Source organism: Bacillus sp. 7_6_55CFAA_CT2, from assembly GCF_000238655.1.
GTDB classification, from domain to species: domain Bacteria; phylum Bacillota; class Bacilli; order Bacillales; family Bacillaceae_G; genus Bacillus_A; species Bacillus_A cereus.
Genome location: NZ_JH414709.1, coordinates 186,759 through 244,429, shown reverse-complemented (window position 1 = coordinate 244,429; position 57,671 = coordinate 186,759). Strand labels below are relative to the sequence as shown.

Genomic DNA, 57,671 nt, shown 5'->3' with positions numbered 1-57,671 from the left:
TCATCTGATAAGTTTCTAACTTTGTCAGGATACCGCTCTAAATTTAAAGTTTCATTTAACGCTCGCATGACACGTTCATCTTTTGAAGCAATATTATTCATTGCAAATTCTTCTGTAAAGTAAGAAACACTGTGACCATGTAATTCAGCAAAATTTGAAATATCATGAACGATTTCGCTTGAAAGTACTGATTTATGTATAACTTCTTTCCCACATTTTATATGTGCACCATTTGCTGAAATAAACGTATTTATACCTAGTTCCTTAAATTGTGAGCATAAACTATACGGTCTTCCAGTTGTAACAACTACGTGAATTCCTTTATCTATTAACCTTCGTATCGCTTCTTTTGTACTTTCGTGCATGCTTCTATCAATCTCACTTAATAACGTACCGTCAACATCGAAAAATACAACTTTGTACATAAGTCTTTACATCCCGTCCAAATGATTCGTATCATTAATGAAATGCACCGTTTTTTGTTCACCCTCAATTTCAATTAAACTTATTCCCGTATCTCCCATTTTGAAATAGTAGTCCATTGAAATTGGCATTTTGAAAAATGCACGTAATAGACTATTAATTACGCCTCCATGGGCAACAATTGCAATTCGATCATATGTATTCTCTATCATAATTTTAGAAAAGATTCCTTCTATTCTCATTCGAAACTCAATAAATGATTCTCCGTTTTCAAAACGGTCATGAAGAAACTTTGGCTCTGGATATTTCTTTGCTTCTTCAAATGATAAGCCTGCTTGCACTCCATTATTAAACTCCATTAATTCCTCTTCTAATTGAATTGGACAACCAATTGCTTCTGCTAATATTTCACCCGTTTCACGAGCGCGTTTTAATGTGCTTGCCCAAATGAAATCTGGCGCAAAATCTTTTTTCACTTTCTGTACAAGTCTTTGTACTTGTTGTCTCCCTTTGTCAGTTAACTCAAAATCAGCTCGACCTTCATGCACATGTAAAATATCAGCTTCTGATTCTCCGTGGCGTATTAGTAGTATTTGCATGTTTCTCTCTCCCTTTATTTAACATTCATAAAATTCCATTATATCACTTTTTAAGATTCCAAAATAAAAAAGGAACGGTCTCCCGTCCCTCATCCATTCACTTTTTCCGCATCATTCCAATAATATTTACTAAACGCTTCTGTTAACACATCAATTGTGTTATATAATTCATCTAACGTATTATCAACACCACCAACTTCAATTAACATCGCATTTTTCGATAAATCTTGGTTATAAACGCCATTTCCATCTTTTTTATACTTTGGAAAAATCCCTCTACTTAATCCGTAGTAGTTTTCATCTAAATAACTATTGATCGCTCTTGCAATTTTTTCATTTTCAGCACGGCCTTCATTTTCCATCCCAATTATAAAATAATAATCTTGCATACGATTTTCCGTTAATTACTTTTGTTGTTACTTTCTTACGCTGATCGTCACGGTGTATATCAATTGGAAACGCAATTTTATTATTTTGTGCTAATGCTTCTTTTACATATTCATGAGACGCTTTATATGATTGCGGCCATTTCCATTTTTTACTCGCTAATAAATCACCCATATTCGTTTTATCGTGAACTACCGGAATTCCTTGTCCTTCAAGTTGCTCTTTCATACGTTTCCCTAGTAAAGACACATTTACATCTGGACTTGATGGATCCGTAGCCCCTGGTAATAATGGAAAGAAGGATTCCCAGCTATGTGTATGATAAATATATACTGCACTTTCACCTTTTTTCGCTCCGTTCTTTTTCTGAACCGGATTATTCTTTTCCGCTTCTGTAACTTTATCTTTTGCTACTTCCCTTTCTTTCGTTACTTCTTCAATCGGTACACTAGATTCATTTGGGATATTCGTCAAGTTTGTCCCTTCACCAGCTACGATAATATTAGAATAATACTTTGACATACCAGGTACTTCTTTACCGACGAATGTTCTTAAATCTTTAATTTTCAAATCTGTCGCAATAGAGAACATTAAATTTCCAACTGACTCTCTTTTATTCTTCTTAAAATAATCAAATCCGTAATAGCGATTCTCACTTTCTATCATTTGAACAAAACCTTGCATCGATACTTTTCCAAACCATTGATTTGCATAATTCGATTTCATTGTATGTAAAAATGACGTCAAAATCGACGCTATCATAATTACTATTAGCGCATATAAAAGGAGTAACGAAATCAGTTTCTTCCCATGTATTCGAGTTGCATACTTTTTCACTGCATCACCTTCTTTATACATGGATATGTACAAGCTTTTCGGAATATACGCAAAAAAAGAGAAATGGTATCCCATTTCTCTTCCTCACTTTTATTGTTCTTTTCCTGTATCATTTGAAGGTAGTTTCTTCACTTGTTTTTCTTTAAATATTTCTCCAATTGCCCCAAGAGTACCAAGTGTTTCAATTGCATTAGACGGAATAAAGACTTTATTTGCTGGTCCTTTTGCAACTTCAGCTAATGATTCAAATGATTTGTAAGCAAGTATACGCTCATCCAAATTCGCTTCACGAAGCAATTCAATACGATTTTGTTCTGCTTTTGCGATTTCTTCAATTGCCCTTGCTTCCCCTTGCGCTTCTAATTCTTTTGCTTCTTTTATACCTTCAGCTTCGCGAATACGCGCTTCTTTATCCCCTTCAGCCATCAAAATTTTACTTTGCTTTTCCCCTTCAGCACGAAGGACTTTATCTTGTTTTGCTGCTTCAGCTTCTAAAATAATCGCACGTTTATTACGCTCAGCCTTCATTTGTTTTTCCATTGATGCTTGCACATCTTTTGGCGGGTTAATATCAACAACTTCGACACGTTCAATACGTACGCCCCATTTTTCTGTTGCTTCATCAAGCGCTAAGCGGATTTCTGTTGAAATTTTTTCACGACCAGATAACGTTTCATCCAGTTCCATTTTACCGATAATTTGACGCATCGTTGCTGAAGTAATATTACGAACACCATATTCATAGTTTGAAATACCATATGTCGCAAGTTCTGGTTCAACAATTTGATAGAAAATAATAGTATCAATTTCTACTTGAACATTATCTTTCGTAATTACCTTTTGCGGTGGTACATTCGTTTGTTGAATACGTAAGTCATGATATACACGAACACGATCTACAATTGGTATTAAAATATTTAACCCTGGGTGCATGATACGTTGAAACTTACCAAATCTTTCAACAACCCCAACTTTTTGCTGAGGAATAATTTTAATTGTTAATGCGATAAATGTAACTACAATTAGTGCGAATATAATCGTTAACGTTAATGCTACCATATTTATTCACTCTCCTTTTTCACTTGTAATATAGTACTATGCCTCTTTATAACAACGACTTTTTCTCCAGCATCAATTGAAGAATCTGCAATAGCTGTCCAAGTATCTCCATCCACTTTCACAATACCATTCGCTTCGTTTGTAATCGCTTGCATAACAATCCCTTTTTTACCAACAAGCATATCTACTGTATCAGTAAAACCTTTTGCTTCTCGAAAGTTTTTTGAAATTCTTTTCGTAAAGAATGTCAAAGTTAAACTCACAATTGCACCAACAGTAACTTGTAACAGTAGTGCATCAGGAGCAAACAAAGCAATAAGACCTCCGACAACAGCTCCAATTCCAAGCCAAAGCATGTAAAATGTAATCGACAACATTTCTGCGATAAATAAAATACCAGCTATTATAAACCAAATTACCCAAGCAGCCATATGCAACCCTCACTTTCTTTCTCATTTTCTATATGTATATGAAGAAAAGAATGGTTTATCCGCCCTTTCTTACACTTGGGCGTTTGCTACAAGCTATTGTACATACTCACTGTTACAATGATCATTAATATAATACTATATCAATATATTCTTCATTATACATGAAAATCCCTTTCAAAAAGTGACAAAAAATTAAATTCTTTAAAAATTTTAATTTTTAAATTACAATTATTCTAATTACTAAATACTATTTTTTATAGAGGTGATAATCTTATTGAGAAACCTGTCACTAATCTACTATTTAGGTTCCAAAATATGCATTACTCTCGCTGACATCGTATATGTAATGATTATTACAACTCATATTTATATAGCAACTAAATCAGCTACTATTACTGCTCTTTTTCCATTATTACAAGTTATCACAAATCTAATTGCTAACATCTCTGCACCACTTATAATAAATCGTTTTCCATCTTATACGCTGTTATATACCCTCCAATGGCTGAAAACAGTCTTTTTACTATTATTAATGATTTTGTTCCCGGTCTTATCCACAAACATTATAGCTCTATTAACTTTTATTTTTGTCATTTCATTATGTAGTGGGTGGGGTGCTCCGTTATTATACGGTATTCTCCCGCGCCTTACACCGAAAGAAAAATTAGTAAAAGTAAATAGTATCTTTTCCTTTTCAACACAAATTGTGCAAGCCGTTGCTTATTCATTTACGAGTATTGTCGTTCTTCTCATTGGCGCTACTTCTACACTCATGATTAATAACATTTTAATGATTTTCGGATGCATTGCATTACATTTTTCATTACGTTCCATACATACTGAAAGAATAGCAGATTCTCCCTCTTCCAAAAGTACTGTTTTATTGGAAGGTTGGAAACTCCTATTTCAAAATCCTTCTCTCCGTACCGTTACATATATGGACTTAATCGAAACTTTCGCAGGGACAATATGGATTGGTGCTATTACGATGGCATACGTTACGACTATCCTTCATAAGGGCGAAGAATGGTGGGGATATATTAATACAAGTTATTATGTTGGCACGTTAATCGGTGGTCTATTAGCCTGGAAAATGAGTTCCTATATTCAAAACAATTTAATACGATCTATGTCGATTGGCTCTCTTATGTTTAGTATTCTTACATTTTTATACGGTATGACAAGCAGCGGATTTATTGCGCTTTTTCTATGTGTTCTAATGGGACCATGTTATCAAATTAGAGATATTTCCCAAACGACTGTTTTACAATCAAGTGTCGTCCCTGCTTTATTATCCAAAATGTATACAGCACATGGTGCACTTCTTTCAACAGCCTCTGGACTATCTATGCTTAGCATTGGCATTATTACTGATATGTTCGGTGTTCGTACAATTTATATCATCGCTTCTATTCTTATTTTATGTTCCGCTTGTTTATCTTTTAGTTTATTAAAATATCATAAGACAGAGCAGAACGATATTTCACTTTAATCACTAAAACAAAGAGGACAGGGATTCCTGTCCTCTTTGTTTATTCTATTCATGATAAGTTGGGGATTTTTCTATGCTTTGTCGCTTGTTCAAAAGCATAAGCTAATTTAATTAATATCCCTTCACTAAAGGCAGTGCTTGCAATGGTAATTCCAAAAGGCCTCCCGCTTTCCATATATCCTGCTGGTATTGCTATAGACGGATAACCCGCTTTTGCACATATAGTAGAACCTATATAGGAAGGAAACAGTATCGCATCAAGATTATATTTTTCCAATGCAAAATCAATGCCTTGTTCTTGAGAAAAATATATATCTTCTAATCTCGCATTTAAATATTCTGGATTTCGTAACGTATTAGGAAAATCTTTTCTTCCCTCTAACTTAGTTTGTCCATATTTTAAAGCTCTTTCTGCTATGTTTTTATTAAACTCCATTAACTCCGAAATAGAATGTACCGGGATAGTAGAAGGTAATTTAGAAAGATAGTTATCTAAACTATGCTTCAGCTCATAAAGCGGAACTCCCCAGCTCCATTCTCTATGAAAAGAAGGAATATCAATATTTTCTACTACTGTCGCTCCTTCATTACGTAATACTTGAATCGTTTCCTTAAACAAGATTTCATCATACTCACCATTTTCGTAATAATCTTTTGGTGCATCGTTAAACACACCAATCTTCGCTCCATTTAAACCATTTGCATCAAGGTAAGATGTATAATCCCGATATGCCCTATTTTCACTTTTTCGAGTAACTACATCTTTCTCATCCACTCCAGTTAAACTCCCTAGCAAAATAGCAGCATCTGTTACCGTTCTAGCAAATGGTCCAGCTGTATCTTGTGAATAAGTAAATGGAATAATTCCCCTACGACTAATTAAACCGACAGTCGGTTTAATACCTACTACAGAATTTTGAACAGCGGGGCTCAAAATAGAAGCATCGGTTTCTGTCCCAACAGATACTACTGTAAAGTTAGCAGCAACTGCTATCGCAGATCCTGTACTAGATCCGCCAACAAACATATGATCCTTGCCCGTTCCGTATGGATTGATTGTTTGACCACCTCTTGCACTATATCCAGCCCACATTTCAAAAGACATTGCATTTGCTAATTCTGTCATATTCGTTTTTCCAATTATCACTGCCCCTGCTTCTCGCAGTTTAGTAACAAGAAATGCATCTTCACTGCTTATATTTTGTTCTAGAGCTATTGTACCTGCACTTGTATGCATGGAGTCATTCGTTTCAATATTATCCTTAAGCAAAACAGGTATTCCATGCAATGGTCCCCTTACGCCTTTTGTCTTTCTTTCATAATCTAACGCTTCTGCAATAAAAATAGCATCTGGATTGATTTCTAAAATTGAATTGATTTTCGGTCCGTCTTGATCATACTTTGCGATTCTATAGAGATAATACATTACTAGCTCTTTTGAAGTTAACTTTCCAGATTCCATTTCATTTTGAATATCTTGAATTGTTAATTCCTTTTTTAAGATTGGATTAAACTGAATTTCCATTTATATTCTCCCTTATATGAACTTTTTTAGCGTATAACCCTTAATTTTTCACCTCAACACATCCTAAATTAATATCCCTTTAAAGAAATTCAATATCCTTATTTAAACACCTTTAATTTCCCGAAAAATAAAAATAGTCTGAAACGCATTAACCTTCGCTTCAGACTCTTACATTACTGTGCGTATACTTCATCTAACAAATGTAAAAACTCACCTTGTTTCCCAGCTAATTCAGGGCATTTTGCAATATCAACCCATTCGTAACAAAATACTAATCCTTTATCTTCCTCACCAGCACTTACAATATGTTCCCAAGTATCCTTTACATCTGTTAGTAAAGTTACATGAAAAAAGTGGCGTTTTTCATATTCCTGTTTTTCTTTCATATGTATGATGTAATCTGCTAAAAAACGTTCTATGCATAAATGACGCAATCCGGATTCTTCCTGTACTTCACGCAATATAGCCGCTTCTAACGTTTCACCTTCATTAACCGTTCCTCCTGGCACTTGAATACCAGCTTCATGTATATCACGATGTTTAAAAACAAGTAATTGCATAACCCCCTCTTTTTCTCTTGTAATATATGCATGTACTTTTTTCTTATATAACATCGTCATTATACGTCTCTCCCCTCAATCATTTACTCTGTTACTTCTTCAAGCGTCAGTTGATTATCATACAAATATGTAGCTTGTGGATTTCCCACATACCTTACGTGCCATGGTTCATACCGATAACCCGTAATCGTTTCTTTCGCTTTTGTGTATCGAACAACAAAACCAAATTTATGGGCATTTTCAGAAAGCCACTGACCTTCTTTCGTTTCCCCAAAAACCGTCTCTAACTGAAATTTAGCAGATTGAGACGTAATATCCATAGCTAGTCCAGTTTGATGCTCACTTGTGCCAGGAACCGCGCTAGACATTGCTGTTTTTGCTTCCCCGTCTTGTTTTTTATACATCGTATTTAATGCTTTTTGTCGATCAAAAGATCTAAATCCAGAAACTGCAAAAAGAAAAATACGCTCGTTGTCAGCCTGCTGAAACATATCCTCAAGCGCCCTCGCTGCCTCTTTTCTCATCTTTTTCTTTTCTTGATCACCTTCACTAGAGTAGCGCACTTTCGGAATAACTAAATCTGGCGGTCTATACCCATCTGGTAAACGCCTACTTTTATTTACAAGTACAAGCATTGAATTCGGATTATTAATTACCGCAATATCCCCATCCATATTAGCAATCGTTTCTTTCGCTTTCGGAAATATGCTATTTACACTTACTTCCCGCGCCTGCTTATCCTTATACATTTTATAATTGATTCCTGCTACTCCAATAATAATTATTGCAGCTACAATACCAAGTAGTGCCCATCTTTTTTTCATATAACGACCTCTTATTTTAATAATTTGGCCATTTCATACTCATCGATGCCCTTTCCATCGATAATAAGAGCAGCTTTTTTGACACCTTCTTTCTCAAATCCAGCTTTTTTATATAGTGCCTGAGCTCTTGTATTGTGGGCCATTACTGTTAATTCTAAACGCCATACATCATGTAATTTTGCCCACTTCTCAACCTCTTTAAACAATCTCGTCCCAATACCTCGCCCGCTATACTCTTGCAAAATACCAATTACAATGCTTGCCACATGCCTCTTTCTTTGAATGTTATTTCCATTCACTAATATAAAACCTACTATTCTCTCATCTTCAACTGCTACAAATATTGTTGCATATTCATTTTCCATAAATCGATGGATCATTTTTTCTTGTTGCTCAGCTGTAGTTTTCCTTTCTCCTGGTTCATATAGCATAAACTTCGTTTCTTCATCTAATTGCTTACTTAATTGCAAAAATGATGCTGCATCTTCTATTTCGATTTCCCTAATCACTTCAATCACCCTACCAGTTTCATAATAAAAAGTTTTCCTTATAAAAAGATTTTCTCTACTTTCCCGAAAATTCCTTTGTAAATCTCCTACTATAAATTGACAAATTTCGATATTACTATAACAACGACAAATTATGTCTATTCTGTGACGTCTCACCATTACAAAGAAAAAACGCAAGCATTACACTTACGTTTTTTCAAGATTGAAGTGCGCTAATAATTATCGATAGATGTCCTGGCTAATTCACGTTTCACTTTATCCATTCACTTTTTCTGCCTGCCAAAAATATTCACCAAATGCTTTAGCAAGTGCATCAATTGATCGATTCAATTCTTCCTCTGTATTATCTACACCGCCAACTTCTATTAATATCGCTTGTCCTGATAGGTCTTGATTATAGATTCCATTTCCTGTCTGGAACCCTTTTTGAATGACCCCACGGCTCACTCCTGGATATTTCTTATTAATCGCCTCATGTAAAGCTGTCGCTAATTGTAAGTTTTTTTCATAGTTTTTATTTCCTTTCCCTACTACAAATGCAAGCTTTGCATATGATTTATCTCCAATTGTTTTTGTCGTTACATTCTTTCGGGCACTATCACGATGCAAATCAAAAAAGTATTGAAGATCTTTATTTCCAGCCATAGCTTGCTGCACAATTTCTCGTGACATTTTATACGAACTATTACTGTTTAAACCTTTACTTATTAACTTTTGACCAACATCACTCTTATCGTTAGTAGCTCCAATCCCTTCACCTTCTAGTTGTTCACGGAAACGATCTCCTAATATAGAAATATTCGATACAGAACTCGTTGCTTTATTCGGATTCGGGTCATTCGTTAAGTTAAGTAAAGGTAAATAAGATTCCCAGCTATGTGTATGATAAATAAACGCAACTTGTCTCTTCCCAGTCGTTTGAGACGGCTGTTTTTTCTCTTTACTCGTATCTTGTTTAGGTACTTGTCCAGTTCCACTAGTCCGTTCCTTCACCACTTCTTCAAGAGGAACACTCGACTCTATCGGTAAGTTAGAATAATTTGTACCCTCACCCGCAATAACAATTTCTGTATCGTACTTACCAAACCCCGGGAGCTCTTTCCCGACGAAACTGCGTACATCATTAAAGCGAATATTTGTAGCCATAGAAAAGAGAAAAGAAGAAATTGAAAAATCTTGATTCAAATTTCGATACTCCTGTGTAAAATAATGATTCTCTTTTCCAAGTACATACATGTAACCATTCATCGATAACTCATTTAACCAATTATATAAATACGTTGACTTTGTCTCTTTCATAGAGGTTACCATCATACTAATAAGAAAAAAAGTACGCTAGCATTGTAGTAATAACAAATAAAACTAACTTACGCATACTTGTAAACTTCATAAAAAAAAGCCCCGATTCATACTATCACCTCTCTATTTCAAGTTATGTACAAGCCCTAGAGAATAGACCGTTAAAATTTCGGCTATATTGTTAATGAGGTGAAATGAATTGAAGCTATTAATAGGAATATTACCAATCGCTCTATCATTCATTTTTTATTTGTCCGCTAAGCAACCAAAAATCTCTATTGTGCTACATATTTCTGCGTACTTGGCACTGTATGTACTCGGTATAATTATTTCCATTAATATATACGATGTTTTAATACAAGATTTAGTTTTCATGACGAGCATTCATGGAATTTTACTGAATCCATTTTTCCTTATTGCAGGAGCGTATATAGGAACATACACTTTGTACCTACTTTTGTCTCACATTATTATGAAAATAAAAAATGGAGCGTAATGAAATGCAACCACCATTTATCTGTCATACATGCAAAAAAAGAATTATGAAAAAGAAAGATCTTATTACAGCCACATGGTACTTCCGCTTTTATTTATTTCACAGTGATTGTTTTAAACGACAGCAAGTGTTCATCTCACGATTTCTCCCTGTGAATACACTTTTCAATTCCTTTCTTATTATATATGGACTTATTTTTGGCAGTATTCTTATGATTACAGAACCATCTATTATTTGGCTGACTTTCTTTTTTCCCATTTTTTATCGGTTTCTTTCTTATTATTATGTTGAACGTTTTTTCTCTACATAACGCGCAGACTGACCTCTCGGAATACTTAAACATTCCCACTCATTTTCTTTTAACATCTTCCCAATGTATATAATCTGACCAATATGCAATGCATAATGAGCAATTTGCCTTTCAATTGCTTGCATGACAGTATGTGCTTCACCTCGAATGTATACCGTCTTCAATAAGTGTTCCGGCGTTAAAGTATTCATCGTATTAAAAACATATTTCCATCCTTCTTGCCAAGCTATAAGGGTTTCTTCTTTTGAGTGATAGCATCCTTCAAATTCACCATCTCGATTACGATCTGTTTTTTCACCATCAGACGTTAAAAAATCCGTCCATCTAGAACGCATATTACCGTGAAGATGCTTAATAATAATCGCTATACTATTTGTTTCTTCATGAGAAGACCATTGTATTTGTTCATATGATAATTGAGAAAGTGCCCGCTCCCCTTGTTTCTTTGTTGCTTTAAAGTTCGAAATCGCACATTGCAAATATTCTCGTCCGATATCCATATTAGCCCCTACCTTCACCCTAGCTAATTTTTGTTCCATTTGGCAATTCCATATTAGGCTGAAGTAACACAACATCACCAGCTTCAGGAACACCACCAAGCACAAGTACTTCTGATTTGAATCCAGCTACACGTTTTGGTGGAAAGTTTACAACAGCAACGATTTGTTGACCGATTAAATCTTCTGGACTATACCTTTTCGTAATTTGAGCACTTGACTGCTTTATCCCGATTTCTCCAAAATCTATTGCTAGTTTAATCGCTGGTACTCTCGCTTCTTTAAATTCCTCTGCATGTATTACAGTTCCAATTCTCAAATCCAAATTTAAAAAATCTTCAAAATTAGCCATTTATCATTCCCCCCCAATTATTACTTAGACAAAATACAAAAATCCCCTTCAAAAAAAGAAAGGTGCCTAAGCACCTTTCTTTTGTAATTCACTTGATTCATTTGATTTATAGAAGAAGAAACCGAGAATCCCGCCAATACATGATGGAATTAACCATCCGATTCCTTCGTTATATAACGGTAACATTTGTAGTACATTAGAAATCGCGTCAATTTTAATTTTCGCACTTTCTAAACCGTTAAAGAAACTAATTAACAATGCACCTAAAATAGCTCCAATATAAATTGTATTACGCTTCCCAATCCACTTATGGAAATACGAAAGTACAATTAATACAATGGCAACTGGATAAATGATCATTAACACAGGTAATGTTACTGCGATTAATTGTGTTAAACCTAGGTTAGATACAATTAAACTAAATACACATACCATTGTTACAATCGTTTTATGCGAAAGTTTTGGGAATAAGTTTGTAAAGAAACCCGCACACGCAGATGTTAACCCAACAGAAGTTGTTAAACAAGCGAGTATAATAACAAGCCCTAATAAAATTTTACCACTCGTCCCATATAGCTCATTTACAACATTCGTTAAAATAAGACCACCGTTTTCTGAGATACCAAGTGATGTGCTTGTTGAACCAAGATAAGCAAGCGATAAATAAATTAACGTTAAACCAAGTACAGCGATAATACCTGATACTACTGTTATTTTTGCAATTTGACTACTCTCTTTTATCCCTTTAGAGCGGATAACTTGTACAACGACAATTCCGAATACGAGCGCGCTAATTGCATCCATCGTTAAATATCCTTGAATAAATCCACCAAAGAAAGCATTTTCTTTGTAAGCAGCTAACGGCGCAGCTGGCTCTCCAATTGGATCAATAATTGCCTTTCCGACAATAACAGCCACAATTAATACTAATAATGGTGTAAGAAACTTTCCGAACCAATCCACTAATTTAGATGGATTTAATGATAAATACCACGTTATTCCGAAGAAAACTATCGTGAAAAGAAATAGCATGTACCACTCTGAAACCATTGCCTCTGATAAAAAAGGCTTCATACCCATTTCAAACGAAACAGCTCCAGTACGAGGAATCGCGAAAAATGGTCCAATTGCTAAATAACTAATCAATGGGAAAATAAACGCAAATATAGGGTGGACTCTAGAAGATAGCGCTTTCAAGTCCCCCTCTACAAACGCGACAGCTGTTACAGCTAGTAGGGGTAATCCGACTCCCGTTACAAGGAATCCTATTGTAGCAATCCAAACATTCTCTCCTGCTTGTTGACCTAAAACTGGCGGAAAAATTAAATTTCCTGCTCCTAAAAATAATGCAAATAGCATTAAACCAATTGCTACCGTATCACCTGGCCTTAAACGTCCCTTCATGCTCTTCATTTGCATAGCACTTTTTCATTGTTTATCTCTATATTTTACAATATGCTATGCATCCTCCTCTCTGCTCAAGATGATAAAATATGCCCCTTACAAAGCAGTGTCTTTCTCCATAATTTCTCCATTCCCCTTATTTTTACTCTAATCATTAATACAATTATTATTTTGAATTTTGATTTTTTTGAATTTTTAAATCATTAGAGTGTTATTACGCGGAGTGTAGATGTCAGACCTCTTTGTTTTTATCACACATATAGTAACATATTTAGTTGCAAAATAAAAACATATTTTCAAATTGATTTTTTTGAAAATCGAAATTATCTACATTTTTTATTCTCTTACACAAATATTGTTATAATCTCACCTATTATTCAATCGTTATTTTCAAATAACTTTATACACGTAACATACAAAAGCCATCTAATATAATTTAGATGGCTTTTGTATGTTACTCTATCGTTTCAACTTCACGTGGATTTTTCATCTCTTCCACATACACAACTCTAAATCCGTGATCTTCTAAATCTTTCAATAATGTCTCTAATTCACCGTCGTTAAACTCTTCTCCTAATGTAAACATAATTCTACGAACTAATAAGGCATCATTATCAAAAGTCATCAAACTTTGAATACCAGTGTATTTCTTTAAAACTGTCGATAACTTTTGGATTGCTCCATTATAGTCTTGCGTTCCAATCATGACAGAGTATTTACTAGAGTGAACACCCCATGCATCCTCTAATAACTCAAAAACTTTTTTATGCGTTAAAATTCCAAGGAAAACCCCTTTTTCGTCAACTACTGATAAATAAGGCAATTTTTTTATTGTAAAAAATACTTTAAAGAAAGATGAATCTTCTCTCACAAATCCTTCTTTATCGTTTAATAATTGTATTACACTCTCATCAAGTGATCCTTTATATTCTAAAATATCTACTTTATATATATTCCCTAAAAATTTCTCTTTTTTTTCATCTAAAACTGGTACACAACGATACCCCGTTTTATTTAAATGCTCTAACGCTTCCCCTATCGTAATCGAACTTGAGCACAGTAAAACTTCCCTTTTCGGTACGTAATTCCCTTTAATCCTCATAAATAGCCTCCTTATGTTAAAATACTTTCTGTGCCATAACTATATTATATTTTCAGAAAAAAATAAATAATTTATTTTATTTTTCTGAAAATTATTCATTTTCTTGTCATAATTTATTCATGAATCCTTCACTTGCATATTTTTGCTATCAAATCTTCTCTCTGAATTACTGAATGAAAAATATATTGTAACTTCTTTCAAAAAAAGCTAAAATAAGAATAAGAATTTTCTGAATATTCTAAGAGTAGGTGGTTATATGTCCTTATTACGCTCACATATATGTAAATTTATAATTGGTATTATTGTTATTTTTGCCATAAGTCCTATTCCAGCTCTTTTTATTACACACAATTATTCTTATCAAAATGGATTTATTAGCATTTTTCAAAACTTCGCACAGCTTTCTTCTATATCAATTCCAAAGGTTGATTGGATGCATGAATCTATCTTTTTCTCAGCAAACCAAATGATACATACTTCTAATCATTCAACACCATTATTCCCTTACATATGGGAAATATATTTTATATCGATTGTTCGTTTTACTTTTACCCTTGCGATCGGATTTTTCATAAGTTTGGGTATCGGCCATTTATTTTTCAAAGTACCTAACTCGTTTAAAAAGTTTACTACTGTATTGAAATGGATACCTTACTCTTTTTGCACTGTAGTATTACAATGTTCAGTCTTATTACTACTTCTATACATCGCACAATTTATAAACCTTCCTTACTACTCATCATTTATCATCGTATGTAGTACTTCCATGATTATCGTTATGCAAGCAGTAAAAAAATGGATTCCTTTCTTAAAAAACACAAATGAATATGAACTAAAACATGATTCTTTTCTTGTGGATACATTGTTTTTGGCGCTTACTTCGAATCATAAATCAATTTTAGGTTCCATTATTCTTTCATTCGTTTTTATGGAATGCGTTTTTCATGCAAATGGACTGTTACAATTTATCGTTCAATTTGGCGGAAATTCACCCATAATTGTTACAATCGGCTTATTACTACTCTATATCCCATATAGCATACTTTCTTTCCTTCAAACACTATGGACCACAAACTACTCCAAGCAACAGTCATACACTTTAACGAGAAGTGTTCCAAAACCTTAATTTAAAATAACCCTCTATAATCTAAAAGTAGGGGGTTATTCCTTTTGTATAGCGGACAAAATAACAGCAAATTCAAAAACTATTACAGAAACATACCAATATTTACCCTTTTCCTTTGACTATTCTTTTCATTTGGATTTATTATAAAAGTATAACATAATTGCAGGAGGTGACATCTTTATTCCAAACCTTGGAATGGAGAACACGCTTGGACATATTAAATATTTTTCTCATCTTTGTACTTATTCTTATTTCTGGCTTTTTCGTTGCATCAGAATTCGCTGTTGTAAAAGTACGAAAAAGTCGAATTGACCAACTTGCAAATGAAGGTAATAAACAAGCTTTAGCTGCAAGAAGCGTCCTATCTAATTTAGATGTTTATTTATCAGCTTGTCAGCTCGGAATTACAATCACTTCTTTAGGGCTTGGTTGGCTTGGTGAACCAACTGTGGAGCATATACTACGACCGCTCTTTGAAAAAATTAATATTACTGGAACAATGGCTAACACTTTATCTTTTGTTATTGCCTTTAGTGTTATTACCTTTTTCCACGTTGTATTAGGTGAATTAGTTCCAAAGTCTTTCGCAATTCAAAAAGCAGAAGCAATCACACTCAAATTTGCAAGACCGCTTATTTTATTTGATAAAATTATGTACCCATTCATTTGGCTACTCAATAGTACAGCTATATTTTTCACAAAATTACTCGGATTAGAACCTGCGAAAGAAAGTGAACTTGCTCATTCTGAAGAGGAATTGCGACTCATTTTAGGTGAAAGTTTTAAAAGCGGTGAAATAAACCAAACCGAATATAAATATGTAAATAACATTTTTGAATTTGATGATCGAGTTGCAAAAGAAATTATGGTTCCTCGTACCGAAATGATTTGCTTATCTACTGAAAATACGTTAGAAGAAAATATGGATATCGTCGCTACTGAAAAATATACACGCTATCCAATTATCGAAAAAGATAAAGATGATATCATTGGGATGATCAATACGAAAGAAGTATTCCATGATCAAACGAAAGGTATTTATAAACCACTTGAATCTTATATACATCCTGTTCTAACTGTATTTGAAACAGTTCCAATTCGTAAAACATTAGTCCACCTTCAAAAAAATCGCGTTCAGATGGCAATCGTTATGGATGAATATGGTGGTACTGCTGGACTTTTAACGATGGAAGATATTCTTGAAGAAATCATTGGAGAAATTCAAGATGAATTCGATGCGGATGAATCACCTATGATTGAAAAGCGTACACCTAAGCTTACTGTTTTAGATGGAAAGGTGCTTATTTCTGAAGTAAATGATATGTTTGGCCTACATATTGATGATAGTGATTTAGATACAATCGGAGGATGGCTTCTTTCTCAAGCAGTTGACTTAAATATTGAAGCTGGCTACTCCATTGAATATGCTGGTTTTCAATTTAAAGTATTAGAACTTGATGGACATCAAGTCAAAAAAGTTGCTGTACATAAACTAGATATTAAAAAGGAGCTATAAAGTGACTGTTTTATTAACAATTTGTATCATTGCCTGTTTCATTGTTTCATTTCTCGCCTTCATTTATCCAATTATCCCTGGCATACTAGCTGTCTGGGCTGGATATTTGATTTACCATTTCGGTATAAATGGAGGCGAATTAACAACTTCTTTTTGGATTATTCAAGTCATTTTCACTCTTTTCATTTTCGTTGCTGATTTTATTGCAAATGGATATTTCTTAAAAAAATACGGTAGTTCTAAATGGGGCGAACGTGTCGGAATGATTTCTATCATTGTCGGATCTTTCTTCTTCCCGCCATTCGGACTTATTATCATACCGTTCTTATCAGTATTTATAACAGAACTAGTGCATAAAAAAGCGCCAAAAGATGCCTTTCTAGTTGGAGTCGCTACTGTAGTTGGTTTTTTAAGCAGTACAGTAGCGAAAGCAATTCTCCAAATCATTATGATTATCATCTTCTTGTGTTATATCATCTTTTAACCATCCCGACTTCGGGATGGTTTTTTTAATATGCAATACCTACTCGACTATTTTCATATATGTTTTTCTTACATAGATCCCATGCAAAGTGTGCTGTATCACCCACTGTAATTTTTGATCCACCCTCTGGCAATATATCTTTTTCAGTTCGATATACCTCTGTCGCCTCACCATCTATTAAATGTGTCGGACAAACAACTGTCCAACATAAATTATTACTATTACTTAGTACTTTATATGCAGCCAAATGATCTTCCGCTGCCGTTGTCGTTTTCCTTTTTGATTCCGTTGATTGAAAACGATATAAATTTAGATTTGTTCTTGCTTGTAAAATACCAGCTGTTCCTATTGTTATGATTCTACGAACCCCTTCTTCTTCCATTTGCTTAATGATTTGTGGCATACTCTTCCCTAATGTTCCATTTTGATCCGTTCCAAGTGCACTAATTACTATATCGCTTCCTTCTATCACTTTCTTTATATCATTTTCGTTCAATACATTACCTTCTATCACTCGTAGCCTTTCATGTTGTATTTCTATTCTATTTAAATCACGCGCTAATGCAGTCACTTCAGCTGAATCCTTTAATGCTAAATTAATTATGTTTGAACCTACTCGTCCTGTTGCTCCCAATATACATACTTTCATTTGTTTTCCCCCTCTTTCATTCTCTTTCTATTTTTCAATAATCTCAGTCAATTTACAACAAAAAAGCTTCCTCATATATGAGAGGAAGCTTTTTTATTACTTTATTTCTTTTCTTTAGAATCAGTAGACTTCTCGGTTCCGCTTGTTTCTTTATCCTTTTTATCCTCTTGTTGTGTTGTTGTGTCGTCTTCTTTCTTCTTGTCCTCACCTTTACTACAACCTACCATTAATAAAGAACTTGCAAGTGCCATAGCAGTTAATGATTTAACCCATTTATTCATTTGCGTTTCCTCCTTGTGATAGAATATGTACAACCTCATATTACTCTCTATTTTTAAAGGAGAGATTGAAAAACAGTAAATATACGGTAAATTTTTGTAAATCTTCTGATAACAAATCCTAATTTTAATTTATATATTTCATTTCCAATCGATACACAATAAAACTAGTTTTTTCTCTCAATGGACGTAAAAAAACTAAGGCGCATACCATTTCGCCTTAGTTTCTCATGCAAACTTTTCATTTTCATATAGATGTGTAATCTTATATTCCTTCTTCATAACATATTGCCACACACTATAAGCGTAACGGTTCATTTTCAGGAAACAATTTTCCAAAAATGAGCGAAACTCTGGATTAGCAACTTCCACTGCAACTTGAGCAAACTTTAAAGCTAATCGTTTCAAGTGCGCAATATAACTGGTTGCAATATGAATATCCCCTGTATATTTACTAACTGTTTCCTTTTCCATTTCATGCAAATCAAACTCCGTTGTTTCACAGGTTATATGTTGCACATTCTCTCCTTCTTGAAAATTTACTTGTTCATTATATGCTTGTAACATATATGGTAAATGGTGCTGTAATAGATTTTTTAATTCTTCGTCTCTGACCTTTCCAGCATACTCTCCAACCTTGTATATTAGCATATAACTATATCTCATTAATTCTTTCATACAGTCCATTAAAGCGCCTCCCTTCTCTTTTGTCCATATACTATAAATATGATGCTAAAACATTCGCTATTCTTGCTAAAAACCAATCCCATCTACTAATTTCCTCAAAATCTTCTTCAGAAAATTGTTTTGATTTATGAAAGTCTACCTGTAATCGACTCCATACTTCATCAACAACTGTTTTATCATATATGATACAGTTAGACTCGCAATTTAAATAAAAACTTCTATTATCAAAATTCGCTGTCCCAATATCAACAATTTCTCCATCTATGATTGTTACTTTCCCATGAAAAAATCCATTTCGATATTGATAAATCTCCGCTCCAGCATGTAACATATCTTTCAAATATGGATAGGCAGCTTGTTTTAACAATATGGCATCACTTTTAAATGGCACGAGAATTTTCACATTAACACCACGATTTAATGCAGCTTTTAACTCTTTCACCATTTCTTTACTTGGTACAAAATATGGTGTAGCTATAATTAAAGACTTTTTAGCTTTTTTTAAAAGTGCCCCATACTTTTCCCATAAGCCTTTTCCATTTGAAAATAAATATTGATATTTTATATTCCCTAATGTAGGTATACTTTCATGTATAGGCATTTTTTCTCCTGTATCTTCTTTCCAATCTTCGGCGAACTTTCTTTCCATATCCGCTGCACCCTCACCATGGATACGCACGTGATAATCACGCCATGGCCCAAACTTTGGATCTTGTCCAAGGTACTCCTTTCCGATATTAAAGCCACCGACGTATGATACCTTTCCATCTATCGTAACAATACGTCTATGATTTCGTTGATGCAAAGAATAGAACACATTTTTCAGTTTCGGTTTTTTACTAAATGTAAACTTCACACCGTTTTCCTTTAATCGGCTAATTACCTTTTTCTTCAGCTTATATCCACCTATCCGATCGACTGACAATTTCACTTCTACTCCGCTAGATGCTTTTTTCTCTAATAACTGTAAAAATTCTTGGCTTATTTCATCTTTTCCTACAATATAAAAATGGATATATATATATTTTTCTGCATCGTTTATATCCTCAAATAATTTTCTATATAACTCTTCACCGTTCGTATATAGTTGAAATTCACCTAATCGAACTTGTCCTAATTCATATTCACTAGCCATTTCCTTCCCCATTTCTACATCGATGTTCATCCAAATGAATACACCTATTAAACAAAGGATTATAGCGAAAAAGTGCTTCATGGATAAATTCCTTTCTCCACTTACTGTTATTTCTATATCTTCCCTTTTTTATTACATTATCATTCAAGAAAATATGTCATTGCATGATATATGTCCATATCAAACAATAGCTCATTTGCATATTGTATGTTGTATCTTAAAATAAAAGGAGGAAATAACAATGGGCTTCGCACATGGTAATGGATTTGCGCTATTAGTCGTATTATTTATCCTCTTAATCATCGTCGGTGCTGCTTGCTTCTGCTAAGTAGCTACTGTCATATGATATGTGGATGAAAAAACTATAAAAGCGGACACCTATTTTTAGGTGTCCGCTTTTCATTTTAAAACCATTTCCGACTGCTATAGTAACTTAAATGGCTAAATATTCATCTCAAAAGGTTAACAATGTGGCTACTTTCTTACTCTCTGCCTTACGTATATGACGCTGTTCTGCACGTAACACAGCAATACGATGTAATTCTTTCTCTTCTTCGGTTTCAGGGATAACACGCGGTACTGGAACTGGATTATTTTCCTTACTAAGTGCCACAAAAGTAACGAATGACGTTGCCGCTATACGCTTCTCACCTGAAATTAAATCTTCAGCCACTACCTTCACAAACACTTCCATCGAAGTTCTTCCCGTCCAAATTACGAAAGATTCATAACTAACACAATCTGAAGAACGAACAGGATGTAAGAAATCGACCCAGTCCATAGATGCTGTGACACATTCCTTTCTTGAATGTCTGGATGCTGAAATAGAAGCAACCATATCCATCTCCGCTAATATCTTCCCACCAAATAGCGTGTTATGATCATTTAAATCTGTTGGGAAGACTCGGCTCGTTTTGAACACCCTTGACTCATTGGCTGTTTTCCCCTTTACTTCTGTCATTGTTATCACCCCTTTAATGATCTATCCCTAATATTTCAATAATCACTATACTAAATGAACTACACGTTTAATATTAACAACATTCAGAACTTTTAGTCCACAAAAAAGAACCGATTTTATCAATCGGCTCCTCTAAATACATATTGTTCTTTCGGCTGTTCAACTTTATTCCATTTTGTTACTTCTAATACAGGAATATTCGCATGAAACGGCTGATAAAACTCAGTAGTTATCTCTCCTTCTACTTGAATCCAGTCATCATTATTCCACTCTACGCCTTCTGGTTTTTTCACTAACATACCATACACACCAGAATCTGCTACGCAATGTATAATACCGAAACGGAATAAGAAGTATTGTTCTTTTTTAGAAGAATCATCTCTAAAAACAAACCCTTTAAAAGATAATTTTTTCCCAGTAAACTCGCCAGGATAATTATAAATTGTTTCCATACCCTTTAGGAAGTCTTCATCTTTCAAATTAATATTGTCTTTCGTAACAAACTCTTTCTTCCCTTTTTCCATTACACCGCGGTATCCTTCTTTCCCGTAATAAATGCTCGTATCAGGTCTTAGGAATTGTCTTGTCATAAATGGATCCTTACTTTCTGCTTGTGCAACAGGAAAGTGAAAGCCCTTCGCTTTAACAATATCCGAATCTAGCGTCGCAATTGGGAAAAATAACCCTGAGATAATTGGAAAACAAAACAATGAGTACGAAAATGCTTTTTTCCACCATGTATTCTCATCTTTTGAATGATCATGCCCGCAATGGCTATGGTCGCAACTGCAATCATTTTTCTCTTTTTCCTTTTGGTGCTCTTTTTGGAAAACGACGATAATTTGTATAATCGTTAAGAAACCTAAAATAATTGCTGCTGTTGTTGATAAATAGGCATACTTCATATTGATATACTTCGTAATGTTACCAGAAATATGAAGCTGCGCAATTAATATTGTAAAACCTAATAATATATATGCTCGAAACATAACCTACCACCCCATCGCATAAATGAGTAGTGAGCTTGCATAAACAACAAGAGTAACTGTAACTATAACAACAATTACAAATTTCGTTTTAAATGTCGCAAGCATCATAAACATATTTTTAATATCCACCATCGGTCCGTAAACGAGGAACGCGACAAGTGAAGCTGTTGAAAACGTACTTTGGAACGAAGAAGCGATAAATGCATCTGCCTCTGAACAAAGTGATAATATATAAGCAAGTCCCATCATAACAGCTGATGAAGAAAACGGACCTTGTCCAATAGCAAGAAGTGTTGAAGTTTGTACAAACGTTTGTACCGCTGCTGCAATTAACGCACCTAGTACTAAATATTTTCCCATTGAGAAGAATTCCTCAACAGCGTGTGTACATACATCCCACATTTTTTTACGCAGTGGACGCTTATTATTCACTTCTGGGAAGTGATCATCTCTTAATTGATGTTCTTTAAACATAAAGGATAATATAATTCCAACGATAATGGCTACGATAATCGCTACAATAGAACGATACCATACCATGTGCATACTACTCCCAAAGGCAACATAAGTAGCAAATAATACAACTGGATTAATAATAGGTCCAGTTAACATAAATGCAATCCCTGCGTATGGTGGAACACCTTTTCCAATTAATCGTCTTACAATCGGAACAATTCCACATTCACAGCCCGGAAACAACATACCTAAAAAAGTAGCTAATAAAACAGACAGAAATCGGTTTTTCGGCATCCATTTTGCCACCATATCTTCTGTCACGAACATTTGAATGAATCCTGAAATAAATACACCAATGAGCACGAAAGGAAGTGCTTCGATCAATATGGAGATAAAAATTGTATTCATTTGCAGGAATGCTTTCGGTAATTGAAACAATTCCATGATGTATTTCCTCCAACTTTTCATTAACAATATGTAATTTTAACCCCATTTCATTAATTGAACAAGGCTTATATGGAATACATACCCTTTATATACATTACATTGTACAAGTTATATTCTATTCAAAATTTGAGATTTCATAGCAAAAAAAGCTGCTCTAGCGTAGTTGTATAACTATGCTAGAGCAGCTTTCTTATCTTTAAAAGTAACGTTTCTTCCAAAAAACAAAAGCTAACGTGAAAGATAGTGTTACACATATGATGAGTACAATTACAAAACCGTGGGCTTCTCCTTCAAACGGAACCTTTACGTTCATTCCAAAGAAACTAGAAACCATCGTCGGTAAAGATAAAATGATCGTAATTGACGTTAACAGTTTCATAACACTATTTAAATTATTTGATATAACGGAGCTAAAAGTATTCATCATTCCACTTAAAATATGACTATATATTTCCGCCATTTCAATAGCCTGTTTATTTTCAATTAATACATCTTCTAATAAATCTTGATCGTCTTCATACATTTTTAAAAATGTACTATTACGCATTAACTTTTGAATTACAATTTTATTAGCCTTTAATGACGTTGTAAAGTATACTAAGCTTTTCTCAAGGCCTAACAATGTGAAAATCTCTTTATTTTTCATTGACTGATTTAATTGATGCTCTAAATCAATTGTTTTTCGATTTATTTGCTTTAAGTATCTTAAATAATAAGTAGAAATCGTATATAAGAGCTGAAGTGCAAAGCGCGTCTTCTTAAACGTATAAAATTCTTTAATACGTTGATTAATAAAACGTTCAAAAATTGGATTCTCTTCTAAGCAGATTGTAACAAAACAATCCGGCATCACAATCATACCTATTGGAATCGTGTCATAAATCGAATTTCCTTCTTCGTCATGTCTAACTGTCGGAATATCGACGATAATTAAAGTATTATTGTCTTCCTTTTCAATACGAGAGCGTTCTTCATCATCCAAAGGGTCTTTAATGAAATCTAAGTCTACATTTAAAGTTTGTACTAGATATTGAATTTCTTCTTCTGTTGGATGAAGTACATTAATCCAGCACCCCTTTTGCATTTCCTCAATCTCTTGTAGTTTTCCGTTTCGGTCTGTTAAATATATATTTAACATACTATCACCCCGATTCTTTTTACATGTAGGAATCTACCTCTCTTAAATCACAGTTTTTAAACCGCCATTCTCAGCATATGAAACATACGTTTAAATTTCAATAGAAAAATTATTTTGAAAACGTTTTTATAAGAAAAATATTATAAAGTGAAACTTTAATCAGTGGGGACTTCATCCCCCACTGATTTTCAGCCCTCACCAATCGGGCTTTTACGGGCTGCCCGCCCCCAACCAAACTTCTTTTCTTTCGCTGAATTTTGAGATGAGGATCTTACTGCCCGTTAGAGCGGGATAAACATAGAAAAAGACAGAGTGCTCTCTGCCTTAAAAGCTTATGTTGCCTTTATAACATATTTAGAAAGCATCCACAAGTTAAACCCAACTGAAATCGTATAGCCCGCGTATGTTGAAATGATAAAACTTACATAATCGAAATACGGAAGCAATACAATATTTAAAACTATCTTCACAATAATTCCAATCACTAGTCCTAGCACCGTCTTCTGCTGTTGATTGATTCCTTGTAGCATAGCAGCCGTTACTGTAAAAAGAGAAAATAGTATGCAAGCAGGAGCATAATACTGTAAAATGATTCTCCCCATCTCTGGATCATTTCCAGCACCAAATAAAAGGGTATATACAGGCTTGGCTAACACCATCATTCCAATTGCCGCCGGTACCGTAATCGCTACTACTAATACATTTGTTCTCGTAAAATGTTTGTACAATAGCTTCGTATTTCCTGCTGTATAAGCTTTCGTCATCTCTGGTACGAGAGACATACTAAAAGCTGTCGCAACGGATACCGGGATAAGCACAACCATTTGAACAAGGCCAATTATTGCATTAATTTTTTCCGCTTCGCCTTGCATATACCCTATCTGTATAAGTAGTTTATTAATTGTAAATGTATCAATCGTCTGATACAACGGAATTGCTAAGCCTACTACAACAAATGGAATAGAATATGTAAAGAGCTCCTTATAAAGCGAGAAAAAAGATTTCGTTGTTTGTGGTATACTTGCCATTTCTTTTTTCTTTAAGTGCCTTCTCCTTCTCATATAATACGCACTTAAAACAGTTAATCCACCTACAGCTCCCATAAAGGCACCGAACGTTGAAATACCAACTGCTAGCGAAACAGAAGCTTTTAAAACATATAAAACAACAAAGCTTCCTATTAAAATGGTTAAAACCCGAAAAAATTGCTCCACAACTACACTTAATGCAGAAGGCCCCATCGATTGGAATCCTTGAAAGAAGCCCCTTAATAAACTCATTACTGGCACAAGTATTAACGCAAAACTTACAATTCGAATATTAGTAGTAACCGCTCCTACACTATTCCCCGTTTGATCATTCCCATCGATGACAAGTTTAGCTAAATGCGGAGCTAGCATATATAACGTAAAACACGAAATGACTCCCATTATAAACATAAACACGATTCCACTTTTCAACACTCTCTTAACCGTATGATAATCATTCAGTTGATCATATTTTGATACCATCTTTGAAACAGCTAGCGGTAATCCCATTGTTGCTATGCTGAGCATGATGGTATAAGGACGATATGCGTATGTGTATAGAACGTAACCACTCGTACCGACCATCGCTGTAAATGGTATAACATATATAAACCCTAACATTTTTGATATCATCGTTGCCATCGTTAAAAATATCGTTCCACGTATAAACGGTGACCCTTTCATCACATTCCTCCGCTACGCTTTATTATTACACATTATGGACAACTCCTTTTCTTTAGAACCGAAACAAACAAAAAAAGCCAATGAATTATCATTGACTTTAACGCGCTGCTTTTTTCTTTTTGAAATACTTTAAACCAAAGTATAGAGCAATAAAAAGAACAGCTCCTATAATTATGTAATGTGTGTAATCAGATGCATACTCTTTAATTTGTCGCCAATTCCCACCAAGTTTTTCACCTAAGTATATAAATAGAATTGACCATGGAATGATCGCTACAACCGTATAAAGTGTAAATAGTTTTAATGGCATCTTAGCTAGTCCTGCTGGAATAGAGATCGCATGACGCACTACTGGGATAAAGCGCGCAGAAAATATTACGCCTGCTCCATAACGCTTAAACCAACCTTCCGCTATGTCTAAATGATGTTTATTAATAAGTAGATATTTCCCATATTTCTCTACAACCGGACGCCCTCCGTAGTATCCAAGCCAGTATAAAAAGATTTGCGCTAAAGTACCACCAATCGTTCCGGCGATAACTGCACCCACAAAACTAATTTTACCATTTGCTACTAAAAAGCCAGCATACGAAAGTACAATTTCACTCGGGATTACTTCAATCATTAAAGCAAGAGCTACTCCAAAGTAACCTAAGCTTGCAAAAAATTGCAATAACTGATCTATTATGTTTGCTAACATGTTCTTTTTTATCTCCTTTTTTCTTCACATACCATCCCATTATTACATAAAGGCTGCAATCTGCCAATATCTTCATTTTAACAATATGTACAATTCAAGCAGGATTAATCTATTAATTTCTCTTTCTGCGGGTCTTTCATGTAGGCAAACATCTCTTTAATTTGGTCTTCTGTATTTCTAGCAATTGATAAATTAGGCAATTCATTTTCACCAAAAAACTCCACCTCTTCTGTTTCAATGCTAGTTTTCTTTTCTCCACCAATAATCTCGCATCCAATGAAAATCTTATATACATGCGTCGCCGATGGAGATGGTTGATGTTTTTCTTTATCAAATATAGCTAGTAACTTAAAATGATCTACCTCATAACCAGTCTCTTCGAAAACTTCTTTTGCTGCAACTTCGGTTGGCGTATAACCGACATCAGCCCATCCACCTGGCAATGCCCATTTCCCATCGCTTTTTTCTTTCACAAATAATAACTTTTCATTTTGAAAAACAACCGCTCTTATATCAACTTTAGGTGTTTGATAGCCTGTCTCACTTGCAAATAACTTCTCTACGATTTCCCAATCTGTTTTCGTGTAATGTGACATCATTGAAATAGAAATATCTCGTAATTGCTGGAAACGTTCAATATCATACACATCCTTAGAATACGTTAAACCTGCTTGAGCTATAGATTGTATTTGTTTTACCCAATCAATCCATTTAATCGTCATATATCCGCATCCCCATTCTCTATCAAATATATTACTTCATTTTTATTGATACATCTTTATTATACAAAAAAAAAGAGATTGATAACGTTTCAATCTCTTTCAAAATTAATCCAATTCATGTAAGTGGTCTTGTATATACTTTCTTCTCTTATTTATATATTCATAAATCATATCAGCCTCTTGATCAAATGTTTCTAATTTTTCTTTCATGTATGGATCTTGTAGTAAATATGGACGAATCAATTCACACAACCCTTCTACTTTCGGCCTCATAAACGAAACTGTAAATTGATCTTCTAATATTTCTTCTAAAATACTTCGATACTGCTTTCTAAATACAGGTATGTCTAGCAATCTTGCACTCAACGTATTATAACCTTGAATACGAATATATTCATGATTAAGCGGTCTCCCTTGTACATCTCGCCCCCAAGTCGCATCATAATCCCACGGTATAACTTCAAATAAATTTGTTTCATCGTTATGATATAGTGCATAGTTATGAACAAAACCATCAAAGTTTTGCGTAAAAATAACTCCTGCTAACCATCGTAAATATTTATCTACATGTAGAAACTTCCCAATCTCTTTTTCATAGGCTTCCCTCGTCAAAGTATTCGCTTGAAATACAAATTCACTCAGCTGTTCTTCACTATTTTTATTCGAATATTTAAATTCATAACCCGCAAAGAGCTCTGTCTTAACATCTTTATCTCGTTCACTCATTAATGAAAAATTCGCATCATCATCTATCGCATAATAAATAGAACCACTCGGTAATCCTCTATTTTTCAAAAAATTTTCATCAACCGATTCTAACTGTAAATACACACCTTGAATTTGACCATTAATTTTTATAAATACATGTTGTGATTTTGGCGAAAGTACACCAATATCATGAAAAAAATCTAAAGATAATTTATTTCTTATGAGAGACGGATCCATAAACTCCGAATTCAAATGAAACTCTTTCGCACCTTGAAATTTTTTAGGCTTATAAAACATAACATGATAAGACTTTTTCTCAAATTCCCGAATATGAGCTCCTCTGTATACGATATCAATATCATACTTCTTTTTTCCATAAGTTAATTTTGCTGGCACTGGACTATCTGACCAAATGTCCTTTTTCAATTCCACTAAGTACATTGGATGAACAAAAAAATCATATGAAGGCAGCATGTTTTCTCATCCCTTCTCAGTTCTCTTCATTCAATGTATGCGCCTTGTCTTGTCCATACATCCGCAATCATCTATTTATATAAAATTACACTCTTGTCCTGTTCAGAAAGATGCCTACATACATATCATGTTAAGGAAAAAGAATACCTTTTCACTTTAATACATGATAAGGAGGATTTCTATGAAACGTGATATTAGAAAAGCTGTTGAAGAAATCAAAAGTGCTGGGATGGAGGATTTCTTACACCAAGATCCAAGTACTTTTGAGTGCGATGATGATTGCACTACAAAAATAGAGTGTAACGAAGATTGTAAATGCCCAAGAACAAGATGTACTCGCGTGAAACATTGTACGTTCGTTACAAAATGTACTCACGTTAAAAAGTGGACATTTGTTACAAAATGTACTCGTGTTCGCGTGCAAAAATGGACGTTCGTTACGAAAGTAACGCGTAGAAAAGAATGCGTTTTAGTTACAAAACGTACTCGTAGAAAGCATTGTACATTCGTTACAAAATGTGTACGCTTTGAAAAGAAATTTTACTGGACTAAACGATGTTACTGTAAAAAATGCGAATTCTTCCCTAATGGACACGGTGGCTCTTGCGACGATTCGTGTGATGACGGAAAGAAATGGAACGATTGCAAAGGCGGACATAAATTCCCATCTTGCAAAAATAAGAAATTCGATCACTTCTGGTATAAAAAACGTAACTGCTAGTTTTTATACCACCAAAAAAAGGCCGTTTTGCGGCCTTTTTTACATTTATTGAAAGTGACTTATATCTGCAAATTGTTTCACTTTACCGATACCCTCTTCAAATTCTATTATGCTCAAACTGGCACTATGCATAAATGGATCATCCCACACATTTTCTATTTCAATTCCCGCAAAATGCCCTACAAGTAATTTTGCTGCTGCCGCATGAGACACAATCAATATGTTTTGTCCTTTATGCTTCTCTAAAAGAAGCTGCATCCCTTCAATTACTCTTTCATAAACGGCCTCAAAATTTTCGCCTGATGTTGACTGAAAAAGATGTGGCTCATTCCAAAACAGATGTACTTCTTCTGGAAATTGCTTTTCTATATCCGCGATTGTTTGTCCTTCCCATATACCCATGTTGATTTCATAGAAATGCTCATCCGCTATAATGGGTATATCACGTTCCCCCTTTATTAACTCTGCCGTATGAAGTGTTCTTTCGCTCGGACTACTATAGATCGCATGGATTGGTAAATCTTTCATTCGATTCCCTAATTGTTTCGCCTGAACTATACCATTTTCAGTTAAAGCAGAATTTTTCCGTCCCTGCATTCGCTTCGCTACATTCCACTCTGTTTCACCATGCCTTGTTACATATATAGTTGTTTTCATTTCTTACTCCCCCTCACCATGTTGGTCGTAATTCCCACGGTTCAACTCTCCCTACAATCCACTCCGCTCGTTTACTTTCAATCCCTTTTATAATTCCATCAGCTATCTCTTCATGAGTAAGCCATCTTCCATATGTATCTTCTAAAATAAAACCTAAAATAATTCTATGATAAATACATCGCGTACTCCCTATTTTTTGTGCAGGCATACGTGATGCTTTACTACCCAAAATATGAAATAAACTATATGTTTTAGACGACAAATCTAGTTCTTTACAAATATTTGATAGTGCATGCTTTGCACTTGTGTGTACCCATGCAACAACTAATGTGATTGGGCCATTTTTCTTAATTGTACTTTTAATAGCTAGCTTTACATCTTCATCATTATGATAATCTAACGAAAGGCATGTAATATTTTCTGGTGCAGAACTCATTCGCTTAACATTTTCTAATTTCACTTCATCTCGCCCGATAATAGAAACATAAAATCCTTTCTCACAAAGCCACATAGAAACTTTCTTTAGCATTCCTGTTCCACCAATTACAAGTGCATTCAAATGCTATCCCTCCCTAATAAAATGTCATATGAGGTTTCTCATCTCTATAATAATTTAAACGGTCTTGCAGTGTCCCTGAGTGAAACTCAAATTTATGACCGTCAGGATCAACAAAGTATATAGATTCGCAATCTCTTACATCACGTTCTCTTCCTTGTAAAATATGAACATCATTTTCTTCTAATCGCTGTATTAGACATTTAAAGTCTTCTTGTTCAACAGAAAATGCAATGTGCGTATAAGATTGATGAATCTCATTTCTCGGAATATGCGTCTCTTCATTAAGCGCTATCCATACTCCACATATGTTAAAATAAGCTAATTTTCTTCCTTTAACTAATAATTCTCCTTCTAATACTTTTTCATAAAACATAATAGAGTTTTCTAAATTAGATACCGAAAAACAAATATGATTGATTCCTCTTAACAACTATAATTCCTCCTTATACAAATAAAAGATGAGCGAAAATTCACTCATCTTTTATTATACTATTTTTTTGTAATATATGCCCATTTATAACTGAAGTCCCCGCCAAACGTATGGTTAGCAATGCCTTTTACAAATGGCTTCTCTAAATAAGCTGTACTTTGTTGGTACGTAGGAGAAATTGCTGCGTCTTGACCAATTAAGATTTTTTCAGCTTCCGCAAGTGCATTCCAGCGTGCTTTATCATCTTTTAATAGCTCTCCTTTTGATTTCGCTACTAAATCATCATACTTCGGATTAGAATAATCCATTTCATTAAATGAGCTTCCAGTAACAAACATATCAATATAAGTCATTGGATCCGGATAATCAGGGCTCCATGCAGATAATGAGAATTCATATTGGAATTTCTTTTCTAAATCTAGCTTCTGCTTGTATGGTTGCTGTTTCAAATTCACTTTAATACCAGGCAAGTTTTTCTCTAGTTCTTCCTTAATAAAGTCGCCTACTTTTTTACGGCTACCGTTATCATCGTTTAGTAATTCAACCGTAATTGTATCTTGACCAAGCTCTTTCTTCGCTTCTTCCCATAATTTTTTTGCTTTCTCTGCGTTATCTTTACTATCACGGAAGTTTTTATTTACAGAGCGGAAATCTTTTCCATCCGGACCTGTCGTGAATTTTTCAGGTACTAAGAAATATGCTGGCAATGAACCGTCATTTAAAATGACATCAGCAATTCCTTTTTTATCGTATGCTAAATCAATCGCTTCACGTACTTTTTGGTTTTTAAATGTTGCATTTTTTTGATTAAAGCGTAAGAAATACATACGCGGGTCTAACTTCGTTTTAAATTCATCTGGTTTATTCTTTTTATATTTATCAACAAATTCAGAAGTTAAAATAACTCGATCTGCTTGATCACTATCATATAAATTTACTCCCGTGCTTGTTTCCTTCACAATACTTACATTAATTTCGTCTAACTTTACAGTATCTTTATCCCAATAATTAGGATTTTTCTTTAACTGATAATTTTGTTCATGTTTCCATTGACTCATTGTAAATGGTCCATTATATACTAATTTATCTGCTTCTAATCCGTATTTATCTCCTTGCTCTTTCACATATTTTTCATTTAATGGGAAAAATGTAGGGAACGACGTAAGCTCAAGAAAATAAGGTGCTGGTTGCTCTAATTCTACTACCAACGTTTTATCATCCTTCGCTTTAACACCCAATTGATCTAATGGTAATTCACCTTTATTTACTTTCTGTGCATTTTTCACATCAAATAAAATGAATGCATATTCTGCCGCTATTGCTTTGTCTAATGTACGTTGCCATGCATATACAAAATCTTGTGCTCGAACTGGATCACCATTTGACCATTTCGCATCACGTAATTCAAATGTATATGTCTTTTTATCTTCACTAATCTTCACATCTTTTGCCATACCTGGTGTTGGTTTATTATCTTTATCTAGACGATATAAACCTTCCATTGCATTTACAAATACACGGAAAGATACAGAATCCGTTGATTTAGATGTATCCATTGAAGGAATTTCAGCTGTTTCTAGCAAATTTAAAACTTGTTTATCTGCCATTCCCTTATTCGATTCTTTCTTCGTTGTCGAAGCCTTCTCACCATTCCCACATCCTGCAACCAATACACTCGTCGTTAACGCAAGTGCAGCAATTGTTGTTGTCTTTCTCTTCATTCTTCCTTCCCCCAATCTATATGTATAAGTTAAATCCTATATAATATATTTCATTATACAAAAGATTCTGATTATTTTAAATATTTATTTTAACAAACATAGAAAAAAGCGATCGGAAATTTCTTTCCAGCCGCTTTCTTGAATAGCATTTACTTGTAATCCATCCTCTATATCAAATGGATTTTGAACTTTAAATATTTCTTCCATCAGCTTCAAAAACTCTTCTTCAGTTTTAGATTCACCATTAACCATAAATGAGTATGGTTCCACTTCACCTAATTTATAATCGACAACAAATTGAATCTTCACCTTTTGTCTTGGCGTTCCGGTGTTATATCCTTGGAATTCTACTAATTCTAACCCTTCCGTTCCACGATAATATATCCAACCTGAATTTTGAAAATAATTTTCGAAAGATTCACCTATTGAAAAGAAAGGATATTCATAAAGCGAGCTTGTACGAACCTTTTGAATAACGTCTCGATCAGTCGGAAAAAAGAAATGACTAAAAAATATGCTGGCAACTGCTAAAATAGTAACAATTGTCGCTCCCATTTTGCTCGTTCCGCCGCTATCATTGATTAGATAGTTTTCAACTGATTTATCTTTTATTTCTCTTGCTTTTATTCGGTATATACGTCTTTCCGCAAATTGATAGTACAATCCATTTGCAAAAATCCCCATTCCAAACAGAATAAAAATGAGTAATAAAAACGTAAGAGGCACCATATTAATGATTGGCAACGCTACATTAAATCCCATATAATACGAAAATGCATCACACGCTACTAATAACAACATAAATAAAGCAGCTGGTACATAATACTTACGATATCCTAGCCAGCCTATATTGAAAATAGCAGCCCAACCATTCCAACTCCACCTAGCAATCCGCTTATTCTCAAGTTCCCATTTCCTTTTGTAATACGGATATTGTCTCCCTACATATACTTCTAGTTCTTTATCTATTAACGAGCTACCTTCATCTTGTTCATTATCCAAGTTTCGCTGACAACTTGCACAATTTAACTGTTCCTCCTCGCAAGGTTGCCCACAATTTATACATTTCAAAACAATCCCTCTTCCCATCCATACGTCATTTCAAAATACCTTCGTGTTTTAATAACCACTCTTTCCTCCATAAACCACCAGCATATCCAACAAGCTTTCCACTCTTTCCTATTACACGGTGACATGGAACAATTATTGAAATTGGATTCCGACTATTTGCCCCTCCTATTGCCCGTACAGCTTTTGTATTTCCAACTTTCTCTGCAACATCTAAATATGAAGCACTTACGCCGTATGGAATAGTATAAAGTGCATCCCATACATTTTTTTGAAATGCTGTTCCCTCCGCAGACAGCGGGACCGTAAACTCTTTTCTTTTCCCTTTAAAATATTCATCTAACTCATTTATACATTGTTCTATCATTTCATTTTTATTTTCTTCTTGTCGTTCATCAACAAATATAACAGACGTAATTCCTTCTTGATTCGCTGTAATTTCAAGCAAACCTACTTCGCTTTCATAATAAGCCTGGTACATATGCCATCCTCCAATTCAGTTCATATTAGTCATTGTAACACGAATATACAAAATTTTTCGTATAAGCGTTTTATTAGAGAAACAAAAAAGAGAATGATACAATGTAAGAAAATTCAATCTAGGAGGCTATTGGATGAATTCCGAACTTTTTTCACCTTATACAATTAAGGACGTTACATTAAAAAACCGGATTGTTATGTCACCTATGTGCATGTATTCATCGGAAAACGGGGATGGCCAAGTAACGAATTTCCATCTCATTCATTATGGAACAAGAGCTGCCGGTCAAGTTGGTTTAGTTATGATTGAAGCAACAGCCGTGTTACCTGAAGGTCGAATTTCAAATAAAGACTTAGGCATTTGGGATAACAGTTTAATTGAAGGCTTACATAAAACGACTACTTTTATACATGATAATGGTGCAAAAGCTGCCATTCAACTCGCTCACGCCGGAAGAAAAGCAGAACTAGAAACAGATGCGTTAGCTCCTTCAGCCATTCCATTTAATGAAACAATGAAAATGCCAATAGAAATGAGCAAACACCAAATTAAAGATACCGTATTAGCTTTTCAGCAAGCTGCAGTACGATCAAAACAAGCTGGATTTGATGTTATTGAAATACACGGTGCTCACGGTTATCTTATTAATGAATTTCTTTCTCCGCTTTCCAATAAGCGGACTGATGAATATGGTGGTTCACCTGAAAACCGCTATCGTTTCTTACGCGAAATCATTGACTCGATAAATGAAGTTTGGGACGGGCCGTTATTTGTCCGTATTTCAGCAAATGATTATCATCCTGACGGGTTAACAGTTCAAGATTATGTTCAGTATACAAAGTGGATGAAAGAACAGGGAATAGATTTAATCGATTGTAGTTCTGGCGCAGTTGTACCAGCACATATTGATGTGTATCCCGGTTATCAAGTACAATATGCCAAACATATTAAAGAGCATGCTAACATTGCAACTGGTGCAGTTGGATTGATTACGACCGGAGTACAAGCAGAGCAAATTTTAAATAATAACGAAGCAGATTTAATTTTCATCGGACGTGAATTACTTCGCAATCCGTATTTTCCGAGAATAGCGGCCAATGAACTTGGCTTTGAATTGCAAGAACCTCACCAATATAAGCGAGCACCAGGAAAAATTCATACGAATAAATAAAACCGAGAAGTCATTCTTCTCGGTTTTATTTATTCTATCGTTGTAATTTCATTTGAATTATAAGTATGGATACCCGATTCTTCTCGCAGCGCGGTTATATACATCCCTTTCGCCACATCTTTAGCTGAAATTGGTTTATATTTTTTAAAAGCTCCTTTAAAGATAAACGGAATAATACGAGATAACTTTTCAGCCATTCGTTCGCCGAAACGAAATTCTTGTCGATTTCCTACTAATAATGATGGTCTAAAAATGTGAATACCACCAATCACTAACTTTTGCAATTCTTCTTCCATTTTTCCTTTCACTTGTGAATAAAAGAAGAATGATTTAGGATTCGCTCCCATAGAAGACACGACAAGGAAATTTTGTACCCCTTGTTTTTCAGCTAAACACGCAGCTCGTAACGTATATTCATAATCTACTTTTTTAAAATTTGCTTTTGTTTTTGTCTTTTTTTATTGTTGTTCCTAAGCAACTAAAAACATCATCCACAGCAAAGAACTCTTTATATTCCTCTAATACCGAAAAATCAACTTGTTTCTGCTGTAACTTCTCATGTTGCAATTGCATTGGCTCTCTTACAAAAATAGTAACCGAATCGTAGTAACCTGATTCAAGTAATAGACGCGTTATCTCTTGTCCAACTAAACCACTTGCACCAAGTATTAACGCTGTTCGCTTATTCATATATGCATATACCTCTTATTTTACTTTTCTCTCCTTTAGTAAAATACAACCTTTAGGAGTTTCCTGCTCTTATTTTACCACAAGTAAAACACTATGCGTACGCATAGTGCTTTACTCACTCTTTTTTCTCATCTCTCTCTTGTAATTTCGTTATTGTTGTAGCGTCCCCTAAATTACTTATTAATCTTCTTAAAAAAATTAATACGAAAGATAATGGCAATACTACCGCTAATATTAATAAAATAGCTTCCATTAAGTAACCCAAGCGCTCATCCCCCTCTTTACCTCCTTTTCAATATATGAAAACAGCGTTGTCACATATGCATGCATTTGCAAAAATAATACACCTATATTTGACAACTTTATAACAAAAACAAATCGGAATGATTATTATTTATTGCAACTTTATTAAAGATGTATTATACTAAGTTCGCAAACTAAAACGTAATTATTCCGTTTTGTATTAAAATGATATTTTTCTTCTATAATTGGGGAAAATATATCCGTAAAAAAAGAAAAGAGGAGAACTTCATGCCTAAAAGATTGACTATATTTTCATTCTTACTTATTTTCACCTTAATTTTCGCTGGCTGCTCAAATAAAAAAGAAAGTAATGCCAAGAAAGATGGAAAGCTAACAGTTTATACAACGATTTTCCCACTTGCTGATTTCGCAAAGAAAATCGGTGGCGACTATGTAAATGTTGAAGCGATTTACCCACCGGGTGCAGATTCACATACATTTGAACCAAGTCAAAAACAAACAGTACAAGTTGCAAAAGCCGATTTATTTGTTTATAACGGCGCTGAATTAGAACCATTTGCTGAAAAAATGGAAAAAACATTACAAAAAGAAAATGTTAAAATTGTAAATGCATCTAAAGGTATTGAGCTTCGTGCTTCTACTGAAGAAGAGCATCATGATCATGGAGATGGCCATAAAGAAGATGAACATCATCACGATAAAGACCCGCATGTTTGGTTAGATCCTACTCTAGCAATGAAACAGGCAGAAAAAATTAAAAATGCACTTGTAGAATTACAACCTGAACATAAACAAGAATTCGAAAAAAACTTTGCAGCACTTCAAACTAAATTTACTGATTTAGACGATGGATTTAAGGCAGCTGTAGCGAACGCAAAAACGAAAGAAATTTTAGTTTCTCATGCTGCCTATGGTTACTGGGAACAACGATACGGCCTAAAACAAATTCCTATCGCTGGAATTTCAGCTTCTGATGAACCATCTCAAAAGCAGCTTGCTGACATTACAAAAACAGTAAAAGAACATAATCTAAAATATATTTTATTCGAAACATTCTCTACTCCAAAAGTAGCATCGGTAATTCAAAAAGAAACTGGTACAAAAGTTTTACGCTTAAATCACTTAGCTACTATTTCTGAAGATGATGCAAAAAATAATAAAGATTACTTCACTTTAATGGAAGAAAACGTAAATACATTGAAAGAAGCAACAAACTAATCCATTATACTTTCTAGGCAGCTGAATTTGTTATTCAGCTGCCTTTTTATGTATTTATCCTTGACTTGACTAAAATAACAAGTAAAATTATCCATATTAGCTTTAAAGCTATATTAATTTAGAAGGTGAGTTGGAATTATGAATCTTCACATTTGTGAAGTAACAGCAAAAAATTGGCGTTCAGTAGTTGCTTTAGACGTCGCAAAAGATCAGCAACAATTTATTGAAAGTAACGCGTTTTCTTTAGCAGAATCATTATATGAAGGAAACGGAACGTCAGTAGGTTTATATGATGGAGAAACACTTGTAGGATACGCAATGTATGGATGGTATTCAGTAAAACATAAAAGTGTCTGGCTCGATCGCTTTATGATTGACCAACAATATCAAGGAAAAGGATACGCAAAACGTTTCCTTCGCTTACTCATTCAATTCTTACAAGAAAAATTTGAATGCAAAATAATTTACTTAAGTTTACATCCAGACAACAAACTTGCAATGGGACTGTATGAATCATTTGGTTTCCGCTTAAATGGGGATATTGATGATGAAGGTCCAGTTGTAGGTGTTGTAATGGAGTTACTAATAGACGAAAATACAAGCCTGTGAAAACAGGCTTTTTATTATACATTTATCAATTTTTAGTTTCTTTCCCTTATTTAATTCTGTTTTGCAATCTAATAGAATGTTCATAAAAAATAAGCCTGCAATTTACGCAGACTTATTTCACACACTCCTCGAAATGTTCTTGGAACCACTCTTTATTAATATCTCTTCCGATAAAAACTACTTCACTTACTCGCTCTTCGCCCTCTTGCCACTCTCTATCATACGAAGCAGCAAATAACGTATGTACGCCTTGGAAAACGATACGTTTATCTACTCCGTCTATCGATAAAATTCCTTTGTAACGATATAAATATTCCCCTAGCTCTTGAACGACAGCTGACATCCACTCATTAAGCTTTTGTAAATCCAGCGGACGTTCTTCACGTAATACAAATGATTTCACACCTTCTAAGTGGTTATGTTCTTTATGAGGGTAAATTTGCAACGTATCTTTCGTTTTAAACGTTTGGATTTGTAATAAAGATGGTATATCTACCTCACAGTTAGTCGCCTCAATTAACTTTGCAGTCGGGTTAATCCCTTGAATTTCATGCAAGAGATTTTCTTTCTCATTCTCTTCAATTAAATCTAATTTATTTACTAAAACGACATCAGCAAACGCAATTTGCTCTTTTGCTTCTAATCCTTTTTCAAAATGTTTATGTATATGATAACTATCTACCACCGTTACAACACCGTTAATTTGGTAAGCAGATTGGATGACTGGATCTAAAAAGAATGTTTGAATAATCGGCCCTGGATTTGCAAGGCCAGTCGTTTCAATTACTAAACCATCAAAATCCATTTTCCCTTCTGCTTTTACGTCCAGTAATTGTTTTAAAGCGACGAGTAAATCTTCACGTACAGTACAACATAAACATCCATTTGTCATTTCCATAATTTCTTCTTCCACATTCATAATCAACTGATTATCAATGCCAATTTGCCCTATTTCATTTACAATCACTGCTAATTTCTTACCGTGATTTTCTGATAAAATACGATTTAATAAAGTCGTTTTCCCTGATCCAAGAAAACCAGTTAATATTGTTACTGGAATCATTTCGTACCTCTCCTTATACCTATATGTTTCTACATTATAGCATATGAACACTCCCCCACTTAACAAAGCTTGAAGTGGGGGTTTCTAACGTTTCGACCTAACGGACGATTAACGTCAGGGGAGTTAACACATTAGCGAGCTGTTTCACGCCTAACCCCTCTATCCCATTTGTCCATGCATTTGGGATTACTTTTCGTAAAATGTTAGCCGCAGCATTTACATCTGCATTAATTAAAGTTTTATTTGCTGAACGATATATACCGCGCTTTATTCGTTTTCCTGAAAAAGTTGTATTTTGGTCATTTTCTCCATACGTTGGAATGAAGTCGTTATCCAGAAAACTTGCTTTCGATGTATATGATTCTTCAGTTACAACAACCTGAATGCCTACAGCATTTGCTTTGTATGTAATCATTTGAATCAGTAAATTATGCGGGATATGACAAAACGATTGGTTATTTCTTTTTCCCATATTCGTTTCTTGTTTCCAACTTTTGTTTTGACCAATAACGATTTTACAAACTTCTTCTTCTTGAGCTAGTTTTACGATGTGGTGACTAACTTTATGGAAGACGTCTTTTATTTTCAAGTAACGTTTTTGATGAAGTTTTTCTATCCTTTTAGAAGTAAAAGGTCCTTCATTCGTTTGTTTTCCATTTCTAAGAATGCTTGTAAAATGACTCTTCATTTTGTTGTAATATTGATTTATGCTTTTGACATGTTTGCCCTTAACAAGGACAGGTTTCATACCTGTGTTTGTTACGATGGTTGCAAGGTTATCAATCCCTAAATCAATACTCATATAACGAGCATTCGCTTCAATCATTTGTTGTTCAGAAGGAACATCAATTACCAATTCCACTACATATTCATTGTATTTTGGAATCACACGAACTTGTTTCAGTTTACCTTCAGTGAAACCTAGTTTCCCAATATTTAATTGCAATTTCGTCTTTGGAAACTTTAAAAATCTACCGTTTTTAATGATGCAATCTTGGTTTGTATACAGAATCTCTTTTTCAGAAGAACGAATATACTTTGGAATCCTAGGCATTCCATCATATTTGTTTGGATTCTTTTTATAGTCTTTTAAACTAGCAAAAAAAGATTTCCAATTTTGGAACAAACCTTTCATGATGGACTGGCTACATTGCGTAGGCAAAGCTCGATAATCATTTTGAATCATAGCCTTAAATAGTGCATCTAGAAAGTTGTAATCTACATAAGGTTTTTCAAAATTAGGTTCTGAAAACAAATTACATGTAATCTCTTTCTGTTCTTCTTTAGGCTTCACTTTCTCTTTTTCCAATTTCTTCCGATAGACAAGACGTTGTGTGTCATTCATCTTCCCAATATTTTTATGAATATTATCCAGAACTTCTTTTTGCAAAGGCTGCAACTCTTTTTCTTGTGTTAATCCAGTGTACACCTGGCGTATATAAAAGTTTGTGGTGTTGTACATATTCTTAGCGTTATGACAACATTCTTGAAAATAAGAATACATACGATGCCCTTTTTTTATCCAGATTTGAAGAGTTTTATAGTTTGATGGATTTTCTTTTGCCATTTTATTCACCTCCTTGTTAAGGATATTATAGCAAAAAAGAACATACGTTTCCGTTTTTTTCTCAAAAATAAAATATTTCTTTCGATTCACCTCACCACCTTCATTTACGTTTAGAGATGGGAGTCCTCTCGAAAGGCATGATAGAAAAAATCGTTTTTATAGCAAAACATATTTATTGTCTGTACACCTAATTAACTATATAATAACATGTAGTAAAAAAGCCTTTTCAAAACATTATTATTCATCAAGGGGGTACTTATAATGGAGCGAGTTCAAATGGCTGAAACGCTAGAATTTTCTCGTATTATTCAAGGATTTTGGCGTTTAGCAGAATGGAATATGACGAAACAAGAATTACTTTCTTTCATTGAAGATTGTATGGATATGGGAATTACTACTTTTGATCACGCTGATATTTACGGCGCATATACGTGTGAAGGGTTATTTGGCGAAGCTTTACAATTAAAGCCTTCCTTACGAGAAAACATGCAAATTATTACAAAGTGTGGAATCGCTCCCCCATCACCGAAATTTCCAGAACGATATGTTGCTCACTACAATACTAGTACAGAGCATATTATGCAAAGTGTAGAAGCATCACTTAAAAATTTACATACAGATTATATTGACGTATTACTTATTCATCGTCCCGATCCTTTTATGGATCCAAATGAAGTGGCAAAAGCCTTTTCACAATTAAAACAAGAAGGAAAAGTTCGTCACTTCGGTGTATCTAACTTCTTACCTTCACAATTTAATATGTTAAATTCGTACTTAGATTTTCCACTTATTACGAACCAAATTGAAGTTTCTGCATTGCAGCTTGAGCATTTTGAAAAAGGAACAATTGACTTATGCCAAGAAAAACGAATCAATCCAATGATTTGGTCACCTCTTGCTGGTGGGGAGATTTTTACTGGTCAATCAGAACGTGCTGTACGCGTACGTGAAACTGTGCAAAAAGTTGCTACTGAGCTAGGTGTTTCTAGTATAGATACGGTTATGTATGCTTGGTTACTTGCTCATCCAGCTAATATGATGCCAATCGTTGGCTCTGGTAAATTAGATCGCGTAAAAACTGCCGCTCTTGCTACAAAAGTTAACTTAGACCGTCAACAATGGTTTACAATTTTCGAAAGCTCTAATGGACATCCTGTACCATAATGCATAAAAAGAAGAGCTGTTTTCTTACAGCTCTTCTTTTTCATATGTATTTCTAGTCATAGCAAATACACACATATCCCTTAATCCGTTTCCATCTACCGCAACACTCGCACTTTCTAACGTACCTTCTAACTTAAAACCTAATTTCTCAGGTATCGCTCTACTCTTCTTATTTAAAGAATCACAACGAATTTCTACACGGTTTGCTTTCAATTCAGAAAAAGCGTAATCCGTTATACCTTTCGCAGCCTCTACCATATAGCCTTTTCCGCTAAACCTTGTATCAATCCAATATCCAATTTCAAATTGAGGTATATCCCAATTAATACGATGTAATCCAGCTGATGCAATAAATTCACCTGTTTCTTTCGAAAATACTAGTAATCTTAAATCCTCACGTTGCAAAAAATTGAATATGTGATTTTCTAATACTTTCTTCTACTTCTTGCTCTGTTTGCTCTTTTTGTGCAAACACCATCCAAGGTTTTAGTTCTTGTATTGAAGCCTGAATTGCATCATATACAACTTTACCATCTCCTGGTTTCGGCATTCGAATAAAAAGTCTATCAGTATAAAATTCAGAAGGAAAATCGAATAATAACGGATTCACTGTAAACACTCCCTATATTTCTTTTATATATAATAATATCCATCTGAAGTTATATAGTAAAGAATTTTCTGAATTGAAAACCTTTTACTCATTCACTTCCACCGCTACACGAATTCCAGATTCAATCGCACCTTGAATCCATCCGTGATATAGCGTTGTATGATCTCCAGCGAAGAATATTCTCCCCTCTGGTTTGACAATCGCTGGTTGCAGCTCAGATTCTTGACCTGCTTGAAAAAGTGCAAATCCTCCAAGCGCATACGGATCCAATGTCCAGCTTTTTGAAATTCCAGATATGAACTCATCATACACTTGACCACCTAATATTGTTGCTAAGTTGTGTAATGCGTAATAAATACGATCCCCTTTTGATAAACCATCCCATAACAACGCGTCATAAGACCATGTATAGCTACCTAACATCATAGCCGGTCCTTTCTCCCCAATTCCATAACTTGGATAATAGGCATAACGAATTGGCAAATCTGTTATAATTCTGCCACCTAATTGTCCTTGTTCTTCCCAAAATCGGCTTTTAAATTGAATTCCTATTTTCGTCGCAGGCATATAATGTAATTCACGAATTGCTTTCCATTTTTCATGAGATATAGAATCAAACGGATCTACTTCTACAAAACGCATTGTCGAAAACGGAATGGTAACAATAACTAAATCTCCTGTAATACTACTATATTCAAAAGTTTCCTCGTTCCGATAGAAAGCTGTCACACCATTATCGTGTTGATGTAACTTCATTAATTTTTGATTATATATAATATTCTCTTCTAATTGCGGTAAAAATGACTTTGGCAATCTATCATTCCCGCCCACAATTTCACAAAATCCGCTCTCCTCTTGCATAATGTATAGAAAGCGTAAAGTCTCTACAAACGACCGTTCCAAAAAACCTTCTAAATCTAATAAAACACCAATCATCTCAATTGTTACTGGTGAAAAGTAAGTATTATACTGATAAGGATGATACTTTAAAAATTGTCCAGTAGAGTATCTCCCAAAATCCTTTACAACAATATCCCAATTTTTTTCTGGGTTCTTTTTTATAAAATTTATAATGGGCTGTACCGCTAACAATAATAATTCCTCTGACGTTTTTCCAACTTCATTCATTTCCACAGGATATCTTAGAATACTTGGATCTTTTTCATATTGTTTTAACGTCGTTTTCCGTCCATTTACGTATATAATATCCGTCTCATTCCTATTAATAAAAGGTCTCACCTGTAGCCTAAATTTTCTTATATATGCCATCGTTAATGTATGTGAATAAGGAATCCTCATTGCTCCGACATCTAAATATAATCCGGTATCTTCCATTCTAACTGTTTCTATACGACCACCTACCCGGTTATTTGCTTCAAAAATTTTCACATCATGTCCTGCAGCCTTTAATAAAGAAGCTGAAACTAACCCAGCCATACCAGCTCCCACTACAATAATTTGTTTTGGACTTATCGGCTTCTTCAATCCTTTATCTATAACTTTTAACGCTTCATCCATTTCAGTATTATACATTATATCTTTCTGCACAATTCCACCCCTTACTTCATCAAATGGACGTTAGTGGTTTAGTGCATTTTATTCATAAATCCCCATAAACATAACACCATTGCAATTTGAATATTCACTAAAAGTACATAAGAGACAGATCTCACTTTTCTTTATACTTCGTATAATATAGCAACTACAAAGAAGGAGTGGTTAAAAATGAAACATACTTATGACTACGATGCTACAAAAAAACATTTAGAATTAAAGAAACAAAACTTATGTAAAAAACTTAGCAATATGACACTATCTGAAAAAGAACGTGAACAACTAAAGCGTGAAATTGACAACTATGAATATATTTTAAATCTAGTCGAAATGAATCATTATGAACGCGGATTTTCTCGTTAAAAGCGGAAATAAGATTATCCGCTTTTCATTTTGAGCATTTCACTACGCATTTTTCATAAGTAAATATATAATAGGATGTACATTAAGATTGAGAGGTATATTCTATGATCAAGTTAAGTGTATTAGACCAATCACCTATTTCAGATGGTAGCACAGCAGCCCAAGCTTTTTCACATACAGTTACGCTTGCACAAGAAGTTGAAAAACTCGGATTCACACGTTTTTGGGTATCCGAACATCATAATTCCGTAAGCTTAGCTGGTTCAAGTCCAGAAATACTTATTTCTCATATTGCCGCAAAAACGGACCGTATTAGAGTCGGTTCAGGTGGTGTTATGTTACCGCATTATAGCCCATATAAAGTTGCTGAGAATTTCCGTGTTCTAGAAGCATTGTATCCGAACCGCATCGATCTCGGTGTTGGTAGAGCGCCTGGTGGTATGCCAATAGCAACTCGCGCACTTCAAGAAGGGAAAATGGTCTCACTTGATCAATATCCAGAACAAATTGCAGACGTTGCAATGTACTTACATGATCAAGTACCCGAAAACCATCACTATGCAAACTTAAAAGCAACTCCAGTTATCCCAACATCTCCTGAAATGTGGATGCTCGGTTCTAGCGGAGAGAGCGCTAAAATTGCTGCAAACAACGGAGCTTCTTTCGCATTTGCACAATTTATTAACGGCTTCGGAGGCCCTGAAGTTATGAGGGCTTACCAAGAACAATATGAGCCTTCATTTTTAGGAGATAAGCCTAATTCAATCGTTGCCATCTTTGTTATATGCGGAGAAACAAATGAAGAAGCGGAAAAAATTGCTTCTAGTTTAGATTTATCAATCTTATTATTAGAGCAAGGAAAACGAACTACTGGTACACCTTCTATTGAAACTGCTCAAAATTATTCATACAGCGCTTATGATTTATTCCGTATAAAAGAAAATCGTCAACGTATGATTGTTGGTGATCCGTCTTCTGTAAAAGAAAAAATAATAAACTTAAGCAAAGCATACAATACTGACGAATTTATGATTGTCACGATTACTCATCAATTTGAACATAAATTAAAGTCTTATCGCTTACTAGCAAATGCTTTTAATTTATAATTCTAAAAAGAGATGCATCACATGTGATGCATCTCTTTTTCTTACTACTTATTGTTTTCATTTCCTATATATTCAATAGCTTCTTTTAATAGCTCTTCAAAGTTAATAGGATAATCATGATCTAAATCAGGCACAACTTTATACTTATGTTCTATATTCTTCTCTCTTAATAGTTGTACGAATTGCTGCGTGGATTCGAAGCAATCTTCATCTTGATCCCCGCATACTATATATCCTTTTATATGTTTATCCTTCAGCACTCTTAGCAACTCATCCCATTCTTCAATCTCCGGAAGCCATGGTGCCATAAAAACAAAACCATCTACATTTATATCTTGTTGTAAAATCGTATATAAAGCTACTCTCGCCCCTGCAGAAAAACCACCAATGATTACACTTTCTACTGTATGATTTTCTATAAACTTATTGTAATGCCCTTTTAATTCCTCTTTCCCTCTCTCTATATCATCCCAAACAAATCCATCTGAAAACTGAATTTGTGAAGACTGTGGTAAAGCTAACGTGTAATCTTGTGTCAAAACTGATTTCCAATATGGCTCTACTATTTGAATATTTTCTTGGTCACCGTGCAATGTAAGTAGTAGATTTCCTTCTTTCTTGGTGTATATATATTTCACATCTGGTCTTTCCGTTTTATGTGCTAATTCTTCTCTTTCTTTACATAACTGCACCATTGTATGAAATTCTTCAAATTTATGTAGTGATTTTAAATCTTCGTCGGAAATTAAATACTCATTTCCATACCAGAATCCCCTTTCTATAATAGCCTCCCTCATTAAATGTAATGCTTCTTTTTCAAGTCCCGATGCACTTGCGAGCGCATACTGAAAATTATATATTTGTGCCTCATTCCCTATTACACCTGTAGCGTTTTCCATTATATAATTGTACGCTTCAAAACTTCCTTTATTTGCATAACAACGTAACGTTTCATTTAATAATTGAATGTAAGTCATACTATTTTTCATGTACCAATTCCCCCGAAACCTTTTATAATATTTGTTTGCGAATCTTTATACCACTTTGTGAAGATTTTATATAACTCGCCCTAGCAATATCTTATTCTCCGAATGATACTTAATAGTTATCCTTCTCTGTCCAATACATTTAATATAAATATTAATAAACTGAAAAGTCAATATTTTAACAAACAAAAAAAAGACAACAATATATGTATTGTTGTTTTCATTACGTCTACCCACTCTTTTGTTTTTTTCTATCTGGTTTACTTGAAACTAAATAATGTTTTTCTGAAATATATAAGTCTCTTTTTAAGCTACGATTTAAGTAAGGTCCTAATTTCATTCCACATATGAGGCGATCTTCGCTACCTTCAACAATTGGGAACATTTCTTTTTCTGTTACGTATTGATCTACTGCTTTTTGTACGACATCAATTTCTTTCACTAGGTTTAAATTTTCTGCTGTATGTTCAAATACCTCAAGCGTTTCCTTCGTTATGAGAAAAACATTTGTTGGAAATGCAGGTAAATATGGTTTTAACAAATCATAATTTACTGTATAATCATCATTTACTAATACTGTATAAACGATATTAGCATTCGTTTCTAAAAACTGAGCCATCGCTTGTTCTAATTCATCTTTCGTAATTTCCCGCTCTTCTTTTCCAGTTCTGAAAAAGCGAAACATCGCATCGCCTCCTTTTTACTATATTATAGCATAAAAGAAAACTGAAAAATCATAAAAAAACCCATTGAAATAATTTTTCAATGGGTTTCTATATATTTATCATTATTTTAAGAATGCACTTAGCATCCATACATGCTGTTCTAATGTTGTATGAATTGCTAACAGCATGTCAGCTGATGTTTCATCGCCAGCTTCACCCGCAACTTCCATACCTTCTTTTAATTCTTGAATAAGTGCAGAATAATCATTCACTAATGTTTGCACCATTTCTTCTGCAGATTCTTTGCTTGTCCCTTCGCTGACACTAGATGTTGCGAGATATTCTTTCATTGTCGCTAATGGTTTACCTTCTAAAGCTAAAATACGTTCTGCTAACTCATCAATATACGTTCCAGCCTCATTATAAAACTCTTCAAATTTCTCATGTAATGTAAAGAAGTGTGGCCCTGTCACATACCAGTGATAATTATGTAATTTAACATATAACACATTCCAGTTTGCTACCTGCTTGTTTAATACTTCAACAACATTTGTTTTCGTACTCATACAATCACTCCTCTTATCATTTTGTAATGTTTATCTTTTAATAACTTAATTACATTTTACCATACATTCCCTTTCCTTTCGAACAATTGGCTTATATGTAACAAAGTTTTAACACCTTTAATGCTTCCCTAATATCATTTAATTCATGTATTTTTTCAACCACTTCATACGTCTAATTGTCCAAGCTCATACATATGCATAATAGTACATCAAGCTCATCATAGTAGAAAGAGGGATAACATGGACAATCAACAATGGCAAGTAGCAAAGAAAGTAGCTGCTACTTATATCGGAACTGTCGTTGGAGCTGGATTTGCTACTGGACGAGAAATTGTTGAATTTTTCACAGTGAATGGATTATACGGGACAATTGGCATATGTGTAAGTGGATTTTTTTATTTGGCTTGGTACAAAGATGATGTTACTTTCATCACAAATCGGGGCATTTTCAGCGCAAGAATTTAACAAATATTTATTTGGGGATGTATTTGGGAATGTTGTAAACACATTATTATTACTCGTTTTATTCGGCGTAACGAGCGTTATGTTATCAGGGGCCGGTGCAGTATTTGAAGAGCAACTTCGCTTACCAAGACAACTCGGTATTCTCATTACAGTTATCGCTTGTCTCATTATAAGTAGCCGCGGGTTACAAGGTGTTTTTGAAGTAAATACACTTGTCGTACCTATTATGATGATTTTTATTATAGGACTTGCTATTACAACCTTTTTTCACGGTACACCTCCTATTAATAACACTATTCCTGCAGAGAGCTGGAATATGAAATGGATTACTAGCCCTATTACATATGTCGCCTTAAACCTTTCTCTCGCCCAAAGTGTTCTCGTCCCATTAGCCAGTGAAGTAAAGGATCGAAAAGCCATTTTTTGGGGTGGGATTTTAGGTGGTGCTGGACTTTCTTTAATTTTATTATGCAGCCATTTAGCAATCTTATCAGTCGATCAATTTTATCAATATAACATCCCAATGGCTGAAGTCATAAGAAGATTTAATGCAACTTTTCACTTCTTCTTCGTTCTCATTATTTTCGGTGAAGTTTTCACAACTTTAGTTGGTAATGTGTTCGGAATGACAAAACAGATGCAATCTATTACTGGGTGGAAAAATCACAATATTATTTTCTTCATTTTACTAATTAGTTATTGCTTTAGTTACATCGGTTACAGTGACTTACTTCACATTCTATATCCTATCATCGGATGGGTAAGTATTGTTATACTTCCAATCATTGCGTTTAAACAACTTCAAAAAAACATAAAAAAGCATCCATGTTATTGGATGCTTTTTTATGTTCATTCACAATCATCACATACTTCCCAGTACGGTCCCATTTCTAATGCTAAATACGGCTTTAACTGCAACCGAATCATTCGACTAGGCATGCGTTCTAAAACAAATTGAATACCTTCTTCATCTTCGTCTAATTCAACTTTTGAAATCGTAATTTTTTGCATAGTCGTAATGGGAATTCCATCTTTATATAAAGTGATTTTCACCTCATCGTATTCATTAAAATACAATTCGACACTCATTTGATTTTTCAGTATTTCATCACCAATTTTAAATGTATCATTTTGTTCTTGGATTATATATTTCCATCCGCCTCTATCTTCTTTCGGAGCTGTTTGAAATAATGTCTCCAAATCCTCGTATAGCATAAGATAACCCCTCTCTTACTAAAAAACGATGAGTATTTTATATACCCTTTATCTCTATCACTATCCATAGCTATTGTACCATATATCACCGTTCTTACCGTATTCATTTGCTTCATACACACTTATAAAATAACTAATTCTATCTCCATTATTATGTATATTACCTCATTACTCCATACACTCTTACAAGTTCAAATAACGACAGACTTTAATCCATGCAAATATTGTCTACTCTCCGCTTTTATTAGCTCACAGCATTCACACTTTTACATATAGTAAGACTACCACAAATAAAAAAGGAGAGTGACTTATACCACTCCCCTTAAAAGAACTTCCCTATAGCTGCTAAAACTAATACGATTATTAAAATTGCAAATAATAATGAGACAATGAAACTAAAAATAGGTAACGCTTTCTTTTCATTCTTCTTAAATAGTAACTTTAAACTAAGAAAAATATTTACTGGTACAAGTATAAAATAAAAATATTTAACAATTTGCACCGAGCTATTCGAAAGTGTTTTTAATATAAACACTTCAATTAGAAAAACAATAAAAAATGAAATACTTAGCCAAAATGAGACGTAACTAAGCCAAGAATGTCTTTTTGTCCCCCAATACACTCCCATAATACTCTCCTTTTATTTGTATTCTATAGGTTAATAATTATACACAAAGCTAACAAACACCTCTATTTTTCGACAAATATTATGCAAAATACCATTTTAAACGTCATAAAGGAAGTTTACATCTCCATTTGATTTTACATAATAAAACAGACTACCCTCTAGTGTCATAATGCTACTAGGGGGAGTCTGTTCTCTATTAAACTTTAAATCTCTCAATTAATACTTGCAATTCTTCAGCCATTTGAGATAGCGTACCCGCCGCTGATCCAATTTCCTCCATCGAAGCTAGCTGTTCTTCAGCTGAAGCCGCAACATTTTGTGTGCTTGTCGCATTATTTTGTGCTGTCATTGCAATTTGTCCTACTGAAATAGATACTTCATTTGCCCCTTTTGACATTCCATTAGCCGTTTCAACCATCGTCTTAATTTGATTAGCTATTTCATTTGTAGATTGTAAAATCTCAGCAAAATTTTGCTTCGTTTCATTTGCAATAACAAGTCCAGATTGAACTTCTTCATTTACATGATTCATTGATTTGACTGTCTTACCCATATCGTCTTGTATTTCGCCTATTAATTTACTAATTTCACTGGAAGATATGCTAGACTTCTCTGCCAATTTACGTACTTCATCTGCAACAATTGCAAAACCTCTTCCATGTTCACCAGCTCTTGCCGCTTCAATTGCCGCATTTAAAGCTAGAAGATTTGTTTGATCTGCAATGTTTTGAATTACTTCCAATATATCACCAATTTGTTTTGATTTATTATTTAATAACTGTATAACAGCATCTGATTGTGAAACCGATTCTGCAATAGACTGCATCTGGTTTACTGTTCTTCCTACTAGTTTCCCACCATCTTCTGCTTTTTCACGAGTATGAGCAGAAGCGATATTAATAGATGATGAACTATTTGCTACATGCTGAATTCCTTCCGTTACATCAAACAGTAACATAGCACCATTTTCTACACTTGTTGTTTGCGTCGTTGCCCCACTTGATATTTCATCCATTGCTGTTGTAATTTGCTCAGTTGCTTCACTCGCTTGTCTTACACTTGCAGTTAGTTCTTCTGATGCTGCTGCAACATGTCCTGCCGAAGTGTTAATCCTTCCAATTAACGTCCGTAATGAATTTGTCATCTCGTTAAAACCTTTCGCAAGTTGACCAATTTCATCATTAGAATGAATTTCAATTGTTTGCGTTAAATCCCCTTCACTTATTTCTTTAGAAGTGATAACTAGTCTCTTTAAAGGCTTCGTAATTGAAAGTGTCACAAAATAAATAAGTACTCCACCTACTACTAACGAAATAAGCATAACAATTAACATATTATAAAATACAGGTTGAGCAGCTTCAATTACTTCAGTTGCGTACATCGTCCCACCAATTTTCCAACCTGTTTTTACGTTTGTAGCAAATACCATATTCTTTTCACTACCACCATAAGAATATGTAAAAGCACCATGATTATCTTCATAAATTTTCTTTGCCCAAGAATCAGCTGCTTTATCCCCTGATTTTTCTTGTGGATGAGCAATGATTTTTTGCTTTCCATCTAAAATGAAGGCATATCCTTTTTTACCAATATTGATTAACTTTGTTGTTTTTAATAAATTGTCTAAACTTAAATCTAGCGCAACAACCCCATTTTTATCTTCTGTTTGTTTTGCAATCGTTACGACAATATGTCCATTTCCTTTTGCCTTATATGGCTCGCTAACAACAATACCACCTTGTTTTGCCACTGCATCTTTATACCAAGGTCGTGTTGTTGGATCATAATCTGCTGCCATTTGTATATTTGGTTCCTGTACAAATTTCTTATCATTACCGGCAACATACACTTGTTCAACATCTATATTCAAATTGATATACTGAGATAATGTCTTTCTTAGCTCATCCTGATTATCCCCTTGATACATATTCCCTTGAATTACTCGTGCAAAGTTATTCACATCGTTAAATTTTGCTTCAATCATTTGATTGATTAAATTATCTAATATTTTTATATTATCGTTAGCACTACTCGTAATTTGTGATTCAAAATTCTTTTTAGCAGTTTGATAAGACATGCCCCCGATTATAGAAACGGCTGCAATTAAAATTACAAAGAATGAAATTAATAGCTTTTTTGCTACTTTCATATCACGAAACAAATTTAATAGTTTACCCATTATGAACCTCCTAATTTTCAAATTTAAAAGTTAAATTGAGTTAATTATAAATATTTCCCATTCCTTAATTATTATTTTCATAACCTATTATGGTGAATACTTTGTAAAGTTTAAACAATTAATTTCCCTTTGTCTATATATATGAATAATATTATTATAAAATTTACAAATAGAAAAAACCAAAGGCGCCCCTTTGGTTTTTACATTTTTTTATGTTGTTTAGAAATTTTCTTCCATTTATCACGCTCTGCTCTGGCAAGGATTGCATCTTGTTTCCTCATAAAATACGCCAGTTCTCTTTGTAATTTTTTATAGCTTTTCAAACGATCTATCGTAATAAGTCCGTTTTCAATTGCACTATACACCGCGCATCCTGGTTCATTCTCATGCTTACAATCACGGAAACGACATGTTGTCGCAAGTTCTTCAATATCAGAGAATGCTGTTTGAATCGCTTCGCTGCCTTCCCAAAGTTGCAATTCCCTCATGCCAGGCGTATCAATCACGAGAGCGCCACTAGGCAATTGGAATAATTCTCGATGCGTTGTCGTATGCCTCCCCCTACTATCCTCTTCACGTATATCTCCCGTTTTTGCTACATCAATTCCTATTAGAGCATTTAACAAAGTTGACTTTCCTACCCCTGATGATCCAACTAAAGCAATTGTTTTCCCTGAAGAAACGAATTGTTTCAACGAATCTATACCTGTATGCTCTAAACTATCAACAACGAAAATAGGAACACCAATTGCTATAGCTTCCGTTTCTACAATTTTCTCTTCCACATCATTACATATACTACTCTTTGTTAAAACAATAACTGGCATAGCGCCGCTTTCATACGCTAATAATAAATAACGTTCCATCCTTCTAACATTAAAATCATGATTAAGTGCATTCACTAAAAATAAATAATCTACATTTGCTGCTATAATCTGTTCTTCTGTTCTTGTTCCAGCCTCTTGTCTTGAGAAAGAGCTTCTTCGCTGGAAAATACGATGAATAATCGCTTTCTTTTCATCTTCTATTTTCTTTATATACACCCAATCACCAACTGCTGGATAATCGCCTTTCGTAATCGCTTCATGCCGAAACTTCCCAGACAGTTCTGCCATATATTCACCATCATTACAAATAATGCGATATATATGCTTATGCTCAAGTAAAATACGACCTACTTCATAATTTTTCTCTGTAACTTGTTCTTCAAAAAATGAATCCCAGCCAAAAGATTCTAAAATATTTTGATTCAAATAAATATCCTCCCTAGTTTGTACTAAGTGGAAGGATTGCGAATTACCTTATATAATATCGCCCTTTCCATCCACCTTTGTATTTGGTTGATTATTCATATAAGTTATTTTCGCCATAATACATCACCCCGTTCTTATTTTAATTATTCTCATTATATGGAATTCTCCTATAAAAAGCTACATTATTTTACGTAATTTTCAAATAACTTGTTTTTGAGCATTCTAATTTGTCCTCGATGACTAATTTCATCTTCTAGCACATGAAACCATAGTTAGGCCACTTTCTTTCTAACATGAGCCACTCATCACCTTGTTCACTTAAATACTTCAGAGATTCTTCTCGAACACTTTGTAGAAGTTGTACATAATATTGTATTTCATGACCACGGATTGCTCTACCCGCTTCCCCTAAATACAGTGCATCTTCCCATATTTCTAATTCTTCTTTTGTAAAGTCATGATCTTGAAATGAAATAAGCTGATGAACTTTTTCAATAGCTGCTATATGCTTTAATAAGGCGCCAATTGAATTTCCGCTGCTTTGCATAATTAAATCTAATTGCTCAACTGATAAATTTTTTACTTCGCCTAATGTTACAGCTCTCGTATGCTCAAGCAGGCTTACTAATTCCCCTATTTTTTTGTATAACCATCTACACTTCTTATTCGATAATCTATATTCATATCACGCACCCCTTTCTGCATTCATATTATTGTAAAAATGATTCATATAATAGACTGAAATCTATCTAAATTTTCTGTTATAATTAATTTGAATACAAAATATACCCAAACAAACTTTCTCAATATGCTTATATGAAATATTAAAAGGAATCAATATAAAATAATCGAATCTTATTCACTAAAAGGAGTGGATTCGATGGAAATGTATCAATGGCTAACCGCTGTTCTCGTTGGTGGCATTACCGGCTTCGTTTCCCATCTAATCAATAACCAAGGTAAGTTATTGCTTCCACGCCGTTTGAAAACATTTTTTCATTTTGGATTTTTAACTGATATTTTTACTGGTAGCCTAGCCGCACTTCTTGGGCTCGTTTTATTCGATGTCACCGCAATAAAAGAAATTATAAAAGTATCCATTGTAACTGCTATTTCCGGTCAAACTTTTTTACTACATCAAGCTCTTGGTGGCGAACAGGCTAAAAATACGCAAATTGGGAAAGCTGATGAGAAGATTCAAGAAATTGACAAATTATTGCGACGTTAGTGTATACTTTCTTTTAAAATTATTGTTATAATGAGAAATAAATATTTTCTATTGCGTCGTTTGTCAGGAGAAAGGGTGTTTCGTATGACAAAAAAGAAAATAGAAGATTTCTTAACAAACTCCGAAAAAGAGGAACTGCTAGAAAACTATAAATGTTTACGAGAAGCCCGCACAAAAAGCGAAGCTAACTATTTTGGCGAAGCAGTAAACCATCTATTAAATAAAGCAAAACAACGAATTATAAAAGATGCAGGTATACATGATGAAAATGCTGCAACTGTTCAATCAAAGAGAAAAGCACTGTTTTAGCTACATTAGCTAAAACAGTGCTTTTTATTACAATACTTTTCACATTACTTTCACATCTATTTCACAAATATAAGTAGTCCGATATGCTAAACTAAGTATATCCTTTTCCAAGGAACTATATGCCGATATATAAATCCCTATCTTTATAGGGATTTTTATTTTTTGATTCCTCATAACTTTGTTACAATACATTTCTTCTACTATTTCTATACTTTTAGTAACCACTTTAATTAAAAGCACATTCATGTATTCACACTCTTATTAATTCTGATTTGCGAAATATTTATACAAGCTTTATGATGCAATTCCTGTTTCACTATTTTCAGTAATTTTTTCACTTTTTCTAACCAAAAATAAAGCTCCTATATATAGTAACGCAGTAAAACTACCTATAAGTATAAAATTGTGAGATATTGCAAATAACATTCCAGCTATTGCCGCACCAATCATTTGACCAATGTACATAGAAGCATTTGCAAGCGCGGCTCCTGTTCCTCTTGCTACACTAGACATGTTTTGTAAGTGCCTCATCATTAATACAAACAAAATTCCTGTCACAAAAAATAAAGCAAAGAACAATAACTCCACCAATACAATGTTCTTTACATGAGGAAGTAATACATATAGCACTGCTGTAAATATAATTCCACCATAGAAAGAAAGGTTATAACCAATTTTATTTACGATTCTAGGACCAAAAATATTACCAATTAAATTTCCTAATCCTAATACGAGCATAGCTGTACCTACTTCATCAACTTGTAAGCCAAATTGAATGGAAAGCCATACACCAAAAAATGAAAATGCAGCAAAATTTCCGGTTTGAAAAACAAAGTATGCAAAATAAGAAAGTGAAACCTTTGAATCTGTAAGTAATTGTTTATAACGCTGTAAAATCGCTTTTTTATTTCCACCTATATGAACCGACTGTATTTCTGGTAATACAACATAAATAAGAATGACAAGTAGTGCTGATAATATATCAATGAAATAGAATGGAATTGTATAATGTATCGTTGCTAAATAAGCTCCCAGTGGCAGCCCTAAAATTTGAGAGATTGATAACCCTGCTGTTGCAACCCCAATTGCTTTCACAATTTGCTTCTTCTCTATAAGGAGCGGAATAGATGCCCACACTTGTGGAGATACAAAAGCTGCACTTACACCTGCTAAAAATCTAAATGTTAGCATCCATAAAAAACTCGGTGCAATTCCACAAAAAAACGTACTTATTGCAAAAAAACTCATACCTAGTACCATTACTTTTTTTCTGTTTAATCCATCTGATATAGGACCAGCCACAAGTGCAAATCCAGCATACCCTAAAGCATACGAACTCACCATCCATCCTGACAACTCAGTTGAAACATGATACGCCTGTTGCAATGTCGGCAACAGTGGTGAAATTAAGAAAGTATCTGTACCGATCATAAACATTATCATAAAAAATACAGCTAGTACTCTGTTCATTTAGACCTTCTCCTTATATAAACAGAGGGTACTCTCCCTCTGTTTAACTAATCTTCTAAAATAGATTGGATTTCTTTCATGACTCTTTCATTCAATGCAACATCTACCGCTTTCACACTTTCTCTTACCTGCTCTGCCCGCTTTCCACCAGGTATAACAGTATCAATCCCTTCTTTATTTAATAACCATGCTAACGCTAAATGAGACACTTCAATATCATTTTCTTTAGCTAGCCCTTTTAACTTATTCACTTTCTTAAAATTACTCTTATATGTATTTTCTTCAAATAGATTTACATTTTGACGCCAATCGACTTCATTTAATTTAAAATCTTCTGTATATTTTCCGCCTAATATTCCAAAAGCAAGAGGCCCATATGGAATAAATGAAATACCCGCTTCTATACAATACGGCAACAGTTCTTCCTCAGCTGTACGTTCTAACATATTGTATGGAGATTGTACAACATCTATATGACCATGTTGATTCGCCTCTTTTAATTGTTCTATGTTTACGTTCGATATTCCAATTGAACGAATTTTCCCTTCTTCTTTTAAATGAGTAAGCTCTCCGATTGAATCTATGTAACTTGTTTCAGGATTTGTAAAGTGTAAATAATATAAATCAATATATTCAGTCTGTAATCTTCTTAAGCTATTTTCCACAGCATTCCTTAAATAATTTGGTTCATTGTTAATATAAGTTTCTCCATTTAACAACGGTTGAATTCCACCTTTTGTAGCAAGTATAAACTCATGACGTTTTCCCTTTAATACTTCTCCTACTAATTCCTCCGATCTACCGAAACCATATGAATCTGCTGTATCAAAAAATGTAATCCCTTGCTGAATAGCTTCTTCTACTAATCGCTTTCCTTCTTCTTCATTCACATCAGCATATAAATTATGTCCCCCTACTGCATTTGTACCTAAACCCAACTTTGAAATATTTAATCCTGCCTTTTGCAATTTTATATACTTCATTTTTTCTCCCCCTATATTTCTATTGTTCGAATATATTCGAACAATAGAAATATACCACTTTATATGTTATAGTGCAAATATCTTAACTTATACAAGTAGGTGAAATATGCGTACACTCTATCATCCAAATCGAGAAGAAATTCAATTTTCTTCTGTCTTATATGCACTTAGCGATCAAATTCGTTTACAAATTGTAAATATGTTACTAGAGAAAAATGAACAATCTTGTGGTGCTTTAAACATCCCTGTTGCAAAATCAACTTTATCTCACCATTTCAAAGTTTTACGTGAGTCAGGTGTTATGTACACGCGCCTTGAAGGAACACAACGTTTCATTTCAATTCGTGAAGAAGATTTAAACGCTAGATTCCCAGGTTTATTACAAGTTGTATTACATGCGACAGAGCCATATTAAAAAAA

The 57,671-nt window shown here is 34.1% G+C and carries 61 protein-coding genes and 6 pseudogenes (1 of these 67 only partly in view); 18 read left to right on the top strand and 49 right to left on the bottom strand.

The window, feature by feature from the left end; all coding sequences use genetic code 11:
* The 5 genes and pseudogenes from HMPREF1014_RS10380 to HMPREF1014_RS10360 form a co-directional block, all read right to left on the bottom strand.
* On the bottom strand, positions 1-425 hold the 5' portion of the coding sequence (locus tag HMPREF1014_RS10380; RefSeq protein WP_000278964.1) for a Cof-type HAD-IIB family hydrolase. Its footprint begins 352 nt before the window's first position; 425 of the gene's 777 nt are visible here — the first part of the coding sequence; its start codon is at positions 423-425; the stop codon falls past the left edge of the window.
* 6 nt (positions 426-431) lie between these two features.
* On the bottom strand, positions 432-1,022 hold the full coding sequence (locus HMPREF1014_RS10375) for a histidine phosphatase family protein (RefSeq protein ID WP_001166433.1): 591 nt from the start codon (positions 1,020-1,022) through the stop codon (positions 432-434).
* A gap of 89 nt (positions 1,023-1,111) precedes the next feature.
* Positions 1,112-2,321, bottom strand: a pseudogene (gene spoIIP / locus HMPREF1014_RS10370) (stage II sporulation protein P).
* Positions 2,322-2,336: 15 nt separating this feature from the next.
* Positions 2,337-3,305 carry an SPFH domain-containing protein gene (locus HMPREF1014_RS10365; protein WP_000226253.1) on the bottom strand — a complete coding sequence of 323 codons (969 nt, stop codon included), beginning with the start codon at positions 3,303-3,305 and terminating at the stop codon, positions 2,337-2,339.
* 2 nt (positions 3,306-3,307) lie between these two features.
* Positions 3,308-3,736 (bottom strand): NfeD family protein, encoded by a 429-nt coding sequence (locus tag HMPREF1014_RS10360; protein ID WP_000741974.1) that lies wholly within the window; start codon positions 3,734-3,736, stop codon positions 3,308-3,310.
* Between the two features lie 274 nt (positions 3,737-4,010).
* Here HMPREF1014_RS10360 and HMPREF1014_RS10355 point away from each other — a divergent pair, with 274 nt between their 5' ends.
* The gene (locus HMPREF1014_RS10355) at positions 4,011-5,228 is read left to right on the top strand and encodes an MFS transporter (RefSeq protein WP_001245223.1); all 1,218 of its coding nucleotides are present in this window, start codon (positions 4,011-4,013) and stop codon (positions 5,226-5,228) included.
* Between the two features lie 49 nt (positions 5,229-5,277).
* Here the strand turns inward: HMPREF1014_RS10355 and HMPREF1014_RS10350 are convergent, their stop codons facing one another.
* The 5 genes and pseudogenes from HMPREF1014_RS10350 to spoIIP (HMPREF1014_RS10330) form a co-directional block, all read right to left on the bottom strand.
* The gene (locus HMPREF1014_RS10350) at positions 5,278-6,753 is read right to left on the bottom strand and encodes an amidase family protein (protein ID WP_000405398.1); all 1,476 of its coding nucleotides are present in this window, start codon (positions 6,751-6,753) and stop codon (positions 5,278-5,280) included.
* 173 nt (positions 6,754-6,926) lie between these two features.
* Entirely contained in the window at positions 6,927-7,373 is a 447-nt protein-coding gene (locus HMPREF1014_RS10345) for an NUDIX hydrolase (protein WP_000178289.1), read from the bottom strand.
* A 23-nt stretch (positions 7,374-7,396) separates the two neighbouring features.
* Positions 7,397-8,137, bottom strand: a complete 741-nt coding sequence (locus tag HMPREF1014_RS10340; protein WP_000747647.1) for a M15 family metallopeptidase — start codon at positions 8,135-8,137, stop codon at positions 7,397-7,399.
* 11 nt (positions 8,138-8,148) lie between these two features.
* Positions 8,149-8,646 carry a GNAT family N-acetyltransferase gene (locus HMPREF1014_RS10335; protein ID WP_000617574.1) on the bottom strand — a complete coding sequence of 166 codons (498 nt, stop codon included), beginning with the start codon at positions 8,644-8,646 and terminating at the stop codon, positions 8,149-8,151.
* Between the two features lie 255 nt (positions 8,647-8,901).
* A pseudogene (gene spoIIP, locus HMPREF1014_RS10330) lies at positions 8,902-10,036 on the bottom strand (stage II sporulation protein P).
* Positions 10,037-10,144: 108 nt separating this feature from the next.
* Here spoIIP (HMPREF1014_RS10330) and HMPREF1014_RS10325 point away from each other — a divergent pair.
* Together HMPREF1014_RS10325 and HMPREF1014_RS10320 are read left to right on the top strand one after the other, a co-directional pair.
* Positions 10,145-10,441, top strand: a complete 297-nt coding sequence (locus HMPREF1014_RS10325) for a hypothetical protein (protein WP_000770736.1) — start codon at positions 10,145-10,147, stop codon at positions 10,439-10,441.
* A 4-nt stretch (positions 10,442-10,445) separates the two neighbouring features.
* Positions 10,446-10,751: a hypothetical protein gene (locus tag HMPREF1014_RS10320; protein ID WP_033682818.1), complete on the top strand. Its 306-nt coding sequence runs from the start codon at positions 10,446-10,448 to the stop codon at positions 10,749-10,751.
* Here HMPREF1014_RS10320 and HMPREF1014_RS10315 read toward each other — a convergent pair.
* From HMPREF1014_RS10315 to cbpA, 4 genes are all read right to left on the bottom strand, one after another.
* A complete protein-coding gene (locus tag HMPREF1014_RS10315) occupies positions 10,724-11,290 on the bottom strand; it encodes a DUF1572 domain-containing protein (RefSeq protein ID WP_000435828.1) in 567 nt (188 codons plus the stop codon). The two genes, HMPREF1014_RS10320 and HMPREF1014_RS10315, sit on opposite strands and share 28 nt — an antisense overlap.
* A complete protein-coding gene (csaA, locus tag HMPREF1014_RS10310; RefSeq protein WP_001263017.1) occupies positions 11,271-11,600 on the bottom strand; it encodes a chaperone CsaA in 330 nt (109 codons plus the stop codon). Before csaA ends, HMPREF1014_RS10315 begins: the two co-directional genes overlap by 20 nt.
* 66 nt (positions 11,601-11,666) lie before the next feature.
* A complete protein-coding gene (gene brnQ4 / locus HMPREF1014_RS10305; protein WP_011110049.1) occupies positions 11,667-13,004 on the bottom strand; it encodes a branched-chain amino acid transport system II carrier protein BrnQ4 in 1,338 nt (445 codons plus the stop codon).
* A gap of 454 nt (positions 13,005-13,458) precedes the next feature.
* The gene (cbpA, locus tag HMPREF1014_RS10300) at positions 13,459-14,106 is read right to left on the bottom strand and encodes a cyclic di-AMP binding protein CbpA (RefSeq protein ID WP_001220526.1); all 648 of its coding nucleotides are present in this window, start codon (positions 14,104-14,106) and stop codon (positions 13,459-13,461) included.
* 256 nt (positions 14,107-14,362) lie between these two features.
* Here cbpA and HMPREF1014_RS10295 point away from each other — a divergent pair, with 256 nt between their 5' ends.
* The 3 genes from HMPREF1014_RS10295 (at position 14,363) to HMPREF1014_RS10285 (ending at position 17,232) form a co-directional block, all read left to right on the top strand.
* The gene (locus tag HMPREF1014_RS10295; protein ID WP_000055261.1) at positions 14,363-15,232 is read left to right on the top strand and encodes a hypothetical protein; all 870 of its coding nucleotides are present in this window, start codon (positions 14,363-14,365) and stop codon (positions 15,230-15,232) included.
* 208 nt (positions 15,233-15,440) lie between these two features.
* Entirely contained in the window at positions 15,441-16,748 is a 1,308-nt protein-coding gene (locus tag HMPREF1014_RS10290; RefSeq protein ID WP_000353738.1) for a hemolysin family protein, read from the top strand.
* A 1-nt stretch (position 16,749) separates the two neighbouring features.
* Positions 16,750-17,232, top strand: a complete 483-nt coding sequence (locus tag HMPREF1014_RS10285) for a DUF456 domain-containing protein (RefSeq protein WP_000217334.1) — start codon at positions 16,750-16,752, stop codon at positions 17,230-17,232.
* Between the two features lie 25 nt (positions 17,233-17,257).
* Here HMPREF1014_RS10285 and HMPREF1014_RS10280 read toward each other — a convergent pair whose 3' ends face one another.
* The 4 genes from HMPREF1014_RS10280 to cls all read right to left on the bottom strand — a co-directional run bounded on the left by HMPREF1014_RS10280 (position 17,258) and on the right by cls (position 20,062).
* A complete protein-coding gene (locus HMPREF1014_RS10280) occupies positions 17,258-17,881 on the bottom strand; it encodes an NAD(P)-dependent oxidoreductase (protein ID WP_000861653.1) in 624 nt (207 codons plus the stop codon).
* A gap of 101 nt (positions 17,882-17,982) precedes the next feature.
* Positions 17,983-18,162, bottom strand: a complete 180-nt coding sequence (locus HMPREF1014_RS10275) for a hypothetical protein (RefSeq protein WP_001045960.1) — start codon at positions 18,160-18,162, stop codon at positions 17,983-17,985.
* Positions 18,163-18,387: 225 nt separating this feature from the next.
* A complete protein-coding gene (locus HMPREF1014_RS10270; RefSeq protein WP_000340542.1) occupies positions 18,388-18,846 on the bottom strand; it encodes a spore coat protein in 459 nt (152 codons plus the stop codon).
* A 31-nt stretch (positions 18,847-18,877) separates the two neighbouring features.
* Positions 18,878-20,062 (bottom strand): cardiolipin synthase, encoded by a 1,185-nt coding sequence (gene cls / locus HMPREF1014_RS10265; RefSeq protein WP_009326844.1) that lies wholly within the window; start codon positions 20,060-20,062, stop codon positions 18,878-18,880.
* Positions 20,063-20,222: 160 nt separating this feature from the next.
* On the opposite strand from cls, the gene HMPREF1014_RS29830 reads away from it, so the two are divergent.
* Positions 20,223-20,309 carry a YjcZ family sporulation protein gene (locus HMPREF1014_RS29830; protein WP_000505094.1) on the top strand — a complete coding sequence of 29 codons (87 nt, stop codon included), beginning with the start codon at positions 20,223-20,225 and terminating at the stop codon, positions 20,307-20,309.
* Positions 20,310-20,435: 126 nt separating this feature from the next.
* Here the strand turns inward: HMPREF1014_RS29830 and HMPREF1014_RS10260 are convergent, their stop codons facing one another.
* The 8 genes from HMPREF1014_RS10260 to cotH form a co-directional block, all read right to left on the bottom strand.
* A complete protein-coding gene (locus HMPREF1014_RS10260; RefSeq protein WP_000141164.1) occupies positions 20,436-20,942 on the bottom strand; it encodes an acyl-CoA thioesterase in 507 nt (168 codons plus the stop codon).
* 119 nt (positions 20,943-21,061) lie between these two features.
* A complete protein-coding gene (locus HMPREF1014_RS10255) occupies positions 21,062-21,931 on the bottom strand; it encodes a TIGR03943 family putative permease subunit (RefSeq protein ID WP_000488043.1) in 870 nt (289 codons plus the stop codon).
* Between the two features lie 3 nt (positions 21,932-21,934).
* Complete coding sequence (locus tag HMPREF1014_RS10250) at positions 21,935-22,831, bottom strand: permease (RefSeq protein ID WP_000418716.1); 897 nt, start codon at positions 22,829-22,831, stop codon at positions 21,935-21,937.
* Positions 22,832-23,030: 199 nt separating this feature from the next.
* Entirely contained in the window at positions 23,031-23,972 is a 942-nt protein-coding gene (locus HMPREF1014_RS10245) for a magnesium transporter CorA family protein (RefSeq protein ID WP_000932389.1), read from the bottom strand.
* Positions 23,973-24,304: 332 nt separating this feature from the next.
* Positions 24,305-25,684 (bottom strand): putative polysaccharide biosynthesis protein, encoded by a 1,380-nt coding sequence (locus HMPREF1014_RS10240; RefSeq protein WP_000678847.1) that lies wholly within the window; start codon positions 25,682-25,684, stop codon positions 24,305-24,307.
* 97 nt (positions 25,685-25,781) lie between these two features.
* Entirely contained in the window at positions 25,782-26,384 is a 603-nt protein-coding gene (gene uptA, locus HMPREF1014_RS10235) for an undecaprenyl phosphate transporter UptA (RefSeq protein WP_000880691.1), read from the bottom strand.
* 104 nt (positions 26,385-26,488) lie between these two features.
* On the bottom strand, positions 26,489-27,106 hold the full coding sequence (locus HMPREF1014_RS10230; RefSeq protein ID WP_000153576.1) for an NUDIX hydrolase N-terminal domain-containing protein: 618 nt from the start codon (positions 27,104-27,106) through the stop codon (positions 26,489-26,491).
* A 105-nt stretch (positions 27,107-27,211) separates the two neighbouring features.
* On the bottom strand, positions 27,212-28,288 hold the full coding sequence (cotH, locus tag HMPREF1014_RS10225) for a spore coat protein CotH (RefSeq protein WP_000937999.1): 1,077 nt from the start codon (positions 28,286-28,288) through the stop codon (positions 27,212-27,214).
* 181 nt (positions 28,289-28,469) lie between these two features.
* Between cotH and exsB the strand changes: the two genes are divergently transcribed.
* A complete protein-coding gene (gene exsB, locus HMPREF1014_RS10220) occupies positions 28,470-29,009 on the top strand; it encodes an exosporium protein ExsB (protein WP_000817486.1) in 540 nt (179 codons plus the stop codon).
* A 45-nt stretch (positions 29,010-29,054) separates the two neighbouring features.
* Here the strand turns inward: exsB and HMPREF1014_RS10215 are convergent, their stop codons facing one another.
* The 6 genes from HMPREF1014_RS10215 to HMPREF1014_RS10190 all read right to left on the bottom strand — a co-directional run bounded on the left by HMPREF1014_RS10215 (position 29,055) and on the right by HMPREF1014_RS10190 (position 33,925).
* Complete coding sequence (locus HMPREF1014_RS10215; RefSeq protein WP_000858827.1) at positions 29,055-29,666, bottom strand: phosphoserine phosphatase 1; 612 nt, start codon at positions 29,664-29,666, stop codon at positions 29,055-29,057.
* Between the two features lie 13 nt (positions 29,667-29,679).
* Positions 29,680-30,225, bottom strand: coding sequence for a short-chain dehydrogenase (locus HMPREF1014_RS10210; RefSeq protein ID WP_000993140.1), 546 nt, complete (start codon positions 30,223-30,225; stop codon positions 29,680-29,682).
* Between the two features lie 13 nt (positions 30,226-30,238).
* A complete protein-coding gene (fosB, locus tag HMPREF1014_RS10205; protein WP_000943769.1) occupies positions 30,239-30,655 on the bottom strand; it encodes a FosBx1 family fosfomycin resistance bacillithiol transferase in 417 nt (138 codons plus the stop codon).
* Positions 30,656-30,714: 59 nt separating this feature from the next.
* Complete coding sequence (locus HMPREF1014_RS10200; RefSeq protein WP_000824274.1) at positions 30,715-32,376, bottom strand: peptide ABC transporter substrate-binding protein; 1,662 nt, start codon at positions 32,374-32,376, stop codon at positions 30,715-30,717.
* Between the two features lie 84 nt (positions 32,377-32,460).
* Entirely contained in the window at positions 32,461-33,465 is a 1,005-nt protein-coding gene (locus tag HMPREF1014_RS10195) for a DUF2628 domain-containing protein (protein ID WP_002196418.1), read from the bottom strand.
* A gap of 7 nt (positions 33,466-33,472) precedes the next feature.
* The gene (locus tag HMPREF1014_RS10190) at positions 33,473-33,925 is read right to left on the bottom strand and encodes a methylated-DNA--[protein]-cysteine S-methyltransferase (protein WP_000283915.1); all 453 of its coding nucleotides are present in this window, start codon (positions 33,923-33,925) and stop codon (positions 33,473-33,475) included.
* Positions 33,926-34,058: 133 nt separating this feature from the next.
* Here HMPREF1014_RS10190 and namA point away from each other — a divergent pair, with 133 nt between their 5' ends.
* Positions 34,059-35,096 (top strand): NADPH dehydrogenase NamA, encoded by a 1,038-nt coding sequence (namA, locus tag HMPREF1014_RS10185; protein WP_001083647.1) that lies wholly within the window; start codon positions 34,059-34,061, stop codon positions 35,094-35,096.
* Positions 35,097-35,125: 29 nt separating this feature from the next.
* On the opposite strand, the pseudogene HMPREF1014_RS10180 reads toward namA, so the two are convergent.
* Together HMPREF1014_RS10180 and HMPREF1014_RS31525 are read right to left on the bottom strand one after the other, a co-directional pair.
* A pseudogene (locus HMPREF1014_RS10180) lies at positions 35,126-35,786 on the bottom strand (oxidoreductase).
* A gap of 115 nt (positions 35,787-35,901) precedes the next feature.
* Positions 35,902-36,051 (bottom strand): hypothetical protein, encoded by a 150-nt coding sequence (locus HMPREF1014_RS31525; protein ID WP_000540932.1) that lies wholly within the window; start codon positions 36,049-36,051, stop codon positions 35,902-35,904.
* 266 nt (positions 36,052-36,317) lie between these two features.
* Here HMPREF1014_RS31525 and HMPREF1014_RS10170 point away from each other — a divergent pair, with 266 nt between their 5' ends.
* Both HMPREF1014_RS10170 and HMPREF1014_RS10165 read left to right on the top strand, forming a co-directional pair.
* On the top strand, positions 36,318-37,268 hold the full coding sequence (locus HMPREF1014_RS10170) for a metal ABC transporter substrate-binding protein (protein ID WP_001126151.1): 951 nt from the start codon (positions 36,318-36,320) through the stop codon (positions 37,266-37,268).
* Positions 37,269-37,406: 138 nt separating this feature from the next.
* Positions 37,407-37,877 (top strand): GNAT family N-acetyltransferase, encoded by a 471-nt coding sequence (locus HMPREF1014_RS10165; protein ID WP_001048677.1) that lies wholly within the window; start codon positions 37,407-37,409, stop codon positions 37,875-37,877.
* A 112-nt stretch (positions 37,878-37,989) separates the two neighbouring features.
* Here the strand turns inward: HMPREF1014_RS10165 and HMPREF1014_RS10160 are convergent, their stop codons facing one another.
* Both HMPREF1014_RS10160 and HMPREF1014_RS10155 read right to left on the bottom strand, forming a co-directional pair.
* Entirely contained in the window at positions 37,990-38,940 is a 951-nt protein-coding gene (locus tag HMPREF1014_RS10160; RefSeq protein WP_000613422.1) for a CobW family GTP-binding protein, read from the bottom strand.
* A 97-nt stretch (positions 38,941-39,037) separates the two neighbouring features.
* Entirely contained in the window at positions 39,038-40,507 is a 1,470-nt protein-coding gene (locus tag HMPREF1014_RS10155) for an RNA-guided endonuclease InsQ/TnpB family protein (protein WP_001040870.1), read from the bottom strand.
* Between the two features lie 261 nt (positions 40,508-40,768).
* Between HMPREF1014_RS10155 and HMPREF1014_RS10150 the strand changes: the two genes are divergently transcribed.
* Positions 40,769-41,671 (top strand): aldo/keto reductase, encoded by a 903-nt coding sequence (locus HMPREF1014_RS10150; RefSeq protein WP_000442784.1) that lies wholly within the window; start codon positions 40,769-40,771, stop codon positions 41,669-41,671.
* Positions 41,672-41,695: 24 nt separating this feature from the next.
* Here HMPREF1014_RS10150 and HMPREF1014_RS10145 read toward each other — a convergent pair.
* Together HMPREF1014_RS10145 and HMPREF1014_RS10140 are read right to left on the bottom strand one after the other, a co-directional pair.
* A pseudogene (locus HMPREF1014_RS10145) lies at positions 41,696-42,281 on the bottom strand (GNAT family N-acetyltransferase).
* 84 nt (positions 42,282-42,365) lie between these two features.
* Positions 42,366-43,829, bottom strand: a complete 1,464-nt coding sequence (locus tag HMPREF1014_RS10140) for a flavin monoamine oxidase family protein (RefSeq protein ID WP_001168109.1) — start codon at positions 43,827-43,829, stop codon at positions 42,366-42,368.
* 177 nt (positions 43,830-44,006) lie between these two features.
* On the opposite strand from HMPREF1014_RS10140, the gene HMPREF1014_RS10135 reads away from it, so the two are divergent.
* Together HMPREF1014_RS10135 and HMPREF1014_RS10130 are read left to right on the top strand one after the other, a co-directional pair.
* A complete protein-coding gene (locus HMPREF1014_RS10135; protein WP_000683359.1) occupies positions 44,007-44,198 on the top strand; it encodes a DUF3896 family protein in 192 nt (63 codons plus the stop codon).
* A gap of 104 nt (positions 44,199-44,302) precedes the next feature.
* Positions 44,303-45,304, top strand: a complete 1,002-nt coding sequence (locus tag HMPREF1014_RS10130) for an LLM class flavin-dependent oxidoreductase (RefSeq protein ID WP_000594041.1) — start codon at positions 44,303-44,305, stop codon at positions 45,302-45,304.
* Positions 45,305-45,348: 44 nt separating this feature from the next.
* Here HMPREF1014_RS10130 and HMPREF1014_RS10125 read toward each other — a convergent pair whose 3' ends face one another.
* The 3 genes from HMPREF1014_RS10125 to HMPREF1014_RS10115 all read right to left on the bottom strand — a co-directional run bounded on the left by HMPREF1014_RS10125 (position 45,349) and on the right by HMPREF1014_RS10115 (position 47,521).
* Positions 45,349-46,293: an alpha/beta hydrolase gene (locus HMPREF1014_RS10125; RefSeq protein ID WP_000798327.1), complete on the bottom strand. Its 945-nt coding sequence runs from the start codon at positions 46,291-46,293 to the stop codon at positions 45,349-45,351.
* A gap of 226 nt (positions 46,294-46,519) precedes the next feature.
* Positions 46,520-46,975, bottom strand: coding sequence for a DUF3939 domain-containing protein (locus HMPREF1014_RS10120; RefSeq protein ID WP_000488206.1), 456 nt, complete (start codon positions 46,973-46,975; stop codon positions 46,520-46,522).
* A gap of 102 nt (positions 46,976-47,077) precedes the next feature.
* Positions 47,078-47,521, bottom strand: coding sequence for a Dps family protein (locus HMPREF1014_RS10115; RefSeq protein ID WP_000105199.1), 444 nt, complete (start codon positions 47,519-47,521; stop codon positions 47,078-47,080).
* Positions 47,522-47,761: 240 nt separating this feature from the next.
* On the opposite strand from HMPREF1014_RS10115, the pseudogene HMPREF1014_RS10105 reads away from it, so the two are divergent.
* Positions 47,762-48,944, top strand: a pseudogene (locus tag HMPREF1014_RS10105) (YkvI family membrane protein).
* Here HMPREF1014_RS10105 and HMPREF1014_RS10100 read toward each other — a convergent pair.
* The 5 genes and pseudogenes from HMPREF1014_RS10100 to HMPREF1014_RS10075 all read right to left on the bottom strand — a co-directional run bounded on the left by HMPREF1014_RS10100 (position 48,836) and on the right by HMPREF1014_RS10075 (position 53,945).
* The gene (locus tag HMPREF1014_RS10100; protein WP_000965059.1) at positions 48,836-49,201 is read right to left on the bottom strand and encodes a DUF3979 family protein; all 366 of its coding nucleotides are present in this window, start codon (positions 49,199-49,201) and stop codon (positions 48,836-48,838) included. The pseudogene HMPREF1014_RS10105 and the gene HMPREF1014_RS10100 sit on opposite strands and share 109 nt — an antisense overlap.
* Positions 49,202-49,523: 322 nt before the next feature.
* Positions 49,524-49,829, bottom strand: coding sequence for a hypothetical protein (locus HMPREF1014_RS10095; protein ID WP_000539571.1), 306 nt, complete (start codon positions 49,827-49,829; stop codon positions 49,524-49,526).
* 196 nt (positions 49,830-50,025) lie between these two features.
* A complete protein-coding gene (locus HMPREF1014_RS10085) occupies positions 50,026-52,008 on the bottom strand; it encodes a methyl-accepting chemotaxis protein (RefSeq protein WP_000517293.1) in 1,983 nt (660 codons plus the stop codon).
* A gap of 200 nt (positions 52,009-52,208) precedes the next feature.
* Positions 52,209-53,261 (bottom strand): ribosome small subunit-dependent GTPase A, encoded by a 1,053-nt coding sequence (gene rsgA, locus HMPREF1014_RS10080; protein ID WP_001073075.1) that lies wholly within the window; start codon positions 53,259-53,261, stop codon positions 52,209-52,211.
* 182 nt (positions 53,262-53,443) lie between these two features.
* Positions 53,444-53,945, bottom strand: a pseudogene (locus HMPREF1014_RS10075) (DinB family protein).
* A gap of 196 nt (positions 53,946-54,141) precedes the next feature.
* On the opposite strand from HMPREF1014_RS10075, the gene HMPREF1014_RS10070 reads away from it, so the two are divergent.
* Positions 54,142-54,489, top strand: a complete 348-nt coding sequence (locus tag HMPREF1014_RS10070) for a DUF4257 domain-containing protein (protein WP_000426317.1) — start codon at positions 54,142-54,144, stop codon at positions 54,487-54,489.
* Between the two features lie 84 nt (positions 54,490-54,573).
* Positions 54,574-54,798 (top strand): hypothetical protein, encoded by a 225-nt coding sequence (locus HMPREF1014_RS10065; RefSeq protein ID WP_000162602.1) that lies wholly within the window; start codon positions 54,574-54,576, stop codon positions 54,796-54,798.
* A gap of 39 nt (positions 54,799-54,837) precedes the next feature.
* On the opposite strand, the gene HMPREF1014_RS32435 is transcribed toward HMPREF1014_RS10065, so the two are convergent.
* From HMPREF1014_RS32435 to HMPREF1014_RS10050, 3 genes are read right to left on the bottom strand one after another with little or no spacing between them, the layout of a single operon-like run.
* Positions 54,838-55,044 carry a hypothetical protein gene (locus tag HMPREF1014_RS32435; protein ID WP_001101741.1) on the bottom strand — a complete coding sequence of 69 codons (207 nt, stop codon included), beginning with the start codon at positions 55,042-55,044 and terminating at the stop codon, positions 54,838-54,840.
* Positions 55,045-55,092: 48 nt separating this feature from the next.
* Positions 55,093-56,268, bottom strand: coding sequence for an MFS transporter (locus tag HMPREF1014_RS10055; RefSeq protein ID WP_001082486.1), 1,176 nt, complete (start codon positions 56,266-56,268; stop codon positions 55,093-55,095).
* 47 nt (positions 56,269-56,315) lie between these two features.
* A complete protein-coding gene (locus tag HMPREF1014_RS10050; protein WP_000874081.1) occupies positions 56,316-57,251 on the bottom strand; it encodes an aldo/keto reductase in 936 nt (311 codons plus the stop codon).
* 106 nt (positions 57,252-57,357) lie between these two features.
* On the opposite strand from HMPREF1014_RS10050, the gene HMPREF1014_RS10045 reads away from it, so the two are divergent.
* Positions 57,358-57,666 (top strand): ArsR/SmtB family transcription factor, encoded by a 309-nt coding sequence (locus HMPREF1014_RS10045; RefSeq protein ID WP_001259906.1) that lies wholly within the window; start codon positions 57,358-57,360, stop codon positions 57,664-57,666.
* Positions 57,667-57,671: the final 5 nt, after the last annotated feature.

Bases quoted from the DNA above. Each gene is read 5' to 3' on its own strand.
- HMPREF1014_RS10375 (WP_001166433.1), bottom strand. From the start codon at position 1,022: ATGCAAATACTACTAATACGCCACGGAGAATCAGAAGCTGATATTTTA.
- HMPREF1014_RS10365 (WP_000226253.1), bottom strand. From the start codon at position 3,305: ATGGTAGCATTAACGTTAACGATTATATTCGCACTAATTGTAGTTACA.
- HMPREF1014_RS10360 (WP_000741974.1), bottom strand. From the start codon at position 3,736: ATGGCTGCTTGGGTAATTTGGTTTATAATAGCTGGTATTTTATTTATC.
- HMPREF1014_RS10350 (WP_000405398.1), bottom strand. From the start codon at position 6,753: ATGGAAATTCAGTTTAATCCAATCTTAAAAAAGGAATTAACAATTCAA.
- HMPREF1014_RS10345 (WP_000178289.1), bottom strand. From the start codon at position 7,373: ATGACGATGTTATATAAGAAAAAAGTACATGCATATATTACAAGAGAA.
- HMPREF1014_RS10340 (WP_000747647.1), bottom strand. From the start codon at position 8,137: ATGAAAAAAAGATGGGCACTACTTGGTATTGTAGCTGCAATAATTATT.
- HMPREF1014_RS10320 (WP_033682818.1), top strand. From the start codon at position 10,446: ATGCAACCACCATTTATCTGTCATACATGCAAAAAAAGAATTATGAAA.
- HMPREF1014_RS10315 (WP_000435828.1), bottom strand. From the start codon at position 11,290: ATGGAACAAAAATTAGCTAGGGTGAAGGTAGGGGCTAATATGGATATC.
- csaA (WP_001263017.1), bottom strand. From the start codon at position 11,600: ATGGCTAATTTTGAAGATTTTTTAAATTTGGATTTGAGAATTGGAACT.
- brnQ4 (WP_011110049.1), bottom strand. From the start codon at position 13,004: ATGAAGGGACGTTTAAGGCCAGGTGATACGGTAGCAATTGGTTTAATG.
- cbpA (WP_001220526.1), bottom strand. From the start codon at position 14,106: ATGAGGATTAAAGGGAATTACGTACCGAAAAGGGAAGTTTTACTGTGC.
- HMPREF1014_RS10295 (WP_000055261.1), top strand. From the start codon at position 14,363: ATGTCCTTATTACGCTCACATATATGTAAATTTATAATTGGTATTATT.
- HMPREF1014_RS10280 (WP_000861653.1), bottom strand. From the start codon at position 17,881: ATGAAAGTATGTATATTGGGAGCAACAGGACGAGTAGGTTCAAACATA.
- HMPREF1014_RS10275 (WP_001045960.1), bottom strand. From the start codon at position 18,162: ATGAATAAATGGGTTAAATCATTAACTGCTATGGCACTTGCAAGTTCT.
- HMPREF1014_RS10270 (WP_000340542.1), bottom strand. From the start codon at position 18,846: ATGGACTGTATGAAAGAATTAATGAGATATAGTTATATGCTAATATAC.
- cls (WP_009326844.1), bottom strand. From the start codon at position 20,062: ATGAAGCACTTTTTCGCTATAATCCTTTGTTTAATAGGTGTATTCATT.
- HMPREF1014_RS29830 (WP_000505094.1), top strand. From the start codon at position 20,223: ATGGGCTTCGCACATGGTAATGGATTTGCGCTATTAGTCGTATTATTT.
- HMPREF1014_RS10260 (WP_000141164.1), bottom strand. From the start codon at position 20,942: ATGACAGAAGTAAAGGGGAAAACAGCCAATGAGTCAAGGGTGTTCAAA.
- HMPREF1014_RS10255 (WP_000488043.1), bottom strand. From the start codon at position 21,931: ATGTTTCGAGCATATATATTATTAGGTTTTACAATATTAATTGCGCAG.
- HMPREF1014_RS10250 (WP_000418716.1), bottom strand. From the start codon at position 22,831: ATGGAATTGTTTCAATTACCGAAAGCATTCCTGCAAATGAATACAATT.
- HMPREF1014_RS10245 (WP_000932389.1), bottom strand. From the start codon at position 23,972: ATGTTAAATATATATTTAACAGACCGAAACGGAAAACTACAAGAGATT.
- HMPREF1014_RS10240 (WP_000678847.1), bottom strand. From the start codon at position 25,684: ATGAAAGGGTCACCGTTTATACGTGGAACGATATTTTTAACGATGGCA.
- uptA (WP_000880691.1), bottom strand. From the start codon at position 26,384: ATGTTAGCAAACATAATAGATCAGTTATTGCAATTTTTTGCAAGCTTA.
- HMPREF1014_RS10230 (WP_000153576.1), bottom strand. From the start codon at position 27,106: ATGACGATTAAATGGATTGATTGGGTAAAACAAATACAATCTATAGCT.
- cotH (WP_000937999.1), bottom strand. From the start codon at position 28,288: ATGCTGCCTTCATATGATTTTTTTGTTCATCCAATGTACTTAGTGGAA.
- exsB (WP_000817486.1), top strand. From the start codon at position 28,470: ATGAAACGTGATATTAGAAAAGCTGTTGAAGAAATCAAAAGTGCTGGG.
- HMPREF1014_RS10215 (WP_000858827.1), bottom strand. From the start codon at position 29,666: ATGAAAACAACTATATATGTAACAAGGCATGGTGAAACAGAGTGGAAT.
- HMPREF1014_RS10200 (WP_000824274.1), bottom strand. From the start codon at position 32,376: ATGAAGAGAAAGACAACAACAATTGCTGCACTTGCGTTAACGACGAGT.
- HMPREF1014_RS10195 (WP_002196418.1), bottom strand. From the start codon at position 33,465: ATGGGAAGAGGGATTGTTTTGAAATGTATAAATTGTGGGCAACCTTGC.
- HMPREF1014_RS10190 (WP_000283915.1), bottom strand. From the start codon at position 33,925: ATGTACCAGGCTTATTATGAAAGCGAAGTAGGTTTGCTTGAAATTACA.
- namA (WP_001083647.1), top strand. From the start codon at position 34,059: ATGAATTCCGAACTTTTTTCACCTTATACAATTAAGGACGTTACATTA.
- HMPREF1014_RS10170 (WP_001126151.1), top strand. From the start codon at position 36,318: ATGCCTAAAAGATTGACTATATTTTCATTCTTACTTATTTTCACCTTA.
- HMPREF1014_RS10165 (WP_001048677.1), top strand. From the start codon at position 37,407: ATGAATCTTCACATTTGTGAAGTAACAGCAAAAAATTGGCGTTCAGTA.
- HMPREF1014_RS10160 (WP_000613422.1), bottom strand. From the start codon at position 38,940: ATGATTCCAGTAACAATATTAACTGGTTTTCTTGGATCAGGGAAAACG.
- HMPREF1014_RS10155 (WP_001040870.1), bottom strand. From the start codon at position 40,507: ATGGCAAAAGAAAATCCATCAAACTATAAAACTCTTCAAATCTGGATA.
- HMPREF1014_RS10150 (WP_000442784.1), top strand. From the start codon at position 40,769: ATGGAGCGAGTTCAAATGGCTGAAACGCTAGAATTTTCTCGTATTATT.
- HMPREF1014_RS10135 (WP_000683359.1), top strand. From the start codon at position 44,007: ATGAAACATACTTATGACTACGATGCTACAAAAAAACATTTAGAATTA.
- HMPREF1014_RS10130 (WP_000594041.1), top strand. From the start codon at position 44,303: ATGATCAAGTTAAGTGTATTAGACCAATCACCTATTTCAGATGGTAGC.
- HMPREF1014_RS10125 (WP_000798327.1), bottom strand. From the start codon at position 46,293: ATGAAAAATAGTATGACTTACATTCAATTATTAAATGAAACGTTACGT.
- HMPREF1014_RS10120 (WP_000488206.1), bottom strand. From the start codon at position 46,975: ATGTTTCGCTTTTTCAGAACTGGAAAAGAAGAGCGGGAAATTACGAAA.
- HMPREF1014_RS10115 (WP_000105199.1), bottom strand. From the start codon at position 47,521: ATGAGTACGAAAACAAATGTTGTTGAAGTATTAAACAAGCAGGTAGCA.
- HMPREF1014_RS10100 (WP_000965059.1), bottom strand. From the start codon at position 49,201: ATGCTATACGAGGATTTGGAGACATTATTTCAAACAGCTCCGAAAGAA.
- HMPREF1014_RS10095 (WP_000539571.1), bottom strand. From the start codon at position 49,829: ATGGGAGTGTATTGGGGGACAAAAAGACATTCTTGGCTTAGTTACGTC.
- HMPREF1014_RS10085 (WP_000517293.1), bottom strand. From the start codon at position 52,008: ATGGGTAAACTATTAAATTTGTTTCGTGATATGAAAGTAGCAAAAAAG.
- HMPREF1014_RS10070 (WP_000426317.1), top strand. From the start codon at position 54,142: ATGGAAATGTATCAATGGCTAACCGCTGTTCTCGTTGGTGGCATTACC.
- HMPREF1014_RS10065 (WP_000162602.1), top strand. From the start codon at position 54,574: ATGACAAAAAAGAAAATAGAAGATTTCTTAACAAACTCCGAAAAAGAG.
- HMPREF1014_RS32435 (WP_001101741.1), bottom strand. From the start codon at position 55,044: ATGAATGTGCTTTTAATTAAAGTGGTTACTAAAAGTATAGAAATAGTA.
- HMPREF1014_RS10055 (WP_001082486.1), bottom strand. From the start codon at position 56,268: ATGAACAGAGTACTAGCTGTATTTTTTATGATAATGTTTATGATCGGT.
- HMPREF1014_RS10050 (WP_000874081.1), bottom strand. From the start codon at position 57,251: ATGAAGTATATAAAATTGCAAAAGGCAGGATTAAATATTTCAAAGTTG.
- HMPREF1014_RS10045 (WP_001259906.1), top strand. From the start codon at position 57,358: ATGCGTACACTCTATCATCCAAATCGAGAAGAAATTCAATTTTCTTCT.